Origin of the sequence: Curtobacterium sp. MCBA15_007 (assembly GCF_001864905.1) — a bacterium.
Classification (GTDB): Bacteria; Actinomycetota; Actinomycetes; order Actinomycetales; family Microbacteriaceae; genus Curtobacterium; species Curtobacterium poinsettiae.
The window spans coordinates 1-52,865 of the sequence record NZ_MJGM01000067.1 but is presented as its reverse complement, the minus strand read 5'-3'; the positions used below and the strand labels follow the sequence as shown (position 1 = coordinate 52,865).

71 protein-coding genes (1 of these 71 running past the window's edge) are annotated in these 52,865 nt (G+C 66.4%); 33 read left to right on the top strand and 38 right to left on the bottom strand.

Annotated features, from left to right (window positions below):
- The 4 genes in view from BIU95_RS15500 to BIU95_RS15485 are tightly spaced (at most 23 nt apart) and all read left to right on the top strand, a layout consistent with a single transcriptional unit that may run on beyond the window.
- A protein-coding gene (locus BIU95_RS15500) for a hypothetical protein (protein ID WP_071252095.1) crosses the window boundary here: on the top strand, positions 1-243 show its final stretch. 870 nt of this gene lie to the left of the window's left edge; only the last 243 of its 1,113 coding nucleotides appear in the window; its start codon lies beyond the left edge, outside the window; the stop codon is at positions 241-243.
- Positions 244-266: 23 nt separating this feature from the next.
- Complete coding sequence (locus BIU95_RS15495; RefSeq protein WP_071252094.1) at positions 267-1,454, top strand: hypothetical protein; 1,188 nt, start codon at positions 267-269, stop codon at positions 1,452-1,454.
- A complete protein-coding gene (locus BIU95_RS15490) occupies positions 1,451-3,091 on the top strand; it encodes a type IV secretory system conjugative DNA transfer family protein (RefSeq protein WP_071252093.1) in 1,641 nt (546 codons plus the stop codon). Before BIU95_RS15495 ends, BIU95_RS15490 begins: the two co-directional genes overlap by 4 nt.
- Positions 3,084-3,521 (top strand): DUF4913 domain-containing protein, encoded by a 438-nt coding sequence (locus tag BIU95_RS15485; protein ID WP_071252092.1) that lies wholly within the window; start codon positions 3,084-3,086, stop codon positions 3,519-3,521. Before BIU95_RS15490 ends, BIU95_RS15485 begins: the two co-directional genes overlap by 8 nt.
- A gap of 12 nt (positions 3,522-3,533) precedes the next feature.
- Here BIU95_RS15485 and BIU95_RS15480 read toward each other — a convergent pair whose 3' ends face one another.
- Together BIU95_RS15480 and BIU95_RS15475 are read right to left on the bottom strand one after the other, a co-directional pair.
- Positions 3,534-4,397 (bottom strand): nucleotidyl transferase AbiEii/AbiGii toxin family protein, encoded by an 864-nt coding sequence (locus BIU95_RS15480; protein ID WP_071252091.1) that lies wholly within the window; start codon positions 4,395-4,397, stop codon positions 3,534-3,536.
- Positions 4,394-4,693, bottom strand: a complete 300-nt coding sequence (locus BIU95_RS15475) for a hypothetical protein (RefSeq protein WP_083389409.1) — start codon at positions 4,691-4,693, stop codon at positions 4,394-4,396. Before BIU95_RS15475 ends, BIU95_RS15480 begins: the two co-directional genes overlap by 4 nt.
- A 119-nt stretch (positions 4,694-4,812) precedes the next feature.
- Here BIU95_RS15475 and BIU95_RS15470 point away from each other — a divergent pair, with 119 nt between their 5' ends.
- Complete coding sequence (locus tag BIU95_RS15470; protein ID WP_254783390.1) at positions 4,813-5,475, top strand: M48 family metalloprotease; 663 nt, start codon at positions 4,813-4,815, stop codon at positions 5,473-5,475.
- 83 nt (positions 5,476-5,558) lie between these two features.
- Here BIU95_RS15470 and BIU95_RS15465 read toward each other — a convergent pair whose 3' ends face one another.
- From BIU95_RS15465 to mobF, 5 genes are all read right to left on the bottom strand, one after another.
- Complete coding sequence (locus BIU95_RS15465) at positions 5,559-5,951, bottom strand: hypothetical protein (protein WP_139179854.1); 393 nt, start codon at positions 5,949-5,951, stop codon at positions 5,559-5,561.
- Between the two features lie 221 nt (positions 5,952-6,172).
- Positions 6,173-6,406 (bottom strand): hypothetical protein, encoded by a 234-nt coding sequence (locus tag BIU95_RS15460; protein ID WP_071252088.1) that lies wholly within the window; start codon positions 6,404-6,406, stop codon positions 6,173-6,175.
- 95 nt (positions 6,407-6,501) lie between these two features.
- Positions 6,502-6,804 (bottom strand): cold-shock protein, encoded by a 303-nt coding sequence (locus BIU95_RS17925; RefSeq protein ID WP_083389408.1) that lies wholly within the window; start codon positions 6,802-6,804, stop codon positions 6,502-6,504.
- A 10-nt stretch (positions 6,805-6,814) separates the two neighbouring features.
- Positions 6,815-7,183, bottom strand: a complete 369-nt coding sequence (locus BIU95_RS18405) for a hypothetical protein (RefSeq protein WP_139179853.1) — start codon at positions 7,181-7,183, stop codon at positions 6,815-6,817.
- 571 nt (positions 7,184-7,754) lie between these two features.
- Complete coding sequence (gene mobF, locus BIU95_RS15455; RefSeq protein WP_071252087.1) at positions 7,755-11,540, bottom strand: MobF family relaxase; 3,786 nt, start codon at positions 11,538-11,540, stop codon at positions 7,755-7,757.
- A gap of 366 nt (positions 11,541-11,906) precedes the next feature.
- Here mobF and BIU95_RS15450 point away from each other — a divergent pair, with 366 nt between their 5' ends.
- Positions 11,907-12,362, top strand: a complete 456-nt coding sequence (locus BIU95_RS15450) for a hypothetical protein (RefSeq protein ID WP_071252086.1) — start codon at positions 11,907-11,909, stop codon at positions 12,360-12,362.
- Between the two features lie 34 nt (positions 12,363-12,396).
- Positions 12,397-12,600 (top strand): hypothetical protein, encoded by a 204-nt coding sequence (locus BIU95_RS15445; RefSeq protein ID WP_071252085.1) that lies wholly within the window; start codon positions 12,397-12,399, stop codon positions 12,598-12,600.
- Positions 12,601-12,622: 22 nt separating this feature from the next.
- On the opposite strand, the gene BIU95_RS15440 is transcribed toward BIU95_RS15445, so the two are convergent.
- Positions 12,623-13,123, bottom strand: a complete 501-nt coding sequence (locus BIU95_RS15440; RefSeq protein ID WP_071252084.1) for a hypothetical protein — start codon at positions 13,121-13,123, stop codon at positions 12,623-12,625.
- Between the two features lie 29 nt (positions 13,124-13,152).
- On the opposite strand from BIU95_RS15440, the gene BIU95_RS15435 reads away from it, so the two are divergent.
- A complete protein-coding gene (locus BIU95_RS15435) occupies positions 13,153-13,545 on the top strand; it encodes a hypothetical protein (RefSeq protein WP_071252083.1) in 393 nt (130 codons plus the stop codon).
- A 5-nt stretch (positions 13,546-13,550) separates the two neighbouring features.
- Here the strand turns inward: BIU95_RS15435 and BIU95_RS15430 are convergent, their stop codons facing one another.
- On the bottom strand, positions 13,551-13,880 hold the full coding sequence (locus tag BIU95_RS15430; RefSeq protein ID WP_071252082.1) for a hypothetical protein: 330 nt from the start codon (positions 13,878-13,880) through the stop codon (positions 13,551-13,553).
- Between the two features lie 222 nt (positions 13,881-14,102).
- Here BIU95_RS15430 and BIU95_RS15425 point away from each other — a divergent pair, with 222 nt between their 5' ends.
- Entirely contained in the window at positions 14,103-14,447 is a 345-nt protein-coding gene (locus BIU95_RS15425) for an Lsr2 family protein (RefSeq protein ID WP_071252081.1), read from the top strand.
- Between the two features lie 8 nt (positions 14,448-14,455).
- Positions 14,456-15,223, top strand: a complete 768-nt coding sequence (locus BIU95_RS15420; RefSeq protein WP_139179852.1) for a DUF5677 domain-containing protein — start codon at positions 14,456-14,458, stop codon at positions 15,221-15,223.
- A 72-nt stretch (positions 15,224-15,295) separates the two neighbouring features.
- Here BIU95_RS15420 and BIU95_RS15415 read toward each other — a convergent pair whose 3' ends face one another.
- Both BIU95_RS15415 and BIU95_RS18400 read right to left on the bottom strand, forming a co-directional pair.
- Positions 15,296-15,850 (bottom strand): hypothetical protein, encoded by a 555-nt coding sequence (locus BIU95_RS15415; protein WP_139179851.1) that lies wholly within the window; start codon positions 15,848-15,850, stop codon positions 15,296-15,298.
- 167 nt (positions 15,851-16,017) lie between these two features.
- Entirely contained in the window at positions 16,018-16,731 is a 714-nt protein-coding gene (locus BIU95_RS18400; RefSeq protein ID WP_139179850.1) for a hypothetical protein, read from the bottom strand.
- Between the two features lie 211 nt (positions 16,732-16,942).
- On the opposite strand from BIU95_RS18400, the gene BIU95_RS15410 reads away from it, so the two are divergent.
- The 5 genes from BIU95_RS15410 to BIU95_RS17920 all read left to right on the top strand — a co-directional run bounded on the left by BIU95_RS15410 (position 16,943) and on the right by BIU95_RS17920 (position 20,712).
- A complete protein-coding gene (locus tag BIU95_RS15410; RefSeq protein ID WP_071252078.1) occupies positions 16,943-17,683 on the top strand; it encodes a hypothetical protein in 741 nt (246 codons plus the stop codon).
- Between the two features lie 8 nt (positions 17,684-17,691).
- Complete coding sequence (locus tag BIU95_RS15405; RefSeq protein WP_139179849.1) at positions 17,692-17,970, top strand: hypothetical protein; 279 nt, start codon at positions 17,692-17,694, stop codon at positions 17,968-17,970.
- Between the two features lie 201 nt (positions 17,971-18,171).
- A complete protein-coding gene (locus BIU95_RS18395; protein ID WP_139179848.1) occupies positions 18,172-18,558 on the top strand; it encodes a hypothetical protein in 387 nt (128 codons plus the stop codon).
- Between the two features lie 41 nt (positions 18,559-18,599).
- The gene (locus BIU95_RS15395) at positions 18,600-19,205 is read left to right on the top strand and encodes a hypothetical protein (protein WP_071252075.1); all 606 of its coding nucleotides are present in this window, start codon (positions 18,600-18,602) and stop codon (positions 19,203-19,205) included.
- Positions 19,206-19,251: 46 nt separating this feature from the next.
- Positions 19,252-20,712, top strand: a complete 1,461-nt coding sequence (locus BIU95_RS17920) for a sensor histidine kinase KdpD (RefSeq protein WP_083389406.1) — start codon at positions 19,252-19,254, stop codon at positions 20,710-20,712.
- Positions 20,713-20,797: 85 nt separating this feature from the next.
- On the opposite strand, the gene BIU95_RS15390 is transcribed toward BIU95_RS17920, so the two are convergent.
- The 5 genes from BIU95_RS15390 to BIU95_RS18390 form a co-directional block, all read right to left on the bottom strand.
- A complete protein-coding gene (locus BIU95_RS15390; protein ID WP_071252074.1) occupies positions 20,798-21,235 on the bottom strand; it encodes a hypothetical protein in 438 nt (145 codons plus the stop codon).
- Complete coding sequence (locus BIU95_RS15385) at positions 21,235-21,483, bottom strand: glutaredoxin domain-containing protein (protein ID WP_042539574.1); 249 nt, start codon at positions 21,481-21,483, stop codon at positions 21,235-21,237. The genes BIU95_RS15390 and BIU95_RS15385 overlap by 1 nt, the downstream gene beginning before the upstream one ends.
- Positions 21,484-21,837: 354 nt before the next feature.
- Positions 21,838-22,278, bottom strand: coding sequence for a hypothetical protein (locus tag BIU95_RS15380; RefSeq protein WP_071252073.1), 441 nt, complete (start codon positions 22,276-22,278; stop codon positions 21,838-21,840).
- A gap of 111 nt (positions 22,279-22,389) precedes the next feature.
- A complete protein-coding gene (locus tag BIU95_RS15375) occupies positions 22,390-22,941 on the bottom strand; it encodes an LPD29 domain-containing protein (protein WP_071252072.1) in 552 nt (183 codons plus the stop codon).
- Between the two features lie 84 nt (positions 22,942-23,025).
- Entirely contained in the window at positions 23,026-23,232 is a 207-nt protein-coding gene (locus tag BIU95_RS18390) for a hypothetical protein (RefSeq protein WP_139179847.1), read from the bottom strand.
- A 363-nt stretch (positions 23,233-23,595) separates the two neighbouring features.
- Between BIU95_RS18390 and BIU95_RS15370 the strand changes: the two genes are divergently transcribed.
- Complete coding sequence (locus tag BIU95_RS15370) at positions 23,596-23,940, top strand: hypothetical protein (protein ID WP_071252071.1); 345 nt, start codon at positions 23,596-23,598, stop codon at positions 23,938-23,940.
- A 246-nt stretch (positions 23,941-24,186) separates the two neighbouring features.
- On the opposite strand, the gene BIU95_RS15365 is transcribed toward BIU95_RS15370, so the two are convergent.
- The 3 genes from BIU95_RS15365 to BIU95_RS15350 form a co-directional block, all read right to left on the bottom strand.
- Positions 24,187-25,659 (bottom strand): hypothetical protein, encoded by a 1,473-nt coding sequence (locus tag BIU95_RS15365; protein ID WP_071252070.1) that lies wholly within the window; start codon positions 25,657-25,659, stop codon positions 24,187-24,189.
- Between the two features lie 104 nt (positions 25,660-25,763).
- Entirely contained in the window at positions 25,764-26,105 is a 342-nt protein-coding gene (locus BIU95_RS18835) for a DUF3846 domain-containing protein (RefSeq protein WP_175470783.1), read from the bottom strand.
- Between the two features lie 891 nt (positions 26,106-26,996).
- Positions 26,997-27,281, bottom strand: a complete 285-nt coding sequence (locus BIU95_RS15350; protein WP_139179846.1) for a hypothetical protein — start codon at positions 27,279-27,281, stop codon at positions 26,997-26,999.
- 64 nt (positions 27,282-27,345) lie between these two features.
- On the opposite strand from BIU95_RS15350, the gene BIU95_RS15345 reads away from it, so the two are divergent.
- Positions 27,346-27,648, top strand: a complete 303-nt coding sequence (locus BIU95_RS15345) for a hypothetical protein (protein WP_139179845.1) — start codon at positions 27,346-27,348, stop codon at positions 27,646-27,648.
- A 9-nt stretch (positions 27,649-27,657) separates the two neighbouring features.
- Here BIU95_RS15345 and BIU95_RS18385 read toward each other — a convergent pair whose 3' ends face one another.
- On the bottom strand, positions 27,658-27,843 hold the full coding sequence (locus BIU95_RS18385) for a hypothetical protein (protein ID WP_139179844.1): 186 nt from the start codon (positions 27,841-27,843) through the stop codon (positions 27,658-27,660).
- Between the two features lie 183 nt (positions 27,844-28,026).
- Between BIU95_RS18385 and BIU95_RS15340 the strand changes: the two genes are divergently transcribed.
- Complete coding sequence (locus BIU95_RS15340; RefSeq protein ID WP_071252065.1) at positions 28,027-28,404, top strand: hypothetical protein; 378 nt, start codon at positions 28,027-28,029, stop codon at positions 28,402-28,404.
- A 72-nt stretch (positions 28,405-28,476) separates the two neighbouring features.
- Positions 28,477-28,929, top strand: a complete 453-nt coding sequence (locus tag BIU95_RS15335; RefSeq protein ID WP_042540956.1) for an NUDIX domain-containing protein — start codon at positions 28,477-28,479, stop codon at positions 28,927-28,929.
- 85 nt (positions 28,930-29,014) lie between these two features.
- Here the strand turns inward: BIU95_RS15335 and BIU95_RS15330 are convergent, their stop codons facing one another.
- Entirely contained in the window at positions 29,015-29,596 is a 582-nt protein-coding gene (locus BIU95_RS15330) for a recombinase family protein (RefSeq protein WP_071252064.1), read from the bottom strand.
- A gap of 231 nt (positions 29,597-29,827) precedes the next feature.
- Positions 29,828-30,193: a GntR family transcriptional regulator gene (locus tag BIU95_RS15325; protein ID WP_042539502.1), complete on the bottom strand. Its 366-nt coding sequence runs from the start codon at positions 30,191-30,193 to the stop codon at positions 29,828-29,830.
- 483 nt (positions 30,194-30,676) lie between these two features.
- Between BIU95_RS15325 and BIU95_RS15315 the strand changes: the two genes are divergently transcribed.
- From BIU95_RS15315 to BIU95_RS17910, 3 genes are all read left to right on the top strand, one after another.
- Positions 30,677-30,904, top strand: a complete 228-nt coding sequence (locus BIU95_RS15315; RefSeq protein ID WP_042539504.1) for a hypothetical protein — start codon at positions 30,677-30,679, stop codon at positions 30,902-30,904.
- A gap of 289 nt (positions 30,905-31,193) precedes the next feature.
- Entirely contained in the window at positions 31,194-32,099 is a 906-nt protein-coding gene (locus tag BIU95_RS15310; protein WP_139179843.1) for a hypothetical protein, read from the top strand.
- Complete coding sequence (locus BIU95_RS17910) at positions 32,096-32,452, top strand: GntR family transcriptional regulator (protein ID WP_042539506.1); 357 nt, start codon at positions 32,096-32,098, stop codon at positions 32,450-32,452. The genes BIU95_RS15310 and BIU95_RS17910 overlap by 4 nt, the downstream gene beginning before the upstream one ends.
- A gap of 161 nt (positions 32,453-32,613) precedes the next feature.
- On the opposite strand, the gene BIU95_RS15305 is transcribed toward BIU95_RS17910, so the two are convergent.
- Entirely contained in the window at positions 32,614-33,414 is an 801-nt protein-coding gene (locus BIU95_RS15305; RefSeq protein ID WP_042539507.1) for an SDR family NAD(P)-dependent oxidoreductase, read from the bottom strand.
- 304 nt (positions 33,415-33,718) lie between these two features.
- On the opposite strand from BIU95_RS15305, the gene BIU95_RS15300 reads away from it, so the two are divergent.
- Positions 33,719-35,185, top strand: coding sequence for an MFS transporter (locus BIU95_RS15300; protein ID WP_082046946.1), 1,467 nt, complete (start codon positions 33,719-33,721; stop codon positions 35,183-35,185).
- Positions 35,186-35,190: 5 nt separating this feature from the next.
- Positions 35,191-36,033, top strand: coding sequence for a DNA-3-methyladenine glycosylase (locus tag BIU95_RS15295; protein WP_052481828.1), 843 nt, complete (start codon positions 35,191-35,193; stop codon positions 36,031-36,033).
- A gap of 155 nt (positions 36,034-36,188) precedes the next feature.
- On the opposite strand, the gene BIU95_RS15290 is transcribed toward BIU95_RS15295, so the two are convergent.
- The 5 genes from BIU95_RS15290 to BIU95_RS15275 all read right to left on the bottom strand — a co-directional run bounded on the left by BIU95_RS15290 (position 36,189) and on the right by BIU95_RS15275 (position 38,790).
- Positions 36,189-37,088 carry a MerR family transcriptional regulator gene (locus tag BIU95_RS15290; protein WP_042539511.1) on the bottom strand — a complete coding sequence of 300 codons (900 nt, stop codon included), beginning with the start codon at positions 37,086-37,088 and terminating at the stop codon, positions 36,189-36,191.
- Between the two features lie 342 nt (positions 37,089-37,430).
- Positions 37,431-37,664, bottom strand: a complete 234-nt coding sequence (locus BIU95_RS15285) for a PLDc N-terminal domain-containing protein (protein ID WP_042539513.1) — start codon at positions 37,662-37,664, stop codon at positions 37,431-37,433.
- A gap of 216 nt (positions 37,665-37,880) precedes the next feature.
- Entirely contained in the window at positions 37,881-38,162 is a 282-nt protein-coding gene (locus BIU95_RS19240; RefSeq protein ID WP_331385092.1) for a VOC family protein, read from the bottom strand.
- 3 nt (positions 38,163-38,165) lie between these two features.
- The gene (locus BIU95_RS19235; protein WP_331385091.1) at positions 38,166-38,318 is read right to left on the bottom strand and encodes a VOC family protein; all 153 of its coding nucleotides are present in this window, start codon (positions 38,316-38,318) and stop codon (positions 38,166-38,168) included.
- Between the two features lie 94 nt (positions 38,319-38,412).
- On the bottom strand, positions 38,413-38,790 hold the full coding sequence (locus tag BIU95_RS15275) for a helix-turn-helix domain-containing protein (RefSeq protein WP_042539515.1): 378 nt from the start codon (positions 38,788-38,790) through the stop codon (positions 38,413-38,415).
- Between the two features lie 206 nt (positions 38,791-38,996).
- Here BIU95_RS15275 and BIU95_RS15270 point away from each other — a divergent pair, with 206 nt between their 5' ends.
- Positions 38,997-39,341 carry a putative quinol monooxygenase gene (locus BIU95_RS15270; RefSeq protein ID WP_042539517.1) on the top strand — a complete coding sequence of 115 codons (345 nt, stop codon included), beginning with the start codon at positions 38,997-38,999 and terminating at the stop codon, positions 39,339-39,341.
- Between the two features lie 201 nt (positions 39,342-39,542).
- On the opposite strand, the gene BIU95_RS15265 is transcribed toward BIU95_RS15270, so the two are convergent.
- Positions 39,543-40,574, bottom strand: coding sequence for a YhcG family protein (locus BIU95_RS15265; RefSeq protein WP_071252063.1), 1,032 nt, complete (start codon positions 40,572-40,574; stop codon positions 39,543-39,545).
- A gap of 108 nt (positions 40,575-40,682) precedes the next feature.
- Between BIU95_RS15265 and BIU95_RS15260 the strand changes: the two genes are divergently transcribed.
- Both BIU95_RS15260 and BIU95_RS18380 read left to right on the top strand, forming a co-directional pair.
- A complete protein-coding gene (locus BIU95_RS15260; RefSeq protein WP_071252062.1) occupies positions 40,683-41,027 on the top strand; it encodes an Lsr2 family protein in 345 nt (114 codons plus the stop codon).
- A 105-nt stretch (positions 41,028-41,132) separates the two neighbouring features.
- A complete protein-coding gene (locus BIU95_RS18380; protein ID WP_139179841.1) occupies positions 41,133-41,882 on the top strand; it encodes a hypothetical protein in 750 nt (249 codons plus the stop codon).
- Between the two features lie 100 nt (positions 41,883-41,982).
- Here the strand turns inward: BIU95_RS18380 and BIU95_RS15255 are convergent, their stop codons facing one another.
- The gene (locus tag BIU95_RS15255; protein WP_071252061.1) at positions 41,983-43,269 is read right to left on the bottom strand and encodes a nucleotidyltransferase; all 1,287 of its coding nucleotides are present in this window, start codon (positions 43,267-43,269) and stop codon (positions 41,983-41,985) included.
- Positions 43,266-43,880: an SLATT domain-containing protein gene (locus tag BIU95_RS15250; protein ID WP_071252060.1), complete on the bottom strand. Its 615-nt coding sequence runs from the start codon at positions 43,878-43,880 to the stop codon at positions 43,266-43,268. The genes BIU95_RS15255 and BIU95_RS15250 overlap by 4 nt, the downstream gene beginning before the upstream one ends.
- A gap of 280 nt (positions 43,881-44,160) precedes the next feature.
- Here BIU95_RS15250 and BIU95_RS15245 point away from each other — a divergent pair, with 280 nt between their 5' ends.
- Together BIU95_RS15245 and BIU95_RS15240 are read left to right on the top strand one after the other, a co-directional pair.
- A complete protein-coding gene (locus BIU95_RS15245; protein WP_231564136.1) occupies positions 44,161-44,787 on the top strand; it encodes a recombinase family protein in 627 nt (208 codons plus the stop codon).
- Between the two features lie 87 nt (positions 44,788-44,874).
- Positions 44,875-45,840 (top strand): helix-turn-helix domain-containing protein, encoded by a 966-nt coding sequence (locus tag BIU95_RS15240; RefSeq protein WP_071252059.1) that lies wholly within the window; start codon positions 44,875-44,877, stop codon positions 45,838-45,840.
- Between the two features lie 511 nt (positions 45,841-46,351).
- Here BIU95_RS15240 and BIU95_RS18830 read toward each other — a convergent pair.
- Positions 46,352-46,504 (bottom strand): hypothetical protein, encoded by a 153-nt coding sequence (locus BIU95_RS18830; RefSeq protein WP_156155414.1) that lies wholly within the window; start codon positions 46,502-46,504, stop codon positions 46,352-46,354.
- A gap of 407 nt (positions 46,505-46,911) precedes the next feature.
- Here BIU95_RS18830 and BIU95_RS15235 point away from each other — a divergent pair, with 407 nt between their 5' ends.
- The gene (locus BIU95_RS15235) at positions 46,912-47,082 is read left to right on the top strand and encodes a CsbD family protein (protein ID WP_042541276.1); all 171 of its coding nucleotides are present in this window, start codon (positions 46,912-46,914) and stop codon (positions 47,080-47,082) included.
- 93 nt (positions 47,083-47,175) lie between these two features.
- On the opposite strand, the gene BIU95_RS15230 is transcribed toward BIU95_RS15235, so the two are convergent.
- From BIU95_RS15230 to BIU95_RS15205, 6 genes are all read right to left on the bottom strand, one after another.
- A complete protein-coding gene (locus tag BIU95_RS15230) occupies positions 47,176-47,748 on the bottom strand; it encodes a GntR family transcriptional regulator (RefSeq protein ID WP_083389404.1) in 573 nt (190 codons plus the stop codon).
- A 73-nt stretch (positions 47,749-47,821) separates the two neighbouring features.
- Complete coding sequence (locus tag BIU95_RS15225; RefSeq protein ID WP_139179840.1) at positions 47,822-48,487, bottom strand: hypothetical protein; 666 nt, start codon at positions 48,485-48,487, stop codon at positions 47,822-47,824.
- Positions 48,488-48,778: 291 nt separating this feature from the next.
- Positions 48,779-49,276, bottom strand: coding sequence for an RES family NAD+ phosphorylase (locus BIU95_RS15220; RefSeq protein WP_071252057.1), 498 nt, complete (start codon positions 49,274-49,276; stop codon positions 48,779-48,781).
- Between the two features lie 4 nt (positions 49,277-49,280).
- A complete protein-coding gene (locus BIU95_RS19125) occupies positions 49,281-49,439 on the bottom strand; it encodes an SH3 domain-containing protein (protein WP_231564086.1) in 159 nt (52 codons plus the stop codon).
- A gap of 226 nt (positions 49,440-49,665) precedes the next feature.
- On the bottom strand, positions 49,666-50,529 hold the full coding sequence (locus BIU95_RS15210) for a DUF3592 domain-containing protein (RefSeq protein WP_071252056.1): 864 nt from the start codon (positions 50,527-50,529) through the stop codon (positions 49,666-49,668).
- A gap of 9 nt (positions 50,530-50,538) precedes the next feature.
- The gene (locus BIU95_RS15205; RefSeq protein WP_042539493.1) at positions 50,539-50,823 is read right to left on the bottom strand and encodes a DUF4190 domain-containing protein; all 285 of its coding nucleotides are present in this window, start codon (positions 50,821-50,823) and stop codon (positions 50,539-50,541) included.
- Between the two features lie 170 nt (positions 50,824-50,993).
- On the opposite strand from BIU95_RS15205, the gene BIU95_RS15200 reads away from it, so the two are divergent.
- The 3 genes from BIU95_RS15200 to BIU95_RS15190 form a co-directional block, all read left to right on the top strand.
- Positions 50,994-51,512, top strand: a complete 519-nt coding sequence (locus tag BIU95_RS15200; RefSeq protein ID WP_071252055.1) for a hypothetical protein — start codon at positions 50,994-50,996, stop codon at positions 51,510-51,512.
- 58 nt (positions 51,513-51,570) lie between these two features.
- Positions 51,571-52,263 (top strand): TIGR02391 family protein, encoded by a 693-nt coding sequence (locus BIU95_RS17900; protein WP_082046942.1) that lies wholly within the window; start codon positions 51,571-51,573, stop codon positions 52,261-52,263.
- A 421-nt stretch (positions 52,264-52,684) separates the two neighbouring features.
- The coding region (locus BIU95_RS15190) for a glycosyltransferase (protein ID WP_139179839.1) at positions 52,685-52,865 on the top strand (181 nt) is incomplete at its 3' end.

Genomic DNA, 52,865 nt, shown 5'->3' with positions numbered 1-52,865 from the left:
CTGACCTGGACGGATGAGGACAACGTCGACGTGCCCTGCACAGCGACACTCGCCACCCCCCTCGATGGCGCCGGCGCAACCAGCACTGTGCAGTGCGTGGCCACCCTCTACCGGCACCCGGACACCCGGACCGGGGACCTCGAGCACCACTGGTACGGCCCCGAATCGGACGGCTACCCCGACTACCGGAGCTGGACCGACACCGACACCGACGCCGGCGCAACCGCTGCCGCCACCCACTGAACCGACGACGAAGGGCACAGATCATGGCCGAAGAACCGATGAACCTGGACCAGGCGCTCCGCGCCTCCTACGCCGATGCCCTCACCCTCGGGGTGCGAGGCATCGATGCCGACGCGCTGGCACGTCGCGCGGAAGCTGCACGAGCTGTCCTCGCGGAGCAGTCGCGCCGCGTCGACGCTGCCTACCGTGGAGCGGCCGGCGCAGAACCGGACGTTGCCGCACCGTTCGGGACAACGCTCGTGCTGCAGCACGGCGGAGACCTGAACGCAGTGCTCGGCGACCCGATGTTCGCTTCCACACTGCAGCAGCAGATGGGACTCGGGTACGGGACCGAGTACGTCAACGACGAAGACGGCGCCCGGTGGGAATCCACCGAACCGACCGCCGAGGACATCGGCCAGTCGGCCGCGGAAGCGACGCGCATCCGCTCGGCCCTCGCTGAGATGGGCTCGCTCGATCCTGACGCCCTGCAGGCGGAGGCCACCGCTGATGAGCCGCCGCTGCAGGAGCGGATGGAGCAGGCGTACCTCGAGGGATACGGCGCCCGACTCCAGATCGGGCTCGCCTATGCCGCCGCGGACGACGCCACTCGTGCCGAAATCGGCGTGAGCGTCCTCGCCGACAAGGTCTCGACCTACGACGACCTCGACAGGATCACTACGACCATGCAGCGGGAGCTGCCGGACGTGACGTTCTTCTACGAAGAACTCCTGAACGAACCGCTGTCGCAGAACACGGAGCGAGCACTCGTGGAAGCAGCGGGGATCGCGGGCCGGTGGTCCGAGCTCGACGCCGCGGTCGACCAGCAGCTCGAGGTCATCGACAGCCGAGCCAAAGAGGTGACCCGTGCACCCTCCGTGCACGCTGGCGACCCCGCCGAGGCGGAGATGCGATACGTCGACCCGGACCTGCAGCGCGCGACGCAGGCGCTGCCGCGGATCGAACGGGACAATACAGTCCGCGCCGCACGGGCACAGAGCGCCATCGCGGCAGAGTCGGGAGCGGAACGCGGAGGCGTGCGCGAACGGATCCAGGGGTGGCGGGAAGCCCGCCGCGAGGAAGGCGAGCGCACCGGCGATGACGCACAGCGGCGGCGAGAGGCGTGGGAGCGCGGGAACGGTCGCAGCATGCGTGTGACGGGGACGCCGTCGGCCGCGGCGACTGCGGATGTGGTGCCGGCGCCGACGCCAGAACGAGGGCTCGGACGATGAGCGAGATTCGATCGACGTTCGAAACGGCGCTGCTATTCATCGTCGTGCTGGTCGCCGCGTACCTCAGCATCCACGTCGGTGCCGTGGTCACCCCGACGGGGACGGACTACTCCTGGAACGTCGTGCAGCTCGTCGGGCAGTTCTTCGACGGTGCGCGCGTGCCCGGAGCCGCGGTCCCGATCCTGATTGTCGTCGTTGCCGCCGTCGTAACGGCGGCGATCGTCGTGGGACGGCTCGGCCGAATCCGCCGCGAGGAGCGGCAGACCGTCCAGCGGATGGCGCCGCCGTCCGAGTACAAGGCCCTGCTGGAGAAGGCCCGCCTCGAGCAGGCCCGCAACGACCTGCACGAGGACGAACCAGACATCGGCCCCGGCCTGCCGATCGGGTCGGTCGCGACGCGCGGCCGGCACAAGGTGTTCCAGTCGTGGGAGGACGCCGGCGTGCACCTGCACGGCACCCGACGCGGGAAGACCACCTCCGAGGTCGTCCCGCACTGCGCCGTCGCCCCCGGCGGTCTCATGGTGACCTCGAACAAGCCGGACGGTATCCGCGAGATCCTCGCCGCCCGCCACGGCGCCGGCGAGTGCTACGTCCTCGACCCGAACCAGGTCGTACGCCGCTCCTCGACCCCGGACTTCACCTTCGACCTGCTCGCGGACATTCAGACCGATGATGACGCGTACGAGCTCGCCGAGATCTTTGAGGCATCGACGAGGAAAGCGTCGGACCGGGGCGGCGATGCGCAGTTCGACGAGTCGGGCCGGAAGATGCTCGCCGGCTGCTTCCTCGCTGCGGCCCTGGAGCGGCGGCAGCTGCGGGACGTGTACGAGTGGTTGACCCGGGAGAAGGTAACCACGGTCGCCGACCTCCTCCGCAAGCACGACGTCGTCGGGCTCGCAGCGACACTCGATGGGTTCGCCGAGTGGACGGAGAAGACCCGTTCCGGCATGTACGCCACCGCGCAGCGCATGGCCGGTGCCCTGTCGAACGAAGCGATGATGGCGTGGACGGTGCCAACGCCAGGCATCCGACAGTTCGACCCCGCCACCCTGGCGCGGGGCAAGGACACCCTGGTGCTGCTGTCGAAGAAGGGCGGATCCGCGGCCGCGTTCGTGACCGCGCTCGTCCGTGCGGTCTGCAAGGCCGCCGAGCAGCAGGCGCACGCCAACGGTGGACGGCTGCGGGTGCCGCTCGTGAACGAGCTCGACGAGTGCGCGAACGTCGTGAAGTGGCCAGAGCTGCCAGAGGTGTACTCGTACTACGGGTCCCTCGGGATCGTGATGAACGCGTACTTCCAGTCCCCGGCACAGGCGATCGCCGCATACGGGAAGGAAGGGTGGGAAGCGATCTGGTCCGCCGCCCCGATCCGCGTCTTCGGCGGGGGAGTGGTCGACCAGCCGCGCCTGCAGGAGCTCTCCGCACTCATCGGTGAGTACGAAGAAGTCACCGACAGCACCACCGGTGCCACCCGGTTCCGGCCCATCCTCACCGCCGGGGCACTGGGATCCCTCCGGAAGTGGCGAGCAGTCGTCTTCGCCAGCGGCGTCGACCCGATCCTGATCTACACGAAACCGTGGTTCCGAAACCTCCGCCTCCGCCGACGCATCAACACCGGGAAGAAGGCCCTGAATGTCTGACATCGAGACCGCGCACACCGACGTCGACCAGGCGGACGAGGTCGATACCGAGGCACCGACGGAAAGCGGGAGCCCGTTCCAGTCGATGTTCTACGACTGGGTGCAGGAACGGTTCGCACGGGTGGAGGTCACCGGATCCGCGCAGCGGGCGACCTGGTGCCCGGAATGGTGGAAACACCCCGAGGTCGTCGACCGGCTACAGGCGCTCTGGACCGCGCACATCGCCGCGGAGGCAGAACAGGAAGACGAGAACGGCAACATGGCCGCGCTGTCCGATTGGTGGATCCGGCACTGGGACCCGCACCGCGCAGTGCTGTTCGACGCAGCGACCGGACCGTTCCGGGACTGCAGCATGCAGCGCGGCCACCTCTACGACGAGGACCGCGACCACATCAACGCGATCACGCCGGCAAGGCCGCCAGCACAGTAGCCCCACCCTGAGTCAGCGGTCTCGATCGACCTCACGACTTGGGGGTGGCGACGGGGGCACATCACGCGGCGGCGTCGACGGCCCGGTGCCGGATCGCATCGGTCGTCCGTGGGCCTGCTCCCACGAGTCCCGGCGTGCCTGCACCTCGGGCTCACGGTGTCCACGGATCGCAGCGAGCGTCGTTGTCCGCGTTGCTGCCGGCAGCGACGTCGGCGCGGGCGGCTCGCCACCCTCGGCAAGCTCCGCCGCCCACCGCGTGGTGCGTGCCCGCATGGCCGCCGCGGCGTCGCTGTCGAGCCCGTATGCGGCAAACCGGTCATCACGGATCCGGTCGACCTGCTGCAGCTGCTGGGCGAACATCGCCCGGTCGAATCCGTCGTCACGGTCCGCGACGAGTCGCAGCAGCTCCTCGTCGGTGTACCGACCGGAGGACCGGATCGCGTCGAGGTCGATGAAGTCACGCGCCTCGAGGCGCGTGTACACAGCGTTGGTCTTGGACGCCACGGCGTCGTCCACCGATAGCACCGGGCCCACCTGCAGCCGGGCGGGTTCGGCGCCGCGCCAGTCGTAGGCGAAGTCGACGTCGACCTGGCGGCCATCCGTCGCGGTGACGTTCAGGTGTGCGAAGTACTCCGCCCGTCGACGCTCTTCCACGACGTAGCCGGCGTCCGCGAGGACGGTGCTTGCCTCGGTGACGGCACGGTCGAACTCGGCTGCGTCGTAGCGGTTGGTGAACAGATCGACGTCGCGGGTGAGGCGGTCCACGATGCCGTGCTCACGGATCGCTCCCGACCCGGCGAGCACGAACCCGTGCTGATCGGCGCCGCGGAGGATCGTCTGCGCTACTTCGAACTGGAGATCGCGGTCGTCGCTCACGCGGTGAGCTCCGGGAACCGGGACTCCCAGAGCGACCGAACGCGAACGGGCAGGAGCAGCTCATCCCACGTGTGCAGCAACACGTCGCGGTTCAGCAGCGTCTCCTGCACGTCCGAAGCCCCCTCGCGAAGGATCGCCTGGTACGCCTTCGTCACGCCCGAGAGCGTGTCGAGGTCGGCATCCGGGTCGGGACCCCAGTACACGTCCAGCGGGAGCGTCAGCACGCCTGTGGAGGGTCCCTGAAGGGCGCCGAGGGATGCGGGGACGTCGTAGGGCTTGATGTCCTGGTAAAGCACGCGTGATCCCATCGGTTCTCCCTCCTCCGTCCCCATTGTCCCGCGAAACGTGCCCGGGTGGGTAGGGGCAACCGGTTGGCCTCGCCCATGTCCCCGATACGGTGCTGAGGGTGGGCGAGATGACAACGTGGGGAAGCGTGACCGATCCGAGGACACGGCTCGGGAGCGCGCAGCGACTGGCAGAGGAGACGGCCGCGCCGATCGCGGCCACGATGAACGTCGATGACTTCCAAGTCATCGTGACCACGATCAGCGCTCCCGTCGGAACGGCACACACGCTTCCAGAGTTGCGGCGGGTAGAGGTTGCGATCAGCACGGTCGAGTACCCCGATCCTCGGATCCTCCGTGCCACTCTTGCTCACGAGCTAGCACATATTGGCTTGGGCGTGCCGCGGTGGGAGCGATGGATCGACGGGGCACGACTGCTCGCTCCGGCGCTCGGCGCAATCGTGGGCGTACTAGCCGCGGCCGCCCTGACTGCGGCGGTGGCGCATCCACAAAACATCCTTCTCTCCCAAGCGATGAGCGCGGCGGCGTTCGCAGCCGCATTCGTCCCGCTGTCAGAGTTCCTGCGAAGCCGGCTCACGCGCCGTCTGGAATTGCGCTGCGACATCGAGGCCGCGCACCAGGTTGGAGACGACGGGTTGGCGCTGATGGAGTACAACCCGGAGGGTGCGCTATCTCGGGTAGAGCGCTTCGGGTCGGATCACCCGCCGCCGACTGCTCGTGCTGCCGCGATCCGACTGCACGCAGACCGGCGGCACTGCGAGTGCCCAACCTGATGCACTTCAGGGGAGGGCCAAACCTTCGGACACATCCAGGACCACCACTGTGACTGCCAATGTAGAATCTTACATAACGGCGATTATCGGCGCAGCCATCTCCGCTGAGGAGGGGGTTCAGTATGGGCCTTCTCGACTTCTAGGTACGCCTCGAGCCAAGCAGTCGCGATGGCTTGGGACGCGGCGTGATCGCGAGCGATGATCCAGGCGGTGAAGATCCCAGCGAGGACGGCTACGCCGATCTGAACAAGAAGTTCACCGCCGCTGTTCAGCAGGCCGTCCATGCCACGGAGTGCTGCACTGAGCGACGTTTTTGCTTCGTCGAGCTTGCCAGCATCGTTCAGAGCGTCGGCTCGCACTTGGGCATCGCGCGCAGCACCAACGCCGGATTGCATGAGGAAGATCGTGTACGTGCCGATGAGACTGACGAGGGCCACAAGCGCTGCAAGCCCCGCGCCGAGGACCGCCCCCGGCAAGGAGCTGCCGTATTCCGCAGCGCGTCTCCGGAGGACCGCCCGGGCTTCGGCCCGGGCCGGCTCGCTTGCGCCTCGGTACGCCGCAAGGCGCCTCTCGAAATCCCGAAGGTTCGCGTGCACGTGAGCCGGCGCTTTTGGAAAGGCTCGACGCCACCAACCCCGCCCGTGGAGCCCAGTCCCCTTCGGCTTCGAGCGCGACGCGTTCATCTGAGCAGTCTGCCTCAGGTGCTGGGTTCAGGTCTGTCGACTCGGCGTTCGCGCTCGTTGTCCCGCGTCGGTACCGGCGGCAGGTCTCGTCCGCTGCCGGCGCGCCCGTAGGCCGCGCTGACCTTCTTACCGACCGCTTCTTCCACGCTCAGGACTGGCTCGACGGAGAGCGTCAGCGGGTCTTGCGCACGCCAGTCGACCGCGAGGTCCACATCGACCGATTCGCCGGCGTCCTTCTCAATGGTCATGTAGATTCCGCGGCAACATGGCAGCGACTTCGCAACGTCCGTCCTGGAGCGCCAGGGTTCCTGCTGCTTTCCAGATTCGTGCCAGCGTTGCAGGGCTATTTATCCCGATCTTTATCCCACTCGATCGTCAAATGCGAGTTTAGAATGCCGGAGTCGGAATCGCTGCGGGATGATCCGACATATCCAGCGGTGGTGACCCGGGTTGCTTGAGCGGCGTAGGGCGGATGCTCCACGTCCTCCCAATCGATAGCGACCGTTTCTCCAATTGCAAGAACGCCGAAATCTCGTCCTTCAATAGCGCTGAAGTGCACCCAAATGCCGCCGTCAACCTGGTCGACGTCAACGACGCCCCAGCCCTCGTCAGGCTTCCATATGCGGACTATCCCGTTCTCTGACATCACGATCGCGTCAGCAGGAAGTTGCGGAGCCGCAGCGGTTGCCCGTTGCGGTGAAGGAGCCGTAAACCTGCAGCGTCGCGGTGCCATCACCGGCGACGCGCCAGGTGAGGACATCCGAATAGGCGATGTGCGTACCGTCTGGCGAGTTGCTGTAGTTGCCGTGAAATTGGTACGAGCAGACGACGTTATGCCCGGCCTGCTTCGGCTGCGTCTTGCCGTTCCGTGCCCAAATCTGTCCTGCTTCGGTGACGTTACTCGTAGCCGCGGCGCAGAGGGCCGGCGAAAGTTTGATGCCCCACGGGATGGTTTTGCCACCACACTGGTGCTGCACGGTGTAGCTGACGTTGGAGTCCGAGTACTTGTAGAACTTGTTGCACAACAGCTTCGCTCCCTTAGGCCCAGCAACAGCCGAACTGGTAGCTGCCTGCGGGGCTGGCACTGCCTGCGAAGCTCCGACATCTACGACCTGGGCCGGCTCAGCGGCGTCGGCTGAGTCTGCGGGCGTGACGTCCTGAACTGACTGAAGGGTGCCCGTGGACGAGCTTGTCGTCGACGCACCCTGACTGTTCGTGATTGTCAGCGTCGACGACAGGACCGGCTGATCCGAGTCAATCGGAACTGTAGCTGCGTGAGCCGGACCGGCCATCGCAAGTGAAAGAAGGACCGCACCAAACGGCAGACTCCACAGCGCAGAGCGCTTATTAATTTGCATCAATATCCCCTCATGCGGACCCCTGCCGCCTGTAGGCAGGAGCAAAGCACACCGGGGTGGACTGCCACAAGAGAGATCCGCGCAACTTCACGCCAAAGGCGCCCCTCACGCCCGCAATCTGAAAACGGTTTCAGGAATACGCAAGCGGCACTGGCCCGGTGGGCATCGTCCGCCAAACCCGTCGGTCTCGGTGGACATGTCCCGTTCCGGAACGACGGGCCATCGATGCAAGCCTGATTCACAGTTCACGATCGATACCGCGGGCCGGCGTCGGCGGCAGGTCGCGGGCGGTGCCGGCGCCCTTCGGCCGTCCCGTGGACACCTGGCGGCCGTGCGCCTGTTCCCAGGCGTCGCGACGGCGTCGGGCGTCGTCGGAGTCGCGGCCGCGGATCGTTGCGAGGCGGTCCTTGCGGCCGGCCGCCTGTTCGCGGAGAACTTGCGACTTGTGGGACGCGACGACGCGCTCATGCAGGTCCTTCCCAATGCCCTCATTGCGGCGGCCAGCGGGGATTGCGTTGGTCTCCTCGAGGGGAACGTTGTGGCGGTCGCGGAAAGTGTCGACCTCGGCCGCAAGACGAATCCATGCGGCTCGGCGGTCGGGCTCGGCGGGGACCGAGCCGAGCTGCAGGGTCCACGCCGGCTGCTCAGCCGCGATCGCTTCGCCGCGTTCTGTGAGGCGAGCACGGAGGTGCTCGTGGCGTTCCTGGAGCTCGTCTCGCCAAGCTGCCGGCAGGTGCCGGGACCGCAGAGGTGCGGCGTCGGCGATCCACCTCGGCACCGCCGGCTCCGCTGCCGGGCGCGGATGCTCCTGCTCCCACTGTTTCGTCAGCGCGGTGATCCGCGCGCCGAGTGCAGCTGGGACGTTATCGATGTCGTCGACGGGTCGTTCGGTCCATGCCCGGTAGAGCACGTCGGCGGGGTCGAGACCGGCCCGCTCGGCACGGCGCATCGCTGCGACGGTGACACCCCAGGTGTCCTCACCGCCGAGCCGGTTGGTGACGTCGATGCCGAGGGCCTGTTCCGCGGCCGCGGTGAACCGGATCCGGTCGGCCTGCTGGGTGAGGTCCGCGTACTGGTCTGCGAGCGTGACGATGCGGTCCGCGTCGCGCTGGGCGATGCGGAGTTGCTCGTGGGCGGTGAGGTTCGGGTCGACGTTGCCGGCGATCTTCGTCAGGACGTCGCGCATGTCCTGGCCGGGTTCGGTGATGACGGCGAAGGTGTTGCGGTGGCGGCCGCGGGTGCCGCCGACGTAGGCGGCGTTCCGGGATGTGGAGGCGTCGACCATCTGCCACATGGTGTCGCCGGTGTTGCCCTGCTCCCCGTGGGTGGTGCGGGCGTAGCCGAGCTGGGTGTGCTGCTTGACGTAGTCGGCGGGAAGGCGAAGCTTGCCACCGTGGCCAGCGTGCACGACGTCGAGGGAGCCGTCGTCGTGGACCAGCTTCACGGTCCACCGGTCGCCGTTCTTCACGAACTCCCGGCCGCGGTGCATGCGCTGCTTGTAGTCGTTCTTCCGGGTCACGATCCGGTCGCCGACGTGCGCGTCGAAGCCGTCCATGAGGGCTGCGCTGCGGCGTCCGTGGACCTCGCCGGTGGTGAATCGGTACGCCTGGGCACGGGCGTTGAGTTCGGCGATCTGCGCACGGGTGGGGGCGGCCATGAGTGCGTCGAGGCCGGAGTCGATGTCCTGCTGCCAGCCGTTGAAGACGTGGTCGGCCATCTTGTCCGCGTCGCCACCTACAACGCGCCCGTTGGCAAGGTGCCACGCCCACGGGTCCTGCACCGTCGGGTCGCGCAGGAGCAGGGTCGCGGCGGCTTCGTCGGGGTTGCTGAACCGGTGGAGCTCGTCGAGGTAGGTGGCGCCGACTTCGTGCTCGAGGAGGCGGAGCATACCGCCGGAGGCGACGGCGTCGAGCTGCTTGTCGTCGCCGATGAACCGCACGTGCGAGCCAGTGAGTTCCGCGATGCGGACCACTTTGGCGAGGTTCACGGTGCCGGCCATGCCGGCTTCGTCGACCACGATCACGTCGCCGCGGCGGAGGTCGATGTCGCCCGTGATCGACTTCGCCTCGAGCAGCTGCTCAAGGTCACTGCCGAAGAGGAACTTGTCGAGCGTGACCGCCTTGATGCCGACGGCGTCGGACATGACCGCGGCCGCAGCGGCGGACGGGGTCAGCCCGATCATGCGGCCGCCCTCGGCTTCGATCGCACGAGCGGCGACCTTCAGTGCGGTCGTCTTCCCGGTGCCGGCGGGCCCGACACCGACCATGACCCGCACCGGATCGCAGGCGAACGCCGCGGCGAGAGCGGCCTGGCCGGCGTCCAGATGGGAGCCGTGCTCCGCCTTCGCGGCGGCGAACGTCTCGGCACGGACGGGGCCGAGGGTGCGGTCCTTCGCGGCGTCGAGGATGATCCGCTCCGCGTCGAACACGGCCTGCGATGAGAACACCACGGCGCCCTTGGACACGTACGGGGAGGATCCGTCGCGCATCGCGACGGGCTGGAACGTGCCGTGCGCCGGCGGCGGGGTGAGACGGATCGAGTGACCGTCGATGACCGTCTTCGTGATGAGGTCCGCGCCGGTCTTCGTGTCCAGACCCGGCATCCCGCGGTGCTCGTTCACCCACTGCTCCGCGGCGATCTGCACGTTGTTGACCCCCCACGTGGACCGATCCTCTGACACCTTCGCGAGGATCGTCCGTGCGGCATCCTCCGGGTCGAACGGAGTGTCCTGGTCGGAGCTGAGCCCGCGGCCGAGGAGCGCGCCGACCTCGAGCTCACGGCGTGGAGTGCTGCGGCGCGCGGCTGCGAACCAGGTCTTCGCGACCTCGGCGACGGGGCGGATGTGTTCCTTCTTCGGCCGGGTTGCGAGCACTGCCTGCTGGGCGATCTTCCGTCGCGTCGCACGGTCCGGGGAGCGTCCGTGGTCACGTCGGTAGTCCCGCTCGAGCTCGGCGGCGACCTTCCGGGAGTCACGGGAACGGGTCGACGATTCGGCGATCAGGTCGTCGCTGACGCCGGCGAGCTCGACCACGGGCGGGTCGCCGACGCGGAGGACGCGGGCGCGGGTGGTGGCGCCGGTGAGTTCGCAGACGTAGTCCATGACGGCACGGTTGTGGATCGCTGCGGCGGCCATCGCCTGGCGGTGCAGCAGCTTCGAATCAAGGGTGCGCCACTTCCCGTCGGAGCCAAGGACACGGTTCGCGACGACCACGTGGTCGTGGAGTTGGGGGTCCCCGGAGCGGGAGTCGTGGTGGCGGAACTTCGTCGCGATCAGCCCGCCCTCGACGTCGAGCTGGCGGACCCCGTTGACGCCGGCGCGGGTGGCGATCGCGTTCTCCTCGAGCCAGGCGATCGAGTCCGCAATGGCGCGCTCCTGCGCCTGCTCGATCAGCCGCGCGGTCACGTGGTCGTCCTGCGCGATCGCTGCGGCCCACGCGATCGACACGGACTTCGGCGGGGAGAACGTCAGGTCGATCCCGGACACGGTGTTCCGGTCCGAGCGGGTTGCGGCGGTGATGAACTTCCCGAGTTCCTCCCCGTCCGCCGGCGGCCGACCGTTGGCCTCACGGAACGCCTGGGCACCGACAGCGGTCCGCAGCTGAGAGCGTTCCTTCGCGTCCGGCTCACGGTGGCGGGTGCGCTCGAAGCGGTCCTCGGCCTCCTTGATCGCGGCGGCGAGCTTCGTCGACGACGCCGACATGCGGTGCGGTGCCCGACCGAGGCGGGCGTCCTTCTCCGCGTCCTCGTAGCTCTTCCCGGCCTCCATCGAAGCAACGATCATCGCCTCCGCGTTGGGGTGCAAGCCCTCGCCGAAGAGGGCCTTCATCTGCTCCTCGGTGACCTCGCCGGACATGCCGAGCAGGCCGATCCCGCCGCCGACCCACTGCCCCGGAGGGTTCCCCTCGACGGTGTAGTAGTCGCCGATCTCGCGGCCCTGCGCCCGACGCACGTCGCCGGTGGCGACCTCCGACGTGTAGTACGTGTAGCCGTCACCCGTGGAGAGCACGTGCAGGCTCATCGTCATCGCCAGACCCCCAGAGCGGGACGGTCTGCGGCGGCGAACATGCCGAAAGGGTACCCCACTCATTCATAATGCCAATGGTGTGACAGCTAGTGGACCGAAGGATGAGGGGAACTGGCACGCGAGCTATAGTGAGCGCGGATGCTGCTTGAGACCACGAAGACCAGATGCCTCGACGACTGAGGAACGAGGGAAGTCGTTGCATCTGGTCGGGAGTGCGTCGAAGGCAGCATCCGCGCCACAGCCGTGTCCGGCTCTGGCGCGGATGAACACAGCCCGGCTCGCCCGGTCCGTTCCCGAACCGCCCCGCGGTCGGGGTTGTAGCCGTTAGGTCGCATGGGCGGCCAAGCACGATCGGGAGGGATCGACATGGCAGAGAACCGAAAGTCCGCAACGCAGACCGCCGCCCGCAAGGCCGCACGTGAACGCGCCGCGGAACGAGCGGCGGAGTTCCGCCGGCGGCAGGATCAGCTCGAAGAGCTCGCCGCCTCATACTTCGTCGCCATTGACGCCGTCGAGAGCATCGAGGCGGACGCAGAAGAGCGCATCGCAGCGATCCGCGCAGAGACCGCGCGGAAGGTCGAAGCGTCCCGTGCAGAGGCGGCCGACATCGTCGGCCGGATGCTCGACACGAAGGTCTCTCGCGACGAGGTCGCAGCACGCCTCGGCGTGCCGGTCAAGGATGTCAAGCGTGTCAAGCGCGTCGCAGACGCGGACGCTCAGCCCACCCTGGAGGGCACCACGGGCGAGCAGCGGAACGAGAACCAGTCCGGTGGCGTCAGCGAGCACGCCGACGTCCACTACGACGAGCACGCGGCCGCGTGATCGCGTCCCCCTGCCGGGCGGCCTAGCTCCCGTCATGGCCGCCCGTTCAGCGTTCATCGTCAGCTGCGATGCGTTCGGCTGTGATCGGGTCATCATCCCGGTCGCGATCGCCGAAGACAACAGCAGCCGAGCCGAGGCGCGCACCTTCGCGCGCGAGCACGGATGGACGACCGCGGACACCTCCCGCAGCTACACCGACCTGTGTCCTGCCCACACGGAGACGCCCGGCATCACCTAGCCGACATTGTGCGGCGGACGCCTCACCAGAGCGTTGGCGTGTCCGGCTCGATGCCGGCCTTGTGCGCGGCGATCGCAGCGGGATCCCACCCGTGATCGCGGAACGCCTCCCGGAGCTCACGCGACAACCGCACGCGCTCGGCACGCGCAAGCCCGGCGGTGCGAATCGCGGTGAACCCGTTCCGGTGCCGGCCGCGCTGCACCCGCTCGAGCATGTTCCCGCGATGCGAGCCGGTCGCCAGGTGCGACCGGGACTCGTCAACGTCGACGTGCACACACAGCGGCACGTCGCACGCGTGCAGGAGCAACACGTCGGGCAGGAGCGCGACGCCGGTCAGGTGCTCGTACAACCACCGCTGGGGCCGCATCGCGCGTTGCCCACCGTCCGGCTGCGGCACCCAGAACCGGCCGTACCCGTCGTCACCGATCGCGCCGGTCCAGATCCAGCAGTGCGACGGCGCCGGCCCCTTGACCACGTGCGACCAGAACCGCTCCGGAGCGGTCGACGTCACGGCGCTGGTCACGTGACGGTCCTTCCTGGGAGGATCTGCCAATGCGATTCGTACTGGGGGCATGGATCAACCGACGGTACACACGGCTGCCGTCGAGCATCGTGCTCGGACTGTTGCCCGGCATCTTCTTCATCTACCTCGCGACCCGCGCGGCGGCCGGCGGCGACTGGTTCGCCTTCACGGTGGCGATCGTGTTCGTGGTGCTGCAGGCTCTCGCGTACCCGCTGGCCAGGGAGAGCTACTTCCGGGTCACCCAGCCGATGCGTGAAGGCATAGGCGGGTGGATCCTGTCGGGTCCGCTCGCATTGTTCGTCTTGCTCGTGCGGTTCAACGTGTACGTCTACCTGTGGGTCCTGGCGATCCCCGTCGCGATCGCCGGGTTCTTCTACCTCGCGTTCACCGAGCGCGCCGGCAACGGGTGGCGATTGACGTAGCGGCATCAGCGTGACGGGCCCTGACGGGGACCGCGGGGTCCATCGTGGGCGGTGGACCCGCCTGGGCGGGACTGTTCACGGCGTCGGGTTCGCTGGTCGTCGACGCGCTGCTGCAGCCGCTCGATGCTGGACTCACCGGGCCGCCGTGGTGGCCGGTCGTCTCGACGGGTGACCGCCTGGTTGAGGACGTCCGCGAAACGATTTGAACGGCCCGTCGCCTGGTTGTAGAACCGTGCAGCAACGAACGCATCACGCAGGGGCGCACCGATGTGGAAGCGTCCCGCGTCGAGGCGGTAGCCGGCGTTGTCGGTGAGTTCGACTGCGGCCGGGAACATCACCGTCCGTGCCGTTGCCAGGTCGACCGAGATCCGGCCGCACGAGGTATCCGGGCCGAACTAAGCCGCCGCCCTGGCGGCGTTCGACGGCCTGTGCAGTGATTACGCGCAAAAGACCAACGAACCTTCTTGGCTAATTCGTAACTCAAACCATCAATCATAGCGCCAGGGCACCCGCGCATGCCATAGTTGAATGAATCTCTCACGAAGGGCAGCATCGCTATGGCTCAGAAAGTCACCACGCACCTTGTCGATGACCTCACCGGCACGACCATCGAAGATGGCAAAGGCCGCACCATCCACTTCGGGTTCGACGGCACCAACTACGAGATCGACCTCTTGGACGACAACGTGCACCAGCTTCGCGAAGCGCTCTCCGACTACATAGACGCGGCCCGCAAGACCGGCAACCGTGCCGGCCGCGCGTCCTCCGGCAGTGCCCCGAAACGGGGAAACTCTGAGGAGCTTGGCAAGATTCGCGAGTGGGCAGCAGCCAACGGCTACGAAGTCTCATCACGTGGACGCATCAGCCAGGTCGTCCGCGACGCGTACAACGCCGCACACTGACGCGCAGCATGGCTACACCAACCGGCGCAACAGATCACCGAGCGGTGCTCCGGCAGCTCATCGAAATATGGGACACCGCCACTGCCCCGACCAAGGTCGACGTCCGCACTGATATCGACTTCCAGGTGACCGTGCTCGTGCGCGGACTCGCTGCGCACGCAGTTGATTGCGCCCGAGGAGTGCTCGCTCTCTACGAGGCTAGCCTGCCAGTAGCCGCAGTGCCCGTGATCCGATCGTTGATGGAAGACTCAGTGACCGCAGGTTGGGTGCTGGTCATTCCAGACGGCTGGAAGGATCTCCTCAGCGACGGAAGCAAAGCTCGCGCCCGCATCCTTCGAGAAGCAATGGAAGCAAAGGCGGACGGAGCCGACGCCGTCTCCGAGGCGCGCCGGCTGGAGTACGAGCAGCAGGTTCAAGAGCTCGGGCCAGCATCACCGTCTTTCACCAAGTTCGAACAACGCCTGAACGCCCTCGACGGCACTGCCGGCATGTACCTCGTTTACCGATACCTCAGCGGTTTGACCCACTCGGGCGCCGAAACAGTAGATCTGTACACGGCGCAGAATCCAAACCCCGGCCTACCAGTTTCTTGGCGCAGGTATGCGGCACACAAAATGGCTGCTCTTCTCCTGGCGTCTGCGTCGAGCTCCCTCCTGCAGGCCCTGATCGCCTGGGACACGACACAAGTCGAGCGCCCAAATAAGTCGGCCCTCGACGAGATCGCAGTCCAGCTCGGGGTCAGTAGTGAGTGGCACGCGAAGGCAACGAGCAAGTAGCAGCGGGTGGGTTGCGCGGCTGATGATTGCCTCGTCCTCGGCTCTACCTCTGTGTCGAGGACGAGCCGATGCTCAGCCGATCGCAGCGAATACAGCAGGAACAGCCGCCACCGTGCCGAACAGCGAGCAAATTGCGGCCAAGTCCTCCAAACGTGCCTTCACAGGGTCGAGACCTCTGTCCCGCGCGAAAGCGGACAGGATCTCCTTTCCGACCAGGAGCACACCCGCCGCCCACGCACACACAATCGCTAGCGGCGAACCCTTGTCCGCGGCCGCCAGCAAAGCAATGAGAGCAACAAGAGCGAGCACGGCGACGATGGCTTTCACCAGGGTGCGCTTCAGCAGGGCCGTGGTCGAGGCCGGGATCGGGGTCGGGGTATGAACATGGCGGGCTAGGAATGTGGCAGCTTTCAACGTCAGACGCGCATCCGCTTCCCGCAGGTCGCCGACCTTCGTCAGCACGTCAGCAGTTGTGTTGCCGCTACGCCACAGCACGTCTCTAGCCCATGTGACTGCAGACTCCGGGGGCTGACCGCTCGGCGGAAGCGCGCCGCCGTAGAGGACTTGCAGCCGCACACGCGGATCCTCCTTGTCGCCGAAGATCCTCGCTGCCAAAGTGCTCTGCATCTGCCTTCCCCTCTTTCTGATCCCAACGTACTGGCCCGCGTCTGTCGCCGCGCCATCAACCAGCAACCACAACCAGCAACAATCTCGATAGCCGATCCCCACATGCGACCGCTGGGAGACCGCTGCTACCCCTTCCTGTGGGTTGCGCGCTGCCGTTTGCGGCGGCGCTACCGAAGGGACGCGAGGACGGTTGTCTCGAAAGTATTCGAGTCAGTGATGGACAGTCCCGCCGGTTTTGTACCAACCGCCGCAGTGAAGGCGAAGTTCCAGGTATGAGTAGCCCCATGCGGGAGGTACTCGTTGCAGCCAGGGTTTCCGGGGATACTCGACGTTTCGAAGATTGGCGCCATCTCGTTGCCATCGGTGTCGTACGCCTTGATGTAGGTGCCGTCGCCTCCGGCGCAGGACAGGTCAACCGCCGCTGAGCCAGACACCGTATAGGTGGTGTGAACCAGGACGAGCTGCTGACCGGGTTCCGCGGCGAGAGTTGACCCATCGACTGTGGCGATGTTCTGAAGCACTTCTGCCCCAGTGACAGTCATCGTCGCACCGGCAACGACGAACTGAGTGTTGAGGGGAAGGATCTCTGGAGTAGGCGTGCTGATTGGCTCTGGGGTGATCGGAGCCAAGACCTCGTCGTTGGGCTCACTCGACTCGTTGGCAGCTTCCTCCTCGGTTGCTGCTGCTTCAGCACTCGTTGACGCCGTGGCCGACGAGAGCCGACCACCGTTGTCAAAGGCGAGAGCACCGATAGTGCCAGCGAGTGCCAGCAGAACAACGACGGCTGCGGCGCTGATGATGAGAAGCGTCCGCTTCGACAGCGTTACACCTGTTCTTAACCAAGGGCCATCCTGCTCTGTCACGTGCTCATCGTCGGCCATCACGCGAGCTTAGTTTCCCTCAGCTCTAACTTGGTAGCGCCTGAACGGGGGCCGCGCATCAGCGGACTCGAACCCGTCACCGACGGTGTCATCGAAGCAGCCGCCAGCGCCCTCGCTATCGAACCGCGCAGAACAGTGCGATCAGACCAGCGCGGACAGTCACACGCTCCGTGCCCCGCTCGATCGCGCCGGCTTCAGCTACGTTCACCGCATGACCGACAGCGAGACACCGGACGACCACGAGCGTGATGAGTGCGACGATGCGCTTGACCTCGACGCATCCCTCCAGAAGGACGACGCTGAGAGCGACCAGCCTGCGCGACGGATCGTTGTCCCAGGATCCGGGGGCAAGGCGGACGTGGGGACCCTCGTCGACAAGCTCGGTCTACTAAAGTTCGATGCCAGCACGTTCGCGAACTTCACATCGCTGTACACGCCGTCGATCGACTTCTCGCGCTTCGCCGATTGGGGGCACGCCCCTGCGCTTGCGGACCTCGGCCGGAGGATTGCCGAGCAGACGATGGCAGGCGCCCCGCTGTACTCCCCCGCCTGGTTCGAGCCGATCGTCGACGCGCTGCGCGAGAGCACCAAAGGGTGGAATTTCCCAGACCTCGCGGATCTCGTCCGGCCCGCTCTGCCAGCGAACATCATGGAAGCGGACATCGACTACGAGCCCGACGAGTGGATGACCTGGATATCCGAAGGCCTCGTGATCGCGTGGGTTCCCGACGCCGGGACTCTGGAGCTCATCGCCGCAGCTGACACACACCCGCGGGGCGCCGCTCGGCTGTGTCGACACGTGCCAACGAGGTCCTCGAGTCGTGCGAGCACCTCCTCGCTCAGATCACCGCGGCCGACTACGTCCCGTTCGTCGAGCCTGTGCGCCGCGCGATCGCGGGCATCCGCGCGGACTTCTCGGATCTCGCGCAGGCGTACGCGGCAAGCACCCTAGAAACGATCGTGGCGATGAAGTACGGCCCCTGGCGGTTCTATCCCAAGATCGTGAGCGAGCACGAGCAGGCGCGGCTCTTCCGAAGCGAGTTGCACCTTGCCCAGCTCATAGCAGTCTTTCAGAGCTTCACCGGAGACAACGTCCCGACCACCTTTAACCGGCATGCGACGGTGCACGCCGTCGCGCGCGGGAAGCAGTACTCCCGGCTGAACGCTGTGCTCGCCGTAGGCCACCTGGTGAGCGTGCTGTGGAAGTACGAGCTCGACGCACGCGACGCGCACCACTAAGCGGTTCGCCGATAATATAGATTATGTCAGCATGCCGCGCGCTGCGCCTCCGGGCATCGCCCCCCCCTCCTGCTCACCACGGCTCGCGCAGCCCGAGGGTGGAACCTGCGTTCTACCGCAAAAGAGCGAGTATTACAAGGTTTCTCTTAGCCTACGCATTGGATATTCTTAGGACTCCAACGTTCAACCAAGGGGGACCTCATGGAACATCGTCGCAAACTGGTCATGGGAGCTTCGGCTGCGATGGCCGCCGCCATCATCATGGGCACGGTCACGCCGGCATCGGCTGCATCGGTCAAGTGGAACATGTCCGCGACGGGCTGCACGCAGACCACCGTCACCGGCACATCTTCGAAAGCCAAACTGTCTGGCAGCAGGCAGTACTGGGTTAAGGCAAAGACAACCCGAACCCGTGACATCTGCGTGCCTGGGACCTTCCGCGACACGACCGTGGCCGTCGGTGTCCCCGAAGGAGATGCCTCCAATTCCACCACGGGGTTGACCACAACCACCGGGATCTCAGCAGGCAAGACCGGATGGTGGTACGCCGACCACGGCTACGCCGGTAAGCACAAGACCAGCCACTAATGATCAGCGCCGCTCGACGAGCATGGATACCCGCGGTCGCAGTGGCGTTGACGCTCGGGCTGGCGGGGTGCGTACAGCACGCCCCGCCAGCCCAGACTGGGCCAGACCTCTCGACCAGCGGCATAAAAGCCGCGAGCGAAATGCTTCGCAGCGAAGGAAAGCGGGAGCAGAGTAATGCGCTCGAAAACGGGGCGGTAAGTCGAGACGAGTACTCGAGCCTCGTGGCCTCCGCTCGCGGATGCATCGAGAGGAAGGGCTGGCACACTACGGAGCCGCAACTCAGCCCGGTCGACGGCAAGCTCCTCCTTTTCATGGTTACCCATGCTGATGACAAAGTGGAACGTGAACGCAGCAAGGCTGACTCAGCGTATTGCAAGGACAAGTTCCTGACCGTCGCCGAGGCGGTGTATCAGGCTACGGCGCCGACGCGCATGGACCCTAAGCTGCGCGACAAGGCTGCTGAGTGCCTTCAGTATGAAGGCTATGAAGTTAGTAAGAAAGCCCGTACTCCAGAAGCTATGGCTGGACCCAACAGGCTCAAGGCAGACGGATCGCCGTCTGCCCGATCATCGAAGACGATGGACTGCATCGTCGACGCACAGGGGATCCTGTATCCGGAGCTGCCCTACGCGATCGTTTCCTACTGAGTAGCTCTCCGCCCTGATCCGAGGTGCAGCAGATGCGCTAGCCTCGGTGAGCGATGAAGGGGGTAGGTTGACGTTCAAGAGCACAGGGAGCCTTCGAAGCCGTCTCATCGTCGCCTCTGTCGCCGTATTCGTCATCGTTGCAACAGCCTTCTCGGCACTCGCGATCACCGTCCTTCGGGACTACATGTCCTCCGACCTCGCACGCCGGGTCCACAACTCGCTCGCGGCGTTCTCACGTGACGCATCTGCAGCAACCGACCCCGGAGAGCCCTTTTTCAGCCGCCAGCCACCAGCCACGGTGGCAGCTGTGAGCGTCGATGGACAGGTCGTGCAGGCAGTCGAGTACACGGAATACGGCAGATCAATCAACCTGACGGCGTCAGATGGAAGCGCTCTGGCGTCGGTCGGTCAGAGAGGGACCACCTCCCTGCACATTCGGAGCGGCGATTATCTTTGCTCCGCGACAGAGCTCGAAGGGGCACAGGCCCAGCTCACCCTCTGCTATTCAACTGCATCCATCACGAGCGTCACCGCACGTATGGGTTTCGCCTTCACGATAGGCGGTGCAGTTGCCGCCACCCTCTTCGGCCTGGCGATAGCGTGGCTCACGAGTCGAACGGTTAAGCCGATCGAACAACTCAATGATTGGGCACAGAACGCTGCAGCGGCAGCGAGCGAGGGCCGCATTAGCGATCTACAGCCCCTCGAGCCCCCGGACCGTTCCGCGTCGAGCGAGGTTCGAGGTCTAAACACTGGCCTGGATAGCCTTCGGTCGGGCGTCCTCAGCGGATTTCAGCGCGAGACGGAATCGAACCAACGGCTTCGTCAGTTTATTGCCGATTCTAGTCACGAGTTTCGTACGCCGCTTGCGATCATGTCGGGATACTCCGAATTATTGAAGAAGACCGCTGAAGCGGAATCTATGCAGAGCAAAATGACTAGCGAGATTCATCGTGGAACTCAGCGCTTGTCTCACCTGGTCGACGATATGCTCCTCGTTGCGCGGGCGGATGCCGGTCAGGACCTCGACTACGTCACCATCCAGCCCGGAAGGCTTGTCCTCGACGCATTTGTCGAGGCAAAACTCTCCTATCCGAGCCATGAATGGAGTATTGATGTCGACGCGGACGCGCAGGAACGGGCACTCGAGCTCGACGCGGGTAAGGTGCGCCGTGTGCTACAGGAAGTCCTCAAGAATGCCGCGATCCACACTGCCGAGGATTCATCCATCGCAGTCAGCGCTCGGGCAGACTTCAACGGTTTCTCGATACAAGTTGCGGACAACGGACCCGGGCTACCTCCGGAACTCCGTGCTGACGCATCTATACCATTCAGGCGTGGGGATTCGAGCCGCAATCGGGAGAGCGGGGGCTTCGGCCTCGGCCTGTCAATAGCAGATTCCGTGATGAGAGCTCACAGAGCTTCAATGAGTTTGACGTCCAGTCCCGCTGGTACTGCCGTTGTTCTCGTGTTCCCACTCCCAGCGGCCGCGAGGCCGCTCAACTGAACCAACGTATTCGCGCCATGTGCTCACCAGGGCTCCATGTTTCGTAGGGGCCGGCCCAGCCCGCGCGACACGGCGTGAGCGCCGCTCAGTGAGAGAAGATGCGGCCGAGCGTCGCTTCGTGGCGGGCGGCGCGGTCGTCCTCGCCGCGGGCGCGGGAGATCTCCGCGAACGTCGGACCCGATGCGGTCGGTTCGGCGGGGGCGGGTCGGCGGCACATCTCGGCGTAGTAACGGTCGGCGTCGTGCTCGGCCTGCTCGAGGCGGGCCCGCAGCTCGAGGACCTCGGCCATGAGCGCCGGGGCGGCCATCTGGAACCCGACCATGTAGCCGGCCTCCCACACCTGCCGCTGCTCGTCGGTGAGTTCCCACTCGCGGACGTGCTCGGTCGGGTCAGCGGTCGCGGCGTCGATCGCACGGAACGCGGCCACGGTGTCGCCGGCGTAGAGCTCGTCGACGGCGTCGCGGGTGGACTGCTGCACGATGTCGGGGCGGACGGTGGTCGGACGCTCGAGGGTCATCGTCATCACGCGGCCGCGCTCGAGGCGAGTTCGCCGATCTTGTCGGGGCGGAACCCGCTCCAGGAGCCGGTCTCCGTGTCGGTGACGACGATGGGGGCGTTGGTGCCGAGGGTGGTCTTCCACTCTTCGATCTGTGCCTGGTCGACGTCGTCGAGGATCACCTCGGTGTACTCGATGCCGGCGGAGTCGAGAGCGCGCTCGGTGGCCTTGCACATGCCGCAGAACCCGGACTTGGTGTAAACCGTGATGCTCATCGAAATCACCTTTTCGTAAAGTTTGTGATGCCGGGGCCCCTCCCCCGTTGCATGCTTCTATTCTATAACGCGCGGGCCTCTAAAGGTACCCTTTTCCGCACATTCTTTGAACCTTTTTCTACCAGTCGGCACACCTGTTGGAAACCTATGCACGCGCATTGTTTGGCACCAGGGCATGGCGTTTACGAACGTACGGCTGGGGCATCGATAACAGCGGGAGGGCTGGGAATCCCCAGGAGCACTAAGGCCGGGTTGCTATTACCGTCATCCGATAGGAATAGCGTGCTGTGCATTCCCTAACTGTGTCGTCCCGGCGCTGTTCACCATGTAGAGACGCCCGCCGCCGTCCGCGGCTCAACCTGTGACGGGGTGCGGGGTGCTCGTCGCGGTGGTGGTCACGGTGACGTCGTCGTGGTCGCACTCCCAGAACGCGGAGCGGATCTCGTCGGCGATCGCGTCGGGCAGCTGCTCGTTCGTCCACGCCGTCGACGGGAACGACACGGTGACGGTGACCGTGGTCATGGGTTCGGTGGAGGACGGGCCGTGTCCGGCGCCGCCCCACTCGTACTGCCAGGCGAAGCCGACTTCGCCGGTGGGTCCGCCGCCGTGGACGTCGAATGCGGCGCGGTGTTCGTCGTCGGTGTGGTTGGGGCGGCGGGTGCAGTGCCATTCGAGGCCGCCGACGTCGTACGTCGTCGCTGCGCACTCGGCGCCGGTCGGGTCGAGCTCTGCGGCGGGTGCGTTCGGGTCGATCTGCTCGCCGATGGTGGCGGGGCGTTCGTAGGTGATGTGCATGAGGGGCGTTCCTCTCTAGGCTTCGTGGCCGGGTGCCCGCTTGGTCGGCGGTTGCACCCTGTGGGAAAGGGGGCCGCGTCGCCGTCGCTATCGGCGGCGCGGCCCGTCCGGCTACTGGTGGGCCGGGGTGGGGGTGAGGTCGACACGTTCGAGAACGAACCGGACCGCGGACCAGGCCGACAGGTTCGGGAGCGCCCACCCGCGGCCACCGGCGCTGAACTCCTCGGCTCGGCCGTCGGTGAGGTCGTGGTGGCCGTTGAGTGTGCCGTGCTCGTCGCAGATGACCAGGTGCCGCATGCTGCTGTCCTCGCGGATCACACGTTGCGCGGCCAGGTGACCCGCAGGCGAGTAGTTGCGGGTGGTGATGATGCCGTCGCAGCTGTACCGGACTTCGGTCGGCATCTGGTCGGCTTCGCCGGCGACGAGGGTTGTGCCGTGTTCGTCGTAGGAGTCGGTCTGGCTGTTGAATGATCGACCCTGGAACTTGCGCGTGATGGCGTCGACCTGCAGCGAGGTGGGTCCGTCGTCGTACGTGACGTTGATCCAGGCGGATGCGGTGCCGGTGGCGCAACGAACGGAGAACTTCACGCCGGGGAACGCGGCTCGCAGCTCCTTGCGGAGCAGCGCCGCGACGTCCTTGGTCGGGATGATTGCGCTGGTCATGGGGTGTGCCCTTCGGTGGGTGTTATCGGTGATGATGGGTGGAGCGGGAGGGGGCAATTACGACTTGTCCCCTCCCGCGTTGGATCACTCCGCGGGTGGCGTGTAGGTGATCGTGTCGACGAACGTCGCGAGTTCGATGCCCTCCAGGACAGCCGTGTTCGTGAGCGTCCAGCCCAGCGACGCCGCGGTCTTGAGTTCCGCCTCCCGCTCTCGCAAAGCCGCCGTTCTCGCTTCCGTTGCGTCGTCCGCCTTACTGACTGCGGTGACAATTGTTTCGATCTGATATCGCATTTGTTCTTCCTCTCCCTCTCGTTTTTTTGCCGTGAAGGCGACTTGTCGCCGCTAGGACGGGAGGGTGTAGTGCAACCCGAAGGGCGGAGGGGGAGAGAATTTCGGCGCGAAATAAGGGAGCGAAGCGACCGCGTGCCGAAAATCTCGGAGGATCCGGCGGCTTGCCGCTTGCGCGGAACCCGGACGGACGTACGCTGCCGAAGGCTTCACGGCAAAGAAACGGGCCGGAGGCCCAGGCAGTGCCGGCGGAGCCGGTTCCACCCGGAGCGAAGCGACTCCCGGCCCCCGGCCGGAAGCTCTGGACGCACCTGGTCATCGGCGGGTCCGGCAGAGCGGGGCCGGTGCTGCTGGCAGCATCCGGGCATGAGAACCCGACGCGGCGCCCGGAAGGGCCGGCCCAGGAACCAGGGCAACCCGATCGACGTCCTGCTCGAGCAGGACGACACCACTCCCCCAGCCGGCGTCGACGTCGACGCTGGCGTTACGCGAACGATCGAGGTCCTGCACTCGTTCTGGGTGCAGCCGGCTGACCTGGTCCCCTGCGACGTCGACGGGTGCACCGACCCGGCGGAACCGGAGGCTTGGGAACCGGTCGACCTCGACACGGGCGACGAGCTGCCGGGCCGGTTCTGCGACGAGCATCAGCTCGCCTGGATCACCCGCCGGCGTGAGTCGACGTCGACCAGCCGGGATCTCGTCTCCCCCTGAGCGCTCTTGATCGCGGCGCCGCTCTGCGGTGTCGTCGCGCTGCGAGCTCCGTCGAGCAGCGCCGGGGTCGGGGAGGGGGCGGAGCCCCTTGCCGCGGCGGCGGAGCCGTCGCGCAGCCCACAGACACCAGGACGGCCCGATGCGACACCTGCGGGCCGGGATGGGACAGGTTCGGGCCGGGATGGGACACGAACCGGCGTCGGGTGGGCGTGGGGGCCGCTGGCTGCGACCCCCACGCCGGTTCACCTACTCGGTAGCCGTGTCCGCGTCGGCGTCCTGGTCGGCGTTCTCGGTGGCCTCGGCTGCATCGTCCGCGGCGGGGTCCTCGTCGTCGGCTGATGCTGCGCCGGTGACGATCTGCTCGACGTGGGAGAGCGTGTAGCCCCACGCGACCAACTGGTTGAGGTACGGCACCGCCACGGTGTCCGCCATGCTCCACCCGTACCGGCCGACGCCCGAATCGACCTCGGCGAGGGCGAACGCGAACGCGACGTGCTGCGCCTTCCCGGGGCGCTTGCTGGCCCACTCGGCCGCGTCGGCGTCCCCCGGAACCCCCAGCAGGTCGGTGGCGCGAACCCGGTTGCCGTAGTAGTAGTCCTTCGTCGCACCGATCAGCACGGACGCGGTCCACCGTGCGGCATCCTTCGGGAGCGTCTTCGAGCCGACGAGTCCAGCGAGCCAGGTCCGCCGAACCTCGCGTGCGGCGGTCCACTCGTCCTGCAGGCGGTTGTTCCGCTCCCGGCGGGCTTCCGCGGCTTCGGCTTCGGCCGCGCGCTCGGCTTCCTGCTCCGGCGTCAACTCGGCCGCGGGACGGTCGTAGGGGTGCCGGGCGGTGTGCTGCTCCGGGGTGGTGCACACGGCGGTCACGACCGCGCTGTCACCGAGGGGCCGCACGAACACGGCGTGCCCCGGGCAGGCTGTGTGGGCGTCCGGTTCGATCGCGGCGAGCATGGCCCACGGCTCGTCCTCGGACACCGCCTCGTCGGACAGGGTGTCGAGGTACTTCCACCCGGTGGCGTCATCGTCCAGGACGGTGATGCCCTGCTCCCGGTGCTGGTCCGCGACCTTGACGGCTTCCGCTTCGGCGATCTTCCGGTTGCGGTGCTGCTGGGCGACGAACTGCAGTTCGTCGTCGTTGCCCTCGCTGATGTACTCGTTCAGGTCCGCCGTGGCTTCCTCGTCGCCGTCGAACTCGGCCAGCAGCAGGGCCGCGTCGAACGACACCTGACGGTCGATCACCGCGGCGGTCGCGGCCTCCGACTTCGCCACCGTGAGGGTCGCCTCCACCTGCTCTTTGTTGGTGCCGGTTTCGCGGGCGATCCCGGCGACGGAGAGTCCGGCGAGTTCCAACTGCCGGTAGGCGTTGAGCCGGTCCCCGTCGGTCAGCGCCGTACGGCGCTCGTTGGCGACCAACTGCTCCACGATTCGCACGGCGGTGCTGTCGTCACGGGCGGTGACGAACACGGGGACGGTGACGGCCGCCTCGCGGGCGGCGAGGACGCGCATCTGCCCGTCGCGGACCACCACGGCGCCGTCAGCGTTCCGGTAGCCGATGGTCGGCAGGAGCACCCCGTGACGCTTCACGGAGGCCAGGAACGCGGGGTCGAGGTCGGCCGCGGTGCGGACGTTGTTCTCGATCACCACGTCCGCAGCGGGGACGTGCACCAGGTCGATGCCCTCGGCAGCGGTGATGGTCTGGGTGTTCTCGGTCATGGTCATGTCGTTTGCTACGCTTTCCGGTAGTGACCGGGTGCGGGTCCTGGCAAGTAGTGATTGTCGGGAACTCCGCACCCGGTCTTTTCTATGGGTGGGACTGCTGGGTGTTACTGCTGGCGGAACACTGCGGACAACGCTTCCGCCCGGGTGAGCGCCGTCCGTGCGTGCTGGAATGCCCGCATGATGGTCGTGTACTGATCCGGCGACAGCGACCGGGTGTCCCCGGCTTCGTCGTAGGTCAGGAACAGGACCGTCCCGAACAGCGGCGACGCCGCCCGGGAACGCCCGAGAGCAACCGCCGCGACGGTGGCGAGGTCGTTGCGCTCCCCCGCGTACATGCCCTCGTCATCGATCCACGCATCGATCCGGCCGTCGAGGCGAACCACGTCCACCAGGCGGCACCCGATCTGCTCCCGCGTGCCCTGCAGGGTCGACTCACGTGCGTTCACGACGACGCCTTCAACCGCACCATCTGCGGTCGCTCGAATACCCATCAACTTCATTTCCTCTTCCTCTCCCTTTCGTTGTTTGCCCGGGAAGGCACGTAGTGCCGATAGGACGAGGAGCCGGGGTGCAAGCCCAAAGCGGCGACGCTCCGAGAAGTTTCGACCGGCGCCGTCCACCGACGAAGGAGATGAGCACGACGGTGCCGGTCGAAAGTTCTCGCGTGCGGCGGTGGCGACGGCTTGCGGCCCGGAACCTCGTCCGTACAATCGCCGAAGGCTTCCCGGGCAAACAACGAACCCGTCAGGGTTCGACAAGCACTGGCCGGCTTGCCGGCTCCCCTCAGACAAGATCAGCCCGCCGAAGGCGGCCCGCCCAGACCAAAACAGGCCGCCGCCGGCGGTCCGCTTGGATCCCGCGTGCTCGAGGAGCTCGCCGGCGCGCAGAGGCCAGCGAACGTGAAGCGGCCCCGGCCTGTTGGGGAACAGGGCCGGGGCCGGCTGCAGCTCGAGCGAATTGGGGGGCTGCTCGAGCCGCGGGCGCCCGAAGCCACTGGGGGGAATGGTCCGGGCGCAGACCATCACGGTACGCACGACCCTCGACGTCGGCAACTGGGGTCGGCTATGACGTCGCTGAGAGCTCCACGCGGTGCTTCACAGCGGCCCGCCACACCCATGCCGCGGTCGCGGCCTGCCCACGCCCCCACTCGACCAGGACAGCGTCACCGGTCGCAGCGATCGCTTTGGCTTCCACGCGGCGATCGACACCGCGGTAGGTGCGGATCCACGCGTGCACGGGCGCCGGTGGCACGACGTCACCCACGGGGCCGCCACGGGCGTCTGCGGGCAGCGACACGGCTTCCTCGGGCACCCAGCGGCCACGCCGGCGCACGCCCATCAGCGGCGCCCCTGCGGCTTCAGAGCACGCTTCTTGATCCGGTCCATGGGTAACCACACGTGGTGCACGAAGCCCATGTGCACCAGCTGCACGTAGACGACCTCGGCGTCCGCCTGCTCAACGAACCCGGGGCAGGTCTGCAGGCCAGACCGGGTGAACTCAACCCGCACCCACACCGCCGGGTAGCCGGACACCCTGTCCGGCGCCGGCGGGGCGTCGATGCCGAGCGGCTGGTCCTCGGGCGGATCGGGGTGGATGGGCGGCGCCCACCGGTGTTCGGGCATGCCACCGATGATGACCGCGGCCGCCGACACCGCAGGTGTCGGAGCGCGCTGCGAGGATGGATCCATGACCACCGTCCGCGGCACGATCCGCTCCACGAACACCATCACCGCCGACGGCCACGCAGACGACCAGAGCACCGCCCGTGCCCGCGCCGTCGACGGCCTGGACCGCGCCGGGTACGACGTCGTGCAGACGAACACGCTGAGCTCGACCGCGGCCGGGAACATCACCGTCCGCGCCGTCGCCCGGTCGACCGAGATCCAGCCGCACGAAGCGTCCGGGCCGAACTACGACGCCGCCCTGGCGGCGTACCTGCAGTCGGTCCCCGATGGGTGGATCAGCCTCGGCATCACCGTCAACGCGTGACGTCGTCGGTCACTGCCGGCGACGCTCGTCCTGCACCAGTCCGATCAGCGCGAGCGTGCGCTGCAGCGCAGCCTCGGACTCCCAGAAGTCGGCCGCAGAACGGTCGAGGAGGTTCAGCTGCTTGATCGCGCGGCGGCGTGCAGCCGCGAGCTCGTCGACGGTGAGCCACTGCAACGCCTCGAGCTCATCTGTCACGCCGCGGAGCGTACCCGTGTCTCAACTGCCATCTTCACTGACCAGCCACCTCGAACAACCGCGCCGACGTGGCACGCCTGACCATGACCGCTCCGATGGCCTGCGCAGCGAAGCGAAGACAGGGCGCCGCGCGTAGCGCGTATCCGTGTGCCCTCTGCCGGTGCCCCGAACTACGGTGGCCGCATGGAGACCGACTACGCAGCACCCCGCGACGGACTGCGGATCCTCGTCGAGACGGCCAGCGAATACGAAGGCATCCGGGCGGCACGACTCTTCGACCCAGCCGTTGGCGAGCCGTTCGACCCCGGTCATCGATGGGGGCGAATCCTCGCCTACGCGTGGCCCATTGACCCTGACCTCGTCCTGTTCTCCGGAGTGTCCTACATAGCTGGTGTGCGCGCGGAGTGTGACCGTTTGCAGCGGCGCCCGCCTGCTTGGGATGAGGTTGTCGACCATCTGGCGATTGCAATCGATCCCGGGCGTTACCCGGAGATCGTCGTCGACAACCTTGCCCGGTTCATCCGAGGACAGGTACCGCACCTCTACGGCGCCCGGATCTGACGGCTCACCGCTCGCATACAGCGTCTCGATAGCCGATCCCTCTGCGGGAACGGCGCACGGTAGCTTCGGAGCATGCCGGCCTCTCAGTACGTTCGATTGCTGCGCGAGCGGATCGGGAGCAGCTACCTCCTCCTTCCGGGCGTGACCGCGGTCATCCGAGACGACGATCGGTTCCTGCTGGCGCGGCAGCGCGACTCCGGGCGATGGAGCCTGATAGGGGGCGGCATCGAGCCCGGCGAGGACCCCCGCGTGGCGCTGCTGCGCGAAGTGCGAGAAGAACTCGGTGTGGGCAGCGACGTCATCCGGATCATCGGGGCTTACGGCGGCGCCGCCCTCGAGAACGTCTATCCCAACGGCGACCAAGTTGGGTACGTGACGGTGGCGTACCTCTGCTCACTGCATACGTCGTCGTTCCTCCTCGACGAGGACGAAGTGCTCGAGACCCGGTGGGCGACTCTCGCCGAGCTCACCGAACTCGATCGTCACGAGTGGATCGACCAGGTGCTGACCGACGCCGCCCGGTAGTGGATCGGCTACCGCGCGCCTCGGCGCCGGCTTCGGTTGTAAGCAGCTTCGCTCGGTGTCGTGCTTCTCGCTTCGCTCCGTGTCGTCAGCTGGCGGGCGGGTTCGCTCCGCCGCGCTGGATTGCCCGGTAGACGGTCGAGCGGGCGACACCGAACAGCTCGGCGATTTCGCTCGTGGTGTGCGTGCCGGCGCGATGCAGTGCGACCAGGTGCTTCTCCTGTGAGACGGAGAGCTTGGGCTTCTTCCCCCGGAGCTTGCCTGCGGCCTTGGCGATCGCCATGCCTTCACGCGTGCGTGCGCGGATGAGGTCGGCTTCGAACTCCGCGACCATCCCGAGGACGTTGAACAGCAGCCGTCCCACCGGGTCGGTTGGGTCGTAGACGGAACCTCCGAGGTTCAACGTCACGCCCTTCCGCGTCAGCTCGTCCGCGATGTCACGAGCGTCCGGGAGAGACCTTGCGAGTCGGTCGAGCTTGGTGACGACGAGGACGTCGCCCTTCCGCACGGCGGCGAGGGCTTCGCGGAGTCCAGGGCGTTCGCGGTTTGTTCCGGTCATGCCGTGATCGACGTGGACGTTCTCGGGGTCGACGCCGAGTGAGTGGAGGCCGTCACGCTGCGCGGCGAGGTCCTGGCCAGAGGTCGAGACGCGGGCGTATCCGACGAGCATGCGACGACTGTAGCGTTTAAGGTACCTTCACCGGGCATTTATGCGGGACAGTCATACGGGAATCGCGGGCCCAGGTAACTGCTGGGTTCTGGCCCTCATCTCAAGGCGTCCAACTCTGCACCGGTGGACGACCGGCTACCGGACGCCGCACGCACACTTCACCAGCGCCAGCGCGCTGCATCTCCGGTTCAGAGTCGGGGTCACTGGAGCAAATGCACGCCGACGCGTTGCTCACTCAGGGGGCATCGGGTGCTCGGCCGCCCACATGGCGTCGAGCGCGGCATGCAGCTGCTCGATGCCGACGTCGTGTCGGTCTGCGTCCTCGACGCTGCGGCGGAGCGCGGCGAGAACCGCGCCGGGTAGCGCGCCGCTCCGCTCGGCGACCCGCGTGCCCGAGCCGAGGCGCGTCACGACGAACCCCTCGGCGTCGTGCCGCTGGAACGCCTTCGCGACGGTGCCCGGAGCGACCGACATGTCGCGGGCGAGCTGCCGGACTGACGGCGGCCGAGCGCCCGGCGCGAGCAGGCCGACGGCGATCTGTCTCCGGATGAGCGCGGCGACGGCATGGGCCCCGGTGGGGACACCGGGGCCGGTCACGCGCGGAGCGGTCGGTGGTCCGACCCGACATCCGCCTGGGTGCCGGATCGACGACCGGCCAGGAGCTGCGCGACGATGAATGCGAGGCCGAGGCCGACGACGCAGTGCGACGAGAAGCCGAGGACGGGCCCCAGAGCGGCGAAGGACGTCCCGCTCGGAGCATCGCCGACCTGGCTTTGGGAAGCGCTTGGGATAGGTGCGATGACGATGGCCTGGCTGTTCTTGTTAGGCCGTCCCAGGCGGGAGCGGCTCGCGATCGTGGCGCCCGTCGCGGTGGCGATCGGGGATGGCGCTCTGATCACAGTCGTTCCCGCGCTATACACGGTCAGCACGCCGGTGGCTGGACTCACCACCTGGCTCGTGCAGTTCCTCGCACCGCTCACGCTGGTGTGCGTTGGAGCCCTGGTCGCGCGACGGGCGAGGCTAACCCGCAACCCGCGTGCGTGAAGCACACTCTCGGCGGACGGTGGAAGGATCTGTTACATGCAGCGGGGACTGATTGCTTGGGGCTGGGCGACGAGCGTGCTTGGTGCGGTCATCGTGCTGCTAATGGCCGGGCAAGTGCTGTCTGAGAGCCTGTGGCTGGGGAAGCAGATCAACGCGGTCGGCCGCTACTCGTACATGCCGTTGTATGTCGTTGGCCTCGTGGGGGTGGTGCTGGTTATCGGCGGTGTCGTGGCCGCTGTCTCCGCGCGACACCCGAGGCAGTAGTCCGGTCGCCGCAGCCACCTGGGGAGCGATCCCGACACGATGCGCTGGACGCCTGTCCGGTCAGCTATCGGCTATCTGGCGGTCCCATCTAGGCCTGACAGCTTCCGCCGGATCCCAGACCCACTATCCGACCCCAAGGGCCAATACCGGTCAGGCGTCGCTTGTCGAGCCGTAGTCGATTCGAGGTTGCTCCCCATCCTGGACCGATTGCTCTGGACAAGAAGTGACGCTTTGTGGGAGGTTATGTTCCGTCAGGAAGGTACACAACCTGCCACAAAAAAGGGGTGCCATGATTCAGCTCGCTCAGCCCACAGCTGTTGCTGTCCTGTGCACGGCCGCGGTGGGGGTGTCCGTCACAGTCGCCGCCCTCGTAAGACGAGCCGGTATCCACAGTGCTTCCGGAACCATGCCGGGGGCCGATGCCCACATGCTGCGGTGGCGTCGACGCCGGTTATTGGGTGTTGGCCTCGGTCTGATCTGCGGCGCCCTGCTCTCCGGGTTTGAAGTGTGGGCGCTGGGGATCGACAGGGGCGGCCCTGCCGCTTGGCTGATCGTCGCTGTGGCTCTACTCGGCAGCGTTATCGGGCTCGTGGTCGCGGGCGTTCCTCTGGCTAGAGGCAAGCCCACAAGCTCGAGAGTGGCGCACTCGCGCCATCTGCGCTTTGAGGATCTGGTGCCTTTACAACTGCGCTGGGGCGCTCGCCTGATGGTCATCCTCGCGGTGATGGTCCTCATCGTCACGGTCGGCCTGGTCGCGATGCGCCAGGGTTCAACGCAGTACTGGTCTGCGAGGGCTCCCCTCTTTGCGTTTCTGCTCGATCCGCCCGTGCTCATGACGGTCGTCGCGCTGCTGGGGCTGATCATGTTCGAGGTGCGGGGCCGGAGCCTCGCTGCACGCTCCACGACGGCCAGCAACGCAGCAGAGCTGTCTGCCGAAGACCTCATCCGACGAAGCGCTTTGAGCGACCTCGCCTGGGCCTCGATACTGACCGGCATCCTGGCTGTCCTCTTCACGGGCCCGTTACTGCTGGAGATGCTCGGCTCGACTTTGCCGACGCCTGCGGCGGTCACCGTATTCAGGGTCGCGGTCAACGTCCTTGGTGGGATCGCCGTGGCGACGATCGTGTTCCGGCCAGCAAGAGCATTCCGCTACGTCTCAGGAGATCGACCCGCGGCGCGAAGCGCATCGTCGTGATCGTCCTTGACGACGCGTCGCCGACGCCGCCCTACGAGCAGATTCGTCTGCAGCTACGCGCGCAAATACTCGAGGGAGAGCTCCTGGCAGGGATGCGCCTGCCGACAGTTCGGCGCTTGGCGGCGGATCTTGGCGTTGCGACGAACACTGTTGGTCGCGCCTACAAGGAACTCGAAGCCGCTGGCCTCGTAATAACCCGGCGGCGGGCCGGAACCGTGGTGGCTGCAGACGGCGACAACGTACGCGAACGAGCACACCGCGCCGCCATCAGCTTCGTTCAAAGCATGAGTGGACTCGGCATCAGCTCAGCAGAAGCACTGCGGCTCGTGAAGGCCGCATACCAGGACCAGTGACGTCAACTCACCGCGAGGCGGAACGCCGTCCGGTAGCGGATCGTCTATCGAGACGGGGAAGAGAACACCGGGCGGCGCCTGTGATCTGGGCGGCCCATTGGTCGAGCCCGCACCGGTCGCTCGGTTGAACGACGCGGGCGAGGGGCCTGTTCTCGATTCCCCTAGTGCCGATCGGCCGATGGGCGGACGGCGAGGTTGGAGGTGGTGTGCCCGCCGTCGACAGCCAGCGTCTGCCCGGTGATGAACGCGGCGGCCGAGCTCAGCAGGAACACCACCGCGTCGCCGACCTCGGCGCCGGTCCCAGTGCGGCCCAGGGGAACCGTTGCTCGGTACGTCTCGAACAAGACGCCGTCGCTGTGGGCGAGTTCGGTCGCCTCGGTGCGGGTCAGACCGGGCCGGACACCGTTCACACGGATGTTGCGGGGGCCGAGCTCCGCTGCCAAGGCGCGAGTGGCCGCATCGAGTGCTCCCTTCGCCGCCGCGTAGAGCGCCGTTGCCGGGCTACCGACAGCAGACAACGTGGACGAGACGTTGACGATGCTCCCGCCTTCACGCATCACCAGCGCGGCCGCGCCGGACAGCAGCAGCGGTGCTCGGACGTCGAGTGACATCGTCAGGTCGATGTCACTCGCGCTGATCCGCTCGATCGGTGCAAAGTGCGCGGTGCCCGCGTTGTTGACCAACCCGTCGACCCGTCCATGGCGTTCCAGGGTCTGTGCGAGGACCTCGGTCGGCGCCGCCGGGTCGTTCAGGTCCGCCTGGATCCAGCTGGCAGCCTGCCCCAGCGTCGCGGCGTGCTCACGCAGTGCCTGACCGTCGCGGCCGACGAGGACGACTCGGGCTCCTGCTGCCGCGCAGCGGGCGCTGATCGCCGCGCCGAGGCCCTTCGACCCTCCTGTGATGATGACGACCCGGTCGTTCAGTGGAGCGGCGGGAGACGAGGTGTGGTTGTGCAAGCGCATGGCTGCTTCCTGTGCTCGGAACGCACGCCAGCCACCACTCGCGACGTCGGTCGACGCGGGGTCAACGGGGCTGGATGCGAGGGTTTCCAGCCCCGGACCGCCCGAGCAGGGCGACCGCTTCACGAAGGTGAACGAGTCGATCGTAGCGCTGCCGAGGCGGTCCGCAGGTCGGGCGACCGGCCCGGGGTTGGGGTACCCTGATGGTCTGACCGATTCCGATCGGTGTGGTCGACCTGCTGGTCCAGCGCAGTCGATCCGAGGCTGAAAACCTCCGGCATTCCCAATCGAAGCCCGGAGGTTTTCCATGGCCATGTCGTCGCGGACCGCGCCCAGCACATCCGCATCTCCCAAGCGTTGGTGGGCGCTCGTCGTCCTCGCGCTCACCCAACTCGTCGTGGTGCTCGACGGCACCATCGTCACCATCGCGCTGCCGCAGGCGCAGCAGGAACTCGGCCTCAGCGACCTGGAACGCCAGTGGGTCGTGACTGCCTACGCCCTGGCGTTCGGTGCCCTCCTGCTCCTGGGCGGTCGGGTCGCGGACTACTGGGGCCGCAAGCGCACCTTCTTGGTCGGGATGCTCGGTTTCGGTGCGGCTTCCGCGTTCGGCGGCCTCGCCCAGAACGGCACCGAACTGATCGTCGCTCGCGGTCTCCAGGGCGTCTTCGCAGCCCTGCTCGCCCCGGCTGCTCTGGCTCTGCTGACCGTGACCTTCCCGAGCGGGCGGGAGCGGAACACCGCCTTCGCGGTCTTCGGAGCGGTCGCGGGCGCTGGTGCGGCCGTGGGACTCGTGCTCGGCGGTGTGCTCACCGAGTTCGCCGACTGGCGTTGGTGCCTGCTCGTGAACGTGTTCTTCGTGGTCGTGGGACTCATCGGCGGGATGCTGCTGGTGACGGAGTCCCAGACCGCGGGCAACAACCGTTACGACCTCATCGGGGCCGTCACGGTCACGCTCGGGCTGGGTTCGCTGGTGTACGGGTTCAGCCTCGCCGAGCAGGGCTGGGGCCAGATCCAGACGGTCGGGTTCCTCGCCCTGGGTGCCGGTCTGCTGGTGCTCTTCGTGGTCATCGAGAGCCGTGTGGCGCAGCCGTTGCTGCCGCTCCGGGTCGTCGCCGACTCGGTTCGCGGTGGCGCGTTCCTGGTCCAGATGATCGTCGGCAGCGTGATGATCGGGGCCATGCTCTACGTCTCGTTCCACCTGCAGATCGTGCTCGGGATGGACCCGCTGCTCGCCGGCCTGGCGACGCTGCCGATCACGCTCAGCATCATGGTCATGGTGCCGATCGCGACGAAGCTGCTGTCCACCATCGGCCCGCGCCCCATGATGATCGGCGGACCCCTGGTCTCCGCCATCGGCCTCGCCTACCTCAGCCGTGTCACGGCCGACGGCTCGTACCTGGTGCAGGTGCTGCCGGCGTTGATCGTGCTCGGCCTCGGCATGGCGTTCGTCTTCGTCCCACTGCAGAACCTCGCGCTGACGGGTGTCGAGCCGCACGACGCCGGGGCAGCCTCGGCCACGCTGAACTCGGCGTTGCAGATCGGTGGGTCGATCGGTCTGTCGGTGTTCACCGCCCTCTACGCCGCACGCGTGGCCGACTTCGGCACCGGCGGGTCACAACTTGACGCGTTCACCAGCGGGTACTCCGTCGCGTTCCTCGCTGCGGCGATCGGACTGGTGCTCGCATCGATCATCGCGGCCGTGTTCATCCGTGGTTCGAAGTCCGAGCTGCTGCCCCAGGTGTCCGACACCGAGGCAGCGGTGTACGTGCACTGAGCGCCGTGTCGCGACTCGAGACCGTCCACGACGTCGTCGGGCCCTGGTCGCTCGCCACCAGCAGGCGGTTCTGGGAGGGCTTCACCCCCGGCAGGCTCGCGTCCCAGACGCAGGCACCGGGCATCCACACCACCTTCCTGTGCGACACCGACTGGCAGCGGGTGGACGCCGTCATCACCCAAGACGGGCCGTCCGTCCGCATCGTGGTCGATGGCACCGGGGATCTGGATGCCGCGACCGACCAGGTCCGCCGGCTGCTGTCGATCGACATCGACGGACGCAGCTGGCCCGACGTCGCGATGCGCGACGGGGTCATCGCGGAGGCGCAGGCGCAGCTCCGTGGCTTCCGTCCGTGCGGCTTCTTCTCGCCCTACGAGGCCGCCGTCTGGTCGGTGCTGTCGCAACGCCTGCAAATCCGGCAGGCGGCCGCGATCAAGACACGGCTCACACAGCAGCTCGGCGACGACGGAGCCTTCCCGTCTCCAGCCGCGCTGTTCGCGGAATCACTGGTCCTGCCCGGACGCAAAGCGGAGTACCTGCACGCGATCGCCGAGGCCGCGCTCGACGGCAGGCTCTCCGGCTCGTTCCTCCGATCGATGCCGTCGGCTGAGGCGTTCGTGCAGGTGCAGGGCATCCTGGGAATGGGACCGTTCTCGGCCGAGCTCGTGGTGATCCGCGGCGCGAACTTCCCCGACGTGCTGCCACACCACGAAGGCAAGCTGAGCGACGAAATCACGAGACGATACGGAACCGATCGCTCCTTCGATGAGATCACCGAGGCGTGGAAGCCGTATCGCTCCTGGGCCACGGTGCACCTGCGCGCGCTGCGAGCCGCAGAGGGCAGATGATCCTTCCGCCTAACCGCATCGGAACGTCGATTGGGACGCGACCACGACACGGAGCGAAGCTGCTCGTAAACGTCTCGTCGTCAGCCGTTACGCGGGGTCGACATCGAGCGCGACCCGTCTCGGTAGCCGATCTTGGGTTCAGCTGCGAGCTCCGTTCAGGGTGCCTGTTCTGCCGATACGCCGAGCCGCACCGCCAGCTCCATCGAGCGCAGACGAGCCGGTGAGAAGTCATAGGGCATGGCCTGGATCGCCTCCGCCGCGCTGGTGACCCGTGTGTCCTTCGCCGTGTCGGAGTCGGGCGCCGTGTCGGTGTCTTTGGGCAGGTGCAGTTCGTCCCAGGCATCGAAGAGAGCGTCGTCCTCCTCCAGCTGACCGGACTCCTCGATAACGCTCATCAGAGTGGTCTCGAAGGCGTACCGCTCGGCCGCCACCTGCGCCACGCGAGGGTCATCGACGGCGACCGTATCGTCGAGTGCCGCTTCAGCGGCGTCGACGCGGTCGGACTCGGTGCGCAGTTCGGGGTGAAGGGCGAGGGTGAGGAAGCGGCTGGCCTGAGCGATGGCGCCGAGGGGACCGAAGATGCGCTCGGTGACCAGGAGGGTGTCGAGGTCGTCCTGGCGCAGCGAGCCCACGGGTGCGGCCTCGAGGCGGCTGGAAACGAAGTCGTCGAGCAGCCCCAGCCGGCTGCCGAGGGTACGCATGCGCTGCACGGAGCTGAGCTTCTTCTGCAGCTCGGCCATCTGCGCGACGAGGGTGTCCTCGAGCCGCGCGAGGACACCGGCGACCTCGTCGTCGCTGTCAGCGTCGGCGGGTGCGCCACCGGTGAACGCATCGCGGACGTCGTCGAGGGCGATGCCGGCGTCGGCCATGCGTCGGATCCAGAGCAGTCGGATGATCTCTGCATAGCCGTACCGGCGTCGACCGTCGCTGCCTCGCTTGCGCTCCGGGAGCAGGCCGACCTGGTGGTAGTGGCGGATTGCGCGCGGAGTGGTGCCGACGAAGGCCGCGGCGTCGCCGATCAGGACCTCACGGGGAGGCGTCGGGAATGGGTGCATGGCGGGCCTCCGGGCTGGGGACGAAACTTAACGTGCTTCGAGCAGACCACATGACGCTGCGGCAGGTGCAAGCCGATCTCACGTAGGACGCTGACGCCGGTCAGCTGGCGTGTACATCGCTCGCCTGCAACACCTGTTGTTGAGGGCTGCTAGATCAGTGGTGAGGATCGGCGACTTATTGCTTTACGGGCCGAAGATGTGACCGGTGAGTAATCCCTGTCCGGACACCTTCGCAACGCGCTCAGCCGACGGCCTAGAGCCGGTCGACGGGGACCGCTATGCAACTAGACGGCACGAGCGATGCGCCCGGTCTCGCCTACCGGAGCCGCACACTGGGTGTTGTCAGCCGGTAGTGCGGGAGTTGCGACGGTCGAGCCCGCGCGTCACGGCCCCGAGGACCCAGTCGATGAACCAGCCGACGAACCCGATGACCGGGATGAGCACGATGATGACCACCCATACGACCTTGTTCGTCCCGCTCCGGCGCCGATCACGAGCAACCTGAACGAGCGCGACGATGATGAAGGCGAGATAGACGGCGATGACGAGCAGGTGCCATGCGGCGAGGTTGTTCACGGGCGCCGGGTCCTTTCGTATGTGGAGGGTCGAGAATCACGGCCTGGCTTCGTGCCGAGTGGCCTCAGCAGCCGGCTTCCTGGCAGAAGGCATCGAACGCCAGAAGCTGCGCTACGGTGCTGAGCGCTTCGACGTCCAGACCCACGCGCGCCTCGCAAGCGACCCATACCCGGCCGGAAGCGCTTTCGAGTTCCAGACCGCCCGATGAAGGATGGGCTATCGGGACGGGGTGCGTGGCGTGACGAAGATGCAGAAGGGGTGCCCGGAAGGGTCAGCGAAGACGATGAGGGGTTCGGTGGTGTCGGCGGTCCGGTCCGTCAGGAGTGCCGCTCCGAGCCGTAGGGCACGGGCCCGCTGCTGTTCGAGGGCTGATGTCGAGTCCACGGTCATGTCGAGGTGGAGCATCTGCGGGGGTGAGCCTGTCGGCCACTGTGGTCGTGGTAGGTCGGGAGCGAGTTGGAAGGCCAGGCGGCGAGTTCCGTCGTCGGCGGTCAGCACCAACTACTCGGGCTGCTCCGACTCGTCGGCGTCGGGTGCGTCACCATCGCGGTACCGGAGTCCCAGGAGTGACCGGTAGAACTCGGCCAGCTCGCGCGGTGCAGGGGTGTCGATGACGGTCTGGAACAGGTGTGGGACGTCGTCCGAGGAGGGCATGCCTCTGTCTACCGTCCTGACCACCATCGATTCACGAGACGCTGTTCTTGCCCCGTCGTCTGCCGTGCGCGGACAGGTCGGGAGTGCCACTCGGTTACTGGACCGCGTCGTCGTAGCTGATCCGGGCTGCCTCGATCGAGGGCATGTACGTGTTCGCCCACGCGAGAATCGCATCGATGGGTCGCTTGATGGTCTTCCCGAGCGGCGTGATGCGGTACTCGACGGCAAGCGGACGTGTGCTGATGACGTTGCGCTCGATGATCCCGTTGCGTTCGAGTCGTCGAAGCGTGCCGGTCAGGGACTTCTGTGTCACCGCGGGGATCCGCTTGCGGAGCACGTTGAAGCGCGCTGGTCCCTCGCACAGCTCGCTGAGGACCTGAAGAGACCAGCGATCCAGGACTTGGTCGAGGAGTTCTCGATGTGGCGCGGAGACCTCGATGCGACCTGCGGGTGAGTAGTCGGTATCCGTCACGACACCCAGTCTCGTTGCAGTGCCCTCCGAACACCAGGTATCCCTGAGGTACCTGATTGCGGGAGCACCGTCTTCGCCCATCTGATCCAACCGGATGGCTTCGTCGGGTTCGAGGCAGCGGCAGTCCACGACTGGCTCGAGTCCGTTGCAGACGGACAGCATCTTCGCTCCCACAGGAACAGACCATCACCCGAGAAGGAAACGACATGATTCCGCACACCAAGCACACCCCCACCAGCAAGGTCATCAGCGCGTACTACACGGTCCATCCGGAGGACCGCCAGACGTTCAACGACGCCGTGATCCCTCACCTGAGCACCACCGCGCAGCAAGACGGATGCACCTACTACGTCTTCGCCGAAGACCTCACCGACCCAAACACCATCCACCTCACCGAGGGCTGGCGTGACCAAGATGCCATCGACGCGCACATGACCGACGAGCGCTTCCTCAAAGCCGCCAGTGCTGTCCTCAAGAACGTCCGCATCATCGACTACCAGGCCGAGTACTACGACGTCGCAACCCAGACCGCCGGCGCACTCCCAACGTGAACTGAACCACCGACCCACCGATTTGCGGACCGGGGTCAGCGCCCGTGTCTCGGTGAGGGATCGGCTACCGGACACGCGCGGCCGTTTCTGGAGCCCGCCAGGATCCAGGGATCTCGGTGTCTCAACAGACCCGCCCGGCGATGCGCCCGGTGACGGTTCCCTTAGTGAGACACGGGGGCTGCTGGTGGCACGCACCCCTGGTCAGGACTCGAGGGTGTTGGTCTCCGTCGCAAGTGCGGCTGCGAGGTCGGCTTCCGAGGGCAGGGCAGCGCGGACCGCGGGCGGGAGGAGGTCGTAGCTGGCGACACCGATCGGGGTCTGCTGTCCCGCGAGGGAGTATCGGACGACGGCGTCGTTCTTGTCGGCGACCAGCAGCAGGCCAACGGTGTCGGCGTGCTGGGGGCGGCGGAGCTTGTCGTCGACGAGTGCGACGTAGAAGCCGAGCTGGCCGAGGTACTCGGGCTTGAACTTCCCGGTCTTGAGCTCGATCACCACGTACCGGAGCTGCTCGACGTGGAAGAACAGCAGGTCGACGTAGAAGTCGTCCCCGTCGACGTCGAAGTGCACCTGCCGGCCGACGAACGCGAACCCTTCGCCGAGCTCGCGGAGGGTATCGATGATCCTGTCGACGAGTGCCTGCTCGAGGTGGCGTTCCTTCGCATCACCGTCGAGGGCGAGGAAGTCCAGCACGTACGGGTCCTTCGTGATCTGCTGCGCCAGATCCGAGTCCCCCGGCGGGAGGATCTCGGCGAAGTTCGTCGGCGCCGCCTGCAGCCGGGTGTGCGCCTCGGACCGGATCTGGTGCTCGAGGACGTTCCGCGACCACCCGTGCGCGGCCGCCTGGCCTGCGTACCAGTCGCGGAGCTCGTGGTCATCGAGCCGGTCGAGGAGGACAGTGATGTGGCCCCAGGGCAGTTGTGCAACAGCCTGTTGCAGAATCTGCTCGTCCGGCCAGGCCGCTGCGAACGCACGCATGTACGCGAGATTCCGCGGGGAGAATCCCTTCATCTCCGGGAATTCAGCACGCAGATCCGTCGCGAGCCGGCCGACGACGTTGCTCCCCCACCCTTCATCGCCCTGGCGTTGCAGGATCGTTGCGCCGATCCCCCAGTACAGACGGATGAGTTCTGTGTTCACGCGGCGCTGCGCCGTGAATCGGGCGGCGCGCACTTGCTGCTTCAGCTCGGCAAGAGCAGCGGCATACCCGGATACGGCTGGCGACGAATCAGACATCACCGCTCAGTCTGCCCGACCAGCCGATCGGAAGAAGAACGAACGCAGCGTTCTACGGGATCAGCTATGCAAGGGTGGAGAGGATCCCCGAGCGAAAGGCGACCTCCCATGGCGCAGAAAGTCACCACGCACCTCGTCGACGACCTCACCGGCGACACCATCGAAGACGGCAAGGGCCGCACCGTGTCCTTCTCTTTCGATGGCGGCCACTACGAAATCGATCTGACCGACGACAACACCGACGCGCTCCGCGAAACGTTCTCCGACTACATCGCCGCAGCACGCAAGGTCACGGGCCGCGCTGGCCGCACCAGCGCCGGCAGCGCGCCGAAGCGTGGCAACTCGGAAGAGCTCGCGAAGATCCGCGAGTGGGCGAACGCGAACGGCCACGAGGTCTCCTCCCGCGGGCGCATCAGCCAGGCCGTCCGCGACGCATACGACGCCGCTCACTGACGCCGCTCCCCCTTGAAAAGAGCCGGCCTCCCTCGAGGGCTGCCGGCTCTTCTCATTGGCGCCAATACGGCGTTTTCTATGTCAGGTTTGAGGTAGATTCTCCAAGTGACACTCGACTTCATCTTCGGACCTCGGACGCGCCTGGCCGACCACGGTCGCCCCGACGGACCCGTATGGACGAGATCAGTGGCGGTCGATCTTGATTCGTTACGTGATGTCATTCAGCTGGCGCGCGAGTGGTCAGCGCAGGAGCCCATACTGATGATCCACGCATCAGGTCCCAACAGCTCCGATCGCGAAGTATCGGTGGATGACCTTCCCAGCATGACCGAGGAAGAGCGACGCCGACTTTCGATTCAGTCACACAGCAGACCGGACCTCGATGGCGAGCCAAGGAGTGTCATGATCGCCTTCGCTGGCCCCTCCGTGGCAGTCGAGCCTAACGGTGCTCATTGGCGGGACCGCATCGTCGATCGCTTGCTGGGCGAGAAGCGTCCACTCGTGGACTGGAAACGCCTTGAGACCCTCGGAGCGGTGGCCTTCACGATTCTTCTGGCGCTCCTTTGGCTGATAGTGGAGCGGACAGCATCTATGCCCCCTGCAGCACACGTCCTGGGATGGATAGTTGCCCTTGTCATCATCCGCTTTGGCTGGAAGCAAACCAAGCAGCGACTCAATGGTCTCCATCGAACCGCGGGCCACCGTATCGCCCTAGAGAGTCGCCTCGACATCATCCGCCGTCGCAACGGTTACAAACGTGATGTTCAAGTCGCTGCGCTTTCGGTCCTCGGCACCGTCGTGGCCGGTGTCGTAACCGCGGCCGTCGCCTACTCGCTTGGATGGAGCCCAGCTTAACAAGCAGGCCCCAGGATTTTCGCTCGTCGCGGGGATCCGTTTACCCTCTGGAGTCGCGCAAGGCCGCACGACGACCAATTGAAATAACCACGCCTTGCGACTAACTAGTGGTGATGGGCACTTCGATGTCGTCGCGCGCGACAACGGTGCCGTCCTGAATTAGATAGCACTCCACATGGTGGGTACCGCTGAAGGATGTTGTCTCGTGCCGCTCACGTCCGTAATTCGGCTCAATCAGGCCGCCGCGGATTGCGTCCCGCCTCTCGGCTTCTGGCCCGCGATTTAGAACCTTCCACCGCACAACGAACGGGCCAGGGACATCCGTATGGACGATCCTGAACTTAAGCTGCTTTCGTGGGAGCAACCAAGTGCGACGTTGCAGCATCTCCCGGAGCATCGACGGGCGGAACCCATCTTGCGTCACCTCGCAGTCGATGCCGACGCTATAACGAATGTCAACCCTGTACGAATCCTCGACGAATTCCTCCGTATCAGCGAAACGCGTCGCCGATGCGGCAAGGGCATCCGACGCAGGTGCGGGTACGACCCGGCCAAAAATATCTCGCCACTTCTTGTAGGCGTTCTTCTGGCCGTCAGCCTCGATAGCTTTCAACGCAAGGTTGTATGCCTTGCGCGCCTTTGGCTGGAAGCGCCCCTTCACCGCAACTCGTTGCTTACTGCCAACTGCGGCATAGAAGTCGTGATCTTCTTCCTCAGCCAGAAACAGGAAGAACTCCTTGACCATCTCGTCGTCGAACACCGCACTCGACGAATGAAACTCCGTTCGGTCCCCGATGAAGTTGTAAACGAGTGTGTCGATGAGGAGCCCGCTAATCGGCACACCGTGCTTGTTCTTCCATGCCCGGACTAGCTTGCAGAGCCGTCGAAGGCTGCCGTTGGTACGGATATTCTCCGCCCGCATCTCATCGATTTCCGCCCGCGGCTTTGTAAGCTTCCAGGAATCTGACTTTGTGTCGGGATACGAATAAGAGTCGGTATTTTCGAATACCGGCTGCACCTCGAACTTGAAGTCTCTGAAATGCACCACAACAACAAGTCGATCAACGGTCACCGACGTATTCGCGTACCGCTTCTCGATTGCCTTCCTTACGCGCGCAAGGAGCCTCGACGGCCCACCGGCTTTAGTGTAATCGTTGCGGACGCTAGCGGGGAGAATGAATAGCAAGTCTAGGTCGGAGATGCCGCGAGTCGCGGTCCACCGACCATAGGAGCCGACCATCAGCTTGTTCGCAGTGGATCCTTCTATGCTTCGAAATTCAAAATTCAAGCTTTTCGTGATTTCGTCGCGTCGTTGTGCAATTTTGTCACTCGTGTCGACGGTGAGATTCGTCATCAAGCCGTCGAACATGTCGCTGGTCGTCGTCATTCTGCAGCGCCTTTGTTCTGACGGAGGTGCACCGGAAGGAGGTGATCCACTTCAGCTTCTGAGAACGTGAGTTCCTCGTTCGACTGCAAGGCAACCTGCGCGGCTGAGTACGCCAACGAGCTGGTCCGTGGCGCGTCGGCCAGTACGGCAGCAGCGCGACTTTGAAGCTCATCTCGGCGGCGTTCGATGGCCGGGATGTCGCTTTCACCAGATTTGATGGTGACGATCAGTGAAAGATAGGACTCGCGAAGGTCCCATAGCGCGACAGCTGCCGCCCGATGCTGCTGCATCTCTTCGCCGTAGCGGAAGGTTTTGTCTGCCAGGCTGGACGCCGACAGTAGTACAGCGATGAACGAAGTCGCTACCGCTGCCCACTTCTCGTCAAGCAGCAGCCCTAGGAGCGACGCGAGAAACGCACCCGAGCTCACCGCTGTCAAGCCGACGCGAATCTTTCGCTGCCTGCGATCCTTGCGTTCGAACAAATCGGCTTGCTTTTCATGGGTCTTGTGGGTGTACGCAATGCGCCCGTACAACTCCCGCACCTGCGCGAGCAGGTGTGAAGTGTCCACGGCCCCATCCCGGGTGCCAGTTGCTGTCACGATGTACCCCATCTCGCCGACGCTGCCAGAACCTAGATTAGGTGTGACCACCGACAACTGCACTCACTCCTTCCCTCGAGAAAAGTGCACCCCCGAGCGACACCTGCTGCTGCCGGCACACGCGGCTGCTCGCTCGCGAGGAAGTGGGAAAGCAAGCAACCATCGCGCACTACTGTCGAATCCATCGTGGTTATGGGGTATACCTCATTGCAACTGACCGCCACCGGGGTGTTTCGCGTGGTTTTAGGGTGCCTGATCGGCTTTTGCGACAGAAGTGTGCGAGGGTCTAGGGGTGGTGCAACACAAGACGCAGACCGTCGCTTACGTTCGAGCGAGCTCGTCCGATCAGAACCTTGATCGACAGCTCGAGGCGATCGGCGACGTCGACCGGGTGTTCGAGGAGAAGGTCTCCGGAGGATCCCGCACCGATCGAGAGGCGCTGCTCGACTGCATCAGGTACGTCCGCGACGGCGACACGGTTCGCGTTGCTTCGATGGATCGTCTCGCGCGCTCCCTCGGGGATCTTCGGGACATCGTCGACGAGATCACATCAAAGGGCGCGTCGGTCATGTTCGTCAAAGAGCAGCAGACCTACAGCCGTGACACCGACGACGCGATCGGCCGGCTCATGCTCAACCTCCTCGGTGCGTTTGCAGAGTTCGAGCGCACCCTCATCCGCGAGCGGCAGCGCGAGGGGATCCGGATCGCGAAGGCGGCTGGCAAGTACAAGGGACGAGCCCGGAAGCTGACGGACGACCAGGTCATCGAAGCACGGCGGCTGATCAGCACTGGTGTACCCAAGGCTGCCGTGGCGCGTGACCTGGGCGTCGACCGCACGACGCTCTATCGGATGCTGGCCCCCAGCGCCCTCGCGCCGGCCCAATCGGATCTGCGGCCTGAGAGCGCGCCGCTTCGCTGACTCCCTCGGCGGCTTGCGACGGCCTGGACTTTGTGCGGGATGTGGAGAATCTCGACGCGTTTTGTCTCTGCGTCCCACACTGGGTGCATGTCCGACACCCCGGTGCTTCTGCCAGCGTCCACGCTCGTGGCCGCGTCTGGACGGGATACTGACACCGCGATCGCGTCGCTCGCAGGCCTCTACGCGGGCCGAAGCTGGTACGCCCGCCCGGTCGACGAGAACTTCTGGTTCAAGTACGTCGGGGTCGGTGATGACCTGCTGAGCGTGCGGCGATCCCAGATGCACGGCTACCTCCGCGGCGACGTCGCCACCGAAAGCGAGGTCGTCGTGCAGTGGCTGGAGCGCGGCGGCGCCCGCGTCGACGTCGCCGCCGCCGATATCCACATGCGCCCAGGGGTTCCCGTCATGTTCCCGGCGGACCGCCGATTCGAGTTCGAGTACCAGGACTGGGACCAACGACTCGTGCATGTGCGCCGCGATCTCCTCCTCGAAGTCGCCGCTGAGCAGCACGTGGTCGCCGGGCCGCTCGCGTTCGATCACCAGGTTGAGCCAGACGGCAACAGCAGTGCGCTCTGGCGGAACGCTGTCGCTGGCGCCGTGCGCGCGTTGCAAGCGGGTGGTCCGTCGTCATTGGTGTGGCACGAAGCGCAACGCAACGTCGCCCGGTCTCTGCTGCACCTCTACCCTCTGCACACCGAGATGCTGCCGATCGGTCGCAGCAGCCACAGCGATCATCGGCTCCGCGCCGCCGTCGAGTACATCCACGCTCACGCGGCCGAACGGGTCGTTGTCCAGGACATCGCCGACGCTGCAGGGCTCAGCATCCGCGGCGTACAGGATGCGTTTCACCGCAGCTTGGACCGCGCTCCCCTGAGCTACCTCAGGGAAGTGCGGCTGACCCGCGTGCACGAGGAGCTCCGCACTCTCGACCCCGGAACAACGCGTATCAGCGACGTCGCGCGCCGCTGGGGCTTCTCCCACATGGGCAGGTTCTCGGCCGCCTATGCCGACTGCTTCGGCGAGTACCCCCGCCAAACGCTTCGTCGCTCGTGAGCGTCACTGGTGCTGCCCGGCGGCGAGCTGTTCGTCATGCTCGCAGCCACGAAGCAACATCGGCACGTTGCACCAGGGGACGGGCCGGAGGAGCGCACGCTCAACTCCAGCCCGGGGAGCTGGTGAAGCGTCCCGGAGAGACCATACGGGCGGCATCGCCAGCCGAGAAGTGAGAAGTCCGCAGAACGTCGCTCGCCTCTTCTACGCTGCAGGACGGCGGCCCGCCGGCGGCCCATCTGTCGCGGGACCGACCCTGCCGTGAACATGGCGAGTGCGCCGGCGTACGCTCCGCACACACCGACCACCACGCACTATCGGGCAGGAACCAGCATGAGCGACACCTCGCACCACGACCACGACTCGGACGATGTTGCGTCGCCGGAGGAAGTCGACCCGATCGACGGGACCGACGAGAACGACCGACCGATCGACAACCCGTCCGGCTGAGCACCACATGTCGGCGTCCCGGTAGCGCGCACCGCGCGCCGGGCGCCCTCCTCGGGCAACCAGGTCAGGGGTTGGGGGTGACGTCGAGCGCTTCGAGCGGCAGGTTGCCTTGCGCCACGGCGGAGGCGACGTCGGTGAGGCGTTGCTGGTGGATGCGGGCATAGCGGCGGAGCACCTCGCGCGCCGTGTCCGCCAGGGACCGAACACGCTCAGGCACTGCTGCTGTTCCACTCGGGCAGCCTAGATCGGCGCTTAGCCCAGTTACGTCGTCCCCTGCATGGAACTCGACCGTGACTCGAATCACGGCCAGCATCGCTACAGCGGCGCACGGGGACATGTGTCGCGGCTCGAACGACGAAGTGTGATGAGAGCGCCGTCGCGTCGAACCCGAATCGTCACGACGGCGCTTCCTCCTGTCGCGGCACCCTCTGCGGCAGAGGCACGCGGACAAAATATCTGCACGCGAACAGCCGGAGTGTCCCTCGCCCACCTGGATGCCCCGTGCACGTTTGCTCCGCAAATACGTTCGTCCCCCGTCCGCCTGATGGTGGCTGCCTGGCCACCCTCGGGCGTGGGTACGTTCGAGGCACGCGCAACGGTGTGCGAATGACGGAGGAGATGAGCATGGGACTCGACGACAAGATCAAGAACGCCGCGCAGGACATCGCCGGCAAGGCGAAGGAAGCCGTTGGCGATCACAAGGGCGATGACAGCCTCAAAGCTGAGGGTCAGAAGGACCAGGCCGCTGCGTCGACGAAGAAGGTTGGCGAGGACGTCAAGGACGTCTTCAAGTAGCACGCAGCACACGTTGATGGCCCGTCCCTAACAGGAGACGGGCCATCAGCATTTTTGAGTCCGGGCGGTGCGCTCCGCGTTCGGGTCGGCTGGTCAGACCTTCGTCAGGGCGCCAGCCGTGGCGGCCGCCGCATACCAGTCGATCTTCGCGTCCGGGGCAGGGGCATGGAACTTCACCCGGCCGCGCACCGCGGCCTCGGTCGCCGTGTACAGCGGGTTGTCGAACCCGGCGATGAGCGCCGCGACTGCGTCCTGCAGGCCCCGGTAAGCGTCGACGTCGTGCGCGACGATACCGGCGGTGAGCTTGCTCGCGGCGGCGGACCCGGTCTTCCGCGCTTCGGCGGTCGCTTCGCCCGCGTGGCCGATCGCCCACGCGTGCAGCGCGGCCAGGAGCATGGCCGCCTGGTCGTGCGCGGGGCCGGAGAGGCTGGCGACCCGGGTGTACCGGTTCGCGGCCATCTCGACGAGCCCTTCGGACTCGAGCCGGGCGATCGCTTCCCGCACCGGAGTACGGGAGACCCCGAGCCAGCTCGTGAGCTCCTCATCGTTCAGCCGCTCCCCTGCCTCGAGCGTGCCGTTCTCGATCGCCTCAAGCATCTGCTCGTAAACGACATCACGGAGAAGACGGCGGGGACCCTGGCTGGTCGGAGACTTCGGAACAGGCATGCCAGGACCATATCCCGAATATCAGCGGGGCGTGGTGTGCTTCACTGACGAGTCGCCAGCTCGGTGGACGCCGCTACTCGACGAGCGCGCTGCCCGCGGCCTGCTCCAGCACCGCACGCTGCGCCGCGACGGTCTCTCGGTGCTGGAGGCCGGCTTGCAGCTGCTCCCAGTCCTGCGCTCGCATGACCCCGTGCCGCCAGACGGCGACGCCCACGACGACGCCGATGACGAGTCCTACCCCCGACATCGCCGGTGACACGTTGGGGCTGATCCCATCCCACCGGTGGTCCAGGCCTCCGTCAGCCACGACGACCAACGCTGAAACCCACCACCACACGAATGCTGCACCGAAGAGCCCCGCCCACGCCACAAGGCCCGTCACCACACCGATCCAGAACGCGCCCCACCCATCGATGATCCGGGGCCGAGGCGGGTAACCACGCAGCAGATCCTCCCTGCGCCGTCGCCGCCGTTCAACCCGGAACCGGACTTCGAGCACGACCAGGAGGACGACGCTCACCACGGCGACACCGAGCGGGAAGAACACCACACGCTGCAACAGCCAATCCTGGAGCAGAAGCGGCGCCAGACCCGGGATGAAGAGCAGAAAGCTCGTGAGAAGGATCATGCCTTGTGTTCTGCGCGCCGTCCTCGGCTCGCTGCCCCATACCCAGAGCGCACCGGTCACGATCGCCGCGTTCAGGACCACCCACGCTGCAGCGCTGAGAATCGCACCCATCATCGAACCTCCCCAGTTGGCGGGACTGTACCTCAACCAGGTAGTGGGCAGTGCGTTGGCACCCGGTGGCCGATCGGCTAGCTGAACGCCTCTGCCCTAGGGCATGGCGTTCTCGTCGTGGGAGGGGGTGGTCATGCCGTCACCGTACGATCTCAACGATGGTTGAGATCAATACCGCATGCGACGTCGACGCGGGATCGACGCGGGATCGCCGGTTGGTCCTGATCCGAGTGCGTGACGGGGCGGCGGCTGGTCGCGTCTCCCGGACAGGAGGCTCACCACCCTCGGCAGTCAGCGGTCACGCTCTCGGATGCGCACAGTGGGGGCGTTCGGTTCGTTCCAGCGGAAGAGAACGAGATGCCAGAGATCGGGTCGTCTCCGCGAGGGATCGATCAGACCCGCCGCTCCGACCTCGACGAGGCGGTCGCGCACCGACCAGGACGCCGGCGTGCCGCCAGCATCGGCGTCCTGTTGCCACGGTGCCATCGCGTCGGCGAGGTCGATCCCGATCCGCGACCGGGCTTCGGGGTCCCGCAGGTCGACGATGCCGGCTGCTTCGACGTCGAGCTCGATGATCTCGAGTGCGCTCGCCCTGGCGTCCCTGTGGGCGATTAGCGCCGCGTCGACGCCTTCGACCGAGGAACTCAGGTACAGGGTGGGCTCATCTGCTCGTGAGTAGCGGCCAGCGGCGCGCGACCCGGCGATCGCGAACTGGTGGTTGCGCGGGTCGATGGCCCGGTGGAACGTCCCACGGACGACGGGAGCGAAGAGCGGATCGGCACTGTTCATCGCATCAGCCTCGGTTCAGTTCGAGTGCCCGGTGGGGAAGCCACCCCTCGCGTCCGTCGGTCTTGCGACACCACACCCAACCGCTCTCGGGGTCGTCCCGGAGCAGGTGCACGACTTCCCCTTCGGAGGCGGGGATCTCCTGCGTGTCGTATGCAGTGCGCATCCTGGGCGGTGAGCTCGTCGTGTCGACGTGACGGACGGGCACCCACCCGCTCCCGTCCCGAGCGGTGACGAACACGAACGCCGGCCATTCGGTGTCACGCTTGCCGAGCGCGACGGTGTCCCCGGCCTCGAACCGGTGCGGAGCTCGATCTGGGACGGTGTGATCGGCGCGCACCCTGCGGCGGGAGGGCGTCGGAAGCGGCGCACGCGGGGAGTCCTGCACGTCGTCACATCCCGGGCCGGAGGTAGTCATCAGGGCTGTCGCCACCGGTCACGGCCGCGAAGATCGACCGCTTGTCCGCCGGGTTCTTCGGGTCGTGGAGGACGGCGATGGTCGCACCGACCGTCGGGGCCGACCCGTGGGGGAATCCGTTGGTGCGCTCGACCCATCGAGTCTGGCCAGCGGCGTCGGTGAAGGTGAAGGTCCAGCGGAGGAGCGTGAGCGCCGCATCGGGGGTCGTCGTGCCGCTCACAGCGGTGACGGTCCCCGGGGTCCGGTGCCCAGCCGACAGGAGCGCCGTGACGCGACCGCGACGGTCGCGTTGTCCGCGACGGCCGATGGTGCCCAGCAAGAGCGCCACGAGCGCCAGCGCGGTGAACAGGCCGGGGAGCCACCAGGCGGATGCGTACCAGACCCACCCGCCGATCCCCCACGCCGTGTCACGGCCGAACTCCGCGTCGACGGCGGTACCGACGCGGTCGGGGGCGGGCCAGAGGACGGTGGTGGTCCACCACAGTCCAGCAGCGGCGCCGATCAGCCACAGGCTCCCGGGGCCTGCGCCGGCGAAGTCTGCCGACCTCCCGGTGAAGCGGTGGTTCCATCGCGAGTACACCGCCACGGCGATCATGGATCCGAAGACGGCCGTCGGTGCTGCCCACCACGGATGATCCGGGTCAGGGGAGTGCGAGAAGACGCTGTTGAGCTGCATCTCCCGGAACACGCCGGTGAACGATCCGATGGCGTAGCCGGACACGGCGCCCGCAGCGACGACGAGGGCCGCGCCGACCAGTGTCATCGTCAGGGCAACGGCGCTGCCACGGAGACGCGTTTCGCGGCTCTGCCTCGCGGCGGACGGATCAGTCGTGCTCATCGGCGGTGATCAGTACTGCGTCGGCGTCGAGGAACCGGCCACGGCGACGGCGATGATCAGGACGACGTACAGCGCGGTGATGACCCCGCCGACGATCACTGCTGCCAGTGCGAGTCTGCGACCGTTCTCCGAACGGGACTTCACCTGCGAGAGCGCGACGAAGCCCAGGACGAAGCCGATGAGCGGAGCGAAGAAGGCCAGCACGAGCGAAACGATCGCGAGCGTGTTTGTCCGCGGCGCAGGTGCGTGGTGCGCGGTTGACGGGTAGCGCGTGGAGGGCTGCTGAGAAGTCACGGCCAGGACCGTATCTCACATCTGTTTTTTGCGTGAACCGTCTCGAAAATCCTCTTCCGACCGCGAGCGCGCCGATTTTGTAAGCGCTTCCATCAACAACTGGCAAGCCGTTACCGTCGTCGCGACGGAGCACGAGGAGCGTGCTCCCCGACGAGACGAGGACGGGTTTCATGGGACTGATGGACAAGTACAAGGCGCTCTTCACCGGCCCGGCGATCGACGTCGCGTCGGAGATCGGCCAGTTGCTCCCCGACGGGGACCGCGTCCTGGTCCACTGCCAGGTGATCCCGAGCGGTTTCAAGCGCGGTGGGGGCGGCGTCGGCGTCGACGGCCGGCTGCTGAACCTCGTGACCTCGGCGGTCGAGACGGCGGTGTCACGGTCGAACCACATCGGCGGCGACGAAGGCTCGACGGCACGCAGCCTGCCGAACGAGGCCGGCCCATACCTCATGGTGATCAGCGAGCAGAACCTGTCGATGTGGGACCTCGGGATGACGGGGAACCAGCTACCGGCCGAGCACCTCGTCACCGTTCCGCGGTCCCAGGTGTCCTCGATCGTCGACACCGGCAAGACGGCCCAGGGTGGCGTCCCGGTCGCGCGAATCACCTTCGCTGACGGGTCGTTCGCCGACCAGCGGCTGGTCAGCAAGCCCGGGCCGGATTTCTGGGCAGTCGCCTCGATGATTTGAGGTTCAGCGCGGCACCCCTCGACTGCTAGAGACAGAGCGAAGCGTCTAGGTTCGGGGCATGAGTGAAGTGACTGCCGATCTGCTCCGTCGCGGCACCACCGAAGAGATCGCCGTAGCGATCCTGCGTTCGCAAGGCGGCGAGGGAGCGACGGTGAACGGTCACAACGTCGTTGTCGGCGGCGATCACACCTACTCAAGTGAGCCGGATCGGAAGGCCCTGGTTGGGCGGCTCAGCGATGGGTGGGCGTGGATTGTGGCGCACGGATGTGTCGGACCGAACGGATCGTCAGGCGGCTGGCAGCGGGTCACACGGCAAGGCGCAGAACTCGCTGAAGACCCGAACGCGCTTCTGCAGCTGCAGGGCGATGAGCTGTTATCGCCCAACCTGTCTCCCGAGCTTCGTGTGTCCGCGTTGCCGGCGTTCGTACGAGGTGACTACGAGACCGCCGCGTTCGCTGCGATGAAGGCTGTCGAGGTTCGAGTGCGAGAACTCAGCGGCCTTCCGGACGGACTCGTCGGCGTGAAGCTCATGCAGGAGGCGTTCAAGGAAACGGGGCCTCTTACTGACCCGGACGCTGAGGCGGGAGAGCGGGTTGCGACCATGCAGCTCTTCGCCGGCGCTATCGGTGCGTTCAAGAATCCCGCGAGTCACCGAATCGTTCTCTTCCGCGACCCGCTCGAGGCCGCGGAGGTTGTGCAGCTTGCGGATCTTCTCCTGCGGATGCTGAGCCGAGTGCCCAGGGTCCGGTGACGGTCACGGCGGCCTGCTCTCGGCGGAGTTGCCGGGTCTCGGCCCAGCGCTGTGTGCGGAGCCGCAAGCGGGCCGTCTGCACTCCGCCCTATTTATCGAGGACGCCGCCTGCTTGGAGGCGCATGGTGTCGTTGGGATTCATCACCAGGACGGTGTCCGCTCGGGGCACGAAGGACGCCGGGCGCCGGTAGGTGAGGAAGCGACTCCGACGGCTCCGACGGCTCCGACGGCTCCGACGGCTCCGACGGCTCCGAACCAGTCTTGATCGCCGATACCCATCAAGGACGCCGCCGAAACACGTGGTAGTCGAGGCGGCTACTCAACCGACCGCACCTGTCGGCGGCTTCGACGGTTCGGTTCTCGTAGGCTGCTGCCGTCGGAGCTCAGCGATCAGCAGCTCCCGCTCCCCTCTGTGTGAAGGATGACCGCGAACGTGTCTGCCCTGGTCATCATCCCGACCTACGACGAAGCCGAGAACGTCCGGCCCATCGTCGAACGCACGCTGGCCGCGACGGACGCCACGGTGCACGTGCTCGTCGTCGACGACAACTCGCCCGACGGCACCGGCGACATCGCGGACGCCATCGCGACCGAGACCGACC

Bases quoted from the DNA above. Each gene is read 5' to 3' on its own strand.
- BIU95_RS15380 (WP_071252073.1), bottom strand. From the start codon at position 22,278: ATGCACATCACCTACGAACGCCCCGCCACCATCGGCGAGCAGATCGAC.
- BIU95_RS15270 (WP_042539517.1), top strand. From the start codon at position 38,997: ATGATTCCGCACACCAAGCACACCCCCACCAGCAAGGTCATCAGCGCG.
- BIU95_RS15485 (WP_071252092.1), top strand. From the start codon at position 3,084: ATGTCTGACATCGAGACCGCGCACACCGACGTCGACCAGGCGGACGAG.
- BIU95_RS15315 (WP_042539504.1), top strand. From the start codon at position 30,677: ATGCAGCGGGGACTGATTGCTTGGGGCTGGGCGACGAGCGTGCTTGGT.
- BIU95_RS19125 (WP_231564086.1), bottom strand. From the start codon at position 49,439: ATGCGCACTGCATACGACACGCAGGAGATCCCCGCCTCCGAAGGGGAA.
- BIU95_RS15225 (WP_139179840.1), bottom strand. From the start codon at position 48,487: ATGGGTGCGATTCTCAGCGCTGCAGCGTGGGTGGTCCTGAACGCGGCG.
- BIU95_RS15230 (WP_083389404.1), bottom strand. From the start codon at position 47,748: ATGCCTGTTCCGAAGTCTCCGACCAGCCAGGGTCCCCGCCGTCTTCTC.
- BIU95_RS15460 (WP_071252088.1), bottom strand. From the start codon at position 6,406: ATGACCATTGAGAAGGACGCCGGCGAATCGGTCGATGTGGACCTCGCG.
- BIU95_RS15340 (WP_071252065.1), top strand. From the start codon at position 28,027: ATGGAGACCGACTACGCAGCACCCCGCGACGGACTGCGGATCCTCGTC.
- BIU95_RS15235 (WP_042541276.1), top strand. From the start codon at position 46,912: ATGGGACTCGACGACAAGATCAAGAACGCCGCGCAGGACATCGCCGGC.
- BIU95_RS15365 (WP_071252070.1), bottom strand. From the start codon at position 25,659: ATGACCATGACCGAGAACACCCAGACCATCACCGCTGCCGAGGGCATC.
- BIU95_RS15445 (WP_071252085.1), top strand. From the start codon at position 12,397: ATGGCCGCCCGTTCAGCGTTCATCGTCAGCTGCGATGCGTTCGGCTGT.
- BIU95_RS18395 (WP_139179848.1), top strand. From the start codon at position 18,172: ATGGAACATCGTCGCAAACTGGTCATGGGAGCTTCGGCTGCGATGGCC.
- BIU95_RS15415 (WP_139179851.1), bottom strand. From the start codon at position 15,850: ATGCAGAGCACTTTGGCAGCGAGGATCTTCGGCGACAAGGAGGATCCG.
- BIU95_RS15240 (WP_071252059.1), top strand. From the start codon at position 44,875: ATGTCCGACACCCCGGTGCTTCTGCCAGCGTCCACGCTCGTGGCCGCG.
- BIU95_RS19235 (WP_331385091.1), bottom strand. From the start codon at position 38,318: ATGCCCTCCTCGGACGACGTCCCACACCTGTTCCAGACCGTCATCGAC.
- BIU95_RS15425 (WP_071252081.1), top strand. From the start codon at position 14,103: ATGGCTCAGAAAGTCACCACGCACCTTGTCGATGACCTCACCGGCACG.
- BIU95_RS15345 (WP_139179845.1), top strand. From the start codon at position 27,346: ATGACCACCGTCCGCGGCACGATCCGCTCCACGAACACCATCACCGCC.
- BIU95_RS17900 (WP_082046942.1), top strand. From the start codon at position 51,571: ATGAGTGAAGTGACTGCCGATCTGCTCCGTCGCGGCACCACCGAAGAG.
- BIU95_RS15390 (WP_071252074.1), bottom strand. From the start codon at position 21,235: ATGACGATGACCCTCGAGCGTCCGACCACCGTCCGCCCCGACATCGTG.
- BIU95_RS15450 (WP_071252086.1), top strand. From the start codon at position 11,907: ATGGCAGAGAACCGAAAGTCCGCAACGCAGACCGCCGCCCGCAAGGCC.
- BIU95_RS15290 (WP_042539511.1), bottom strand. From the start codon at position 37,088: ATGCACCCATTCCCGACGCCTCCCCGTGAGGTCCTGATCGGCGACGCC.
- BIU95_RS15350 (WP_139179846.1), bottom strand. From the start codon at position 27,281: ATGCCCGAACACCGGTGGGCGCCGCCCATCCACCCCGATCCGCCCGAG.
- BIU95_RS15490 (WP_071252093.1), top strand. From the start codon at position 1,451: ATGAGCGAGATTCGATCGACGTTCGAAACGGCGCTGCTATTCATCGTC.
- BIU95_RS15420 (WP_139179852.1), top strand. From the start codon at position 14,456: ATGGCTACACCAACCGGCGCAACAGATCACCGAGCGGTGCTCCGGCAG.
- BIU95_RS15330 (WP_071252064.1), bottom strand. From the start codon at position 29,596: ATGCTCGTCGGATACGCCCGCGTCTCGACCTCTGGCCAGGACCTCGCC.
- BIU95_RS17925 (WP_083389408.1), bottom strand. From the start codon at position 6,804: ATGTCAGAGAACGGGATAGTCCGCATATGGAAGCCTGACGAGGGCTGG.
- BIU95_RS15220 (WP_071252057.1), bottom strand. From the start codon at position 49,276: ATGAACAGTGCCGATCCGCTCTTCGCTCCCGTCGTCCGTGGGACGTTC.
- BIU95_RS15210 (WP_071252056.1), bottom strand. From the start codon at position 50,529: ATGAGCACGACTGATCCGTCCGCCGCGAGGCAGAGCCGCGAAACGCGT.
- BIU95_RS15305 (WP_042539507.1), bottom strand. From the start codon at position 33,414: ATGCGCTTGCACAACCACACCTCGTCTCCCGCCGCTCCACTGAACGAC.
- BIU95_RS18400 (WP_139179850.1), bottom strand. From the start codon at position 16,731: ATGGCCGACGATGAGCACGTGACAGAGCAGGATGGCCCTTGGTTAAGA.
- BIU95_RS15435 (WP_071252083.1), top strand. From the start codon at position 13,153: ATGCGATTCGTACTGGGGGCATGGATCAACCGACGGTACACACGGCTG.
- BIU95_RS15410 (WP_071252078.1), top strand. From the start codon at position 16,943: ATGACCGACAGCGAGACACCGGACGACCACGAGCGTGATGAGTGCGAC.
- BIU95_RS15260 (WP_071252062.1), top strand. From the start codon at position 40,683: ATGGCGCAGAAAGTCACCACGCACCTCGTCGACGACCTCACCGGCGAC.
- BIU95_RS15300 (WP_082046946.1), top strand. From the start codon at position 33,719: ATGGCCATGTCGTCGCGGACCGCGCCCAGCACATCCGCATCTCCCAAG.
- BIU95_RS15250 (WP_071252060.1), bottom strand. From the start codon at position 43,880: ATGGGGTACATCGTGACAGCAACTGGCACCCGGGATGGGGCCGTGGAC.
- BIU95_RS15495 (WP_071252094.1), top strand. From the start codon at position 267: ATGGCCGAAGAACCGATGAACCTGGACCAGGCGCTCCGCGCCTCCTAC.
- BIU95_RS15430 (WP_071252082.1), bottom strand. From the start codon at position 13,880: ATGTTCCCGGCCGCAGTCGAACTCACCGACAACGCCGGCTACCGCCTC.
- BIU95_RS18390 (WP_139179847.1), bottom strand. From the start codon at position 23,232: ATGCGATATCAGATCGAAACAATTGTCACCGCAGTCAGTAAGGCGGAC.
- BIU95_RS15200 (WP_071252055.1), top strand. From the start codon at position 50,994: ATGGGACTGATGGACAAGTACAAGGCGCTCTTCACCGGCCCGGCGATC.
- BIU95_RS15370 (WP_071252071.1), top strand. From the start codon at position 23,596: ATGAGAACCCGACGCGGCGCCCGGAAGGGCCGGCCCAGGAACCAGGGC.
- BIU95_RS15310 (WP_139179843.1), top strand. From the start codon at position 31,194: ATGATTCAGCTCGCTCAGCCCACAGCTGTTGCTGTCCTGTGCACGGCC.
- BIU95_RS15470 (WP_254783390.1), top strand. From the start codon at position 4,813: ATGACAACGTGGGGAAGCGTGACCGATCCGAGGACACGGCTCGGGAGC.
- BIU95_RS15335 (WP_042540956.1), top strand. From the start codon at position 28,477: ATGCCGGCCTCTCAGTACGTTCGATTGCTGCGCGAGCGGATCGGGAGC.
- BIU95_RS15255 (WP_071252061.1), bottom strand. From the start codon at position 43,269: ATGACGACGACCAGCGACATGTTCGACGGCTTGATGACGAATCTCACC.
- BIU95_RS15375 (WP_071252072.1), bottom strand. From the start codon at position 22,941: ATGACCAGCGCAATCATCCCGACCAAGGACGTCGCGGCGCTGCTCCGC.
- mobF (WP_071252087.1), bottom strand. From the start codon at position 11,540: ATGACGATGAGCCTGCACGTGCTCTCCACGGGTGACGGCTACACGTAC.
- BIU95_RS15265 (WP_071252063.1), bottom strand. From the start codon at position 40,574: ATGTCTGATTCGTCGCCAGCCGTATCCGGGTATGCCGCTGCTCTTGCC.
- BIU95_RS15385 (WP_042539574.1), bottom strand. From the start codon at position 21,483: ATGAGCATCACGGTTTACACCAAGTCCGGGTTCTGCGGCATGTGCAAG.